We start from the raw sequence: 53835 nt of genomic DNA on the forward strand, positions 1-53835 counted from the left end.
AATTCGACCGCGCCATCGAGGTGCTGGAGGAGCAGACGAGCGTGTTGTGGCGCCGGGAACGGACCACGTCCCACGCGCTCGCCAAGAACGTGCACCCGGAGATGGAGCCCGCCGCGTACGGCATCCTGACCCTGCTGCAGCGGGAAGGATCGCTGCGGGCGACCGACATCGCGACGAGCATCGGGGTGGGCAAGCCGTCGGTGAGCCGGCAGCTCGCCGGGCTGGAACGGCTCGGGCTGGTCAGCCGCCAGCTCGACCCGTCGGACGCCCGCTCCCAGCGGGTCCTGCTGACCGCGCGTGGCCAGCAGCAGCTCGCCACCGCCCAGGCGGGCAGGCGCTCGGCCTTCACGGCGCTCATGAACAGCTGGGACCCCGAGGACGTCGAGACGCTCGGGCTGCTGATCGCCCGGCTCAACAGCACCTACACGAAGGACACCTGGTAGCGGCTCGGCTCCGCTCCCTTCCAGGATGAACTGCCCTCCGCACCGCACCGCACACGGCGGCCGGCCGGCAGCGTCAAATCCGTGCCCGGCCGTGGCGCCGGATGCACCGCCTGCTCATGCATGCCTAGATTGGTGCCATGGCCGATACGACGCAGCACGAAGAAGAAGCCCCCGCGGAACCCACCCCCCTCGAGCGCCTCGCCGAGGCGCACCGCGTGGGGACCACGTTCAAGGGATGGGACGGCCGCCCGGCGCGCGTCGCACCGGAGACTCTCGTCGCCGTCCTCGCGGCACTCGGCGTCGATGCCGCCTCCGACGCCGCCATCGCGCAGTCGCTGACCGACGTCGAGGACGGCCCGTGGCGCTCGGTGCTCCCCGCCGTCGTCGTCGTGCGGCAGAGCGACACGGATCCGGTGATCCTGCACGTGCCCGCTGGCGCGGAGGTGGAGCTCCGGGCCGTCGACGAGGACGGCGTGCACTACACCGGCACGGTCGGTGAAGCCGTCGGGGCACGGACCGTCGACGGACAGGACCTGGAGCGGCGGGAAGCCGTCTTGCCGCATGCACTGCCGCTCGGCTGGCACACGGTCTCCGCCCGTGTGGACGGGCTGGAGACGTCCTGCACGCTCGTGGTCACACCGGACCGGCTCAGCACGACGGCGGCGCTGATGGACTCCCGCACGTGGGGCCTCATGGCGCAGCTCTACTCCGTCCGCTCCTCCGAGTCGTGGGGTATCGGCGACCTCTCCGACCTGGGCCGACTGGCCCAGGCCGCAGCAGGGTACGGCGGCGGATTCGTGCTGGTCAATCCCCTGCATGCCGCCGAACCCGTCCCTCCCGTGGAGCCCTCCCCGTACCTGCCGACCACGCGGCGCTACTTCCACCCCCTCTACCTGCGCGTCGAGGACATCCCCGAGTACGCGAGGCTCGACGACGCCGCGCGGGCGCGGATCGGTGCGCTCGCCGCAGGCTTCGCCGAGGCGAACACCGCGACCGAGCTGCTCGACCGGGACTCCTCCTACGCGGCGAAGCTCGAGGCGCTCGAACTCGTGTTCGCCCACCCGCGCCCGGAACAGCGCCAGCACGCCTTCGACGCCTACCGCGCGCACCAGGGGCAGGGACTGTCCGACTTCGCGCTGTGGTCCGCGCTCGCCGAGACCTACCCTCCGGGCGCGCCGGAATGGGACGACGTCGGGCGGCCCGGTTCCGCCGGTGCCGCGGAGTACGCGCAGCGCCACGCGGCCCGGATCGAGTTCCACGAGTGGCTGCAGTGGCTCCTCGACGAACAGCTCCAGGAGGCCCAGCTCGAGGCCACCGATGCGGGGATGCCCATCGGCGTCGTCCACGACCTCGCGGTGGGCGTCCACCCGAGCGGCGCCGACGCCTGGACGCTGCAGGACGTGCTCGCGGCGGGGATCAGCGTCGGCGCGCCGCCGGACATGTTCAACCAGCACGGCCAGGACTGGAGCCAGCCGCCATGGCACCCGGAACGCCTCGCCGCCTCCGGGTACGCCGCCTTCCGCGACATGCTCCGCAACATCCTGCGGCACGCGGGCGGTATCCGCGTGGACCACATCCTCGGGCTGTTCCGCCTGTGGTGGATCCCGCAGGGCGAGGCGCCGGGCGCGGGAGCCTACGTCTACTACGACCACAAGGCGCTGATCGGCATCCTCGTCCTCGAGGCCGAGCGAGCTGGCGCGGTCGTGGTGGGCGAGGACCTCGGCGTCTTCGAGCCGGGGGTGCAGGAGTACCTCGGCGAGCGCGGCGTCTTCGGCACCTCGATCCTCTGGTTCGAGCAGGACGAGGACGGCCCCCTTCCGCCAGAGGCCTACCGGGCGGGCTGCCTGACCACCGTGACGGTGCACGACCTCCCGCCGAGCGCGGGCTACCTGGCCGGCGAGCACGTGGTGCTGCGCGAGAGGCTCGGCCTGCTCAGCCGCCCGGTGGCCGAGGAGCAGGCCGAGGACCGCGCCGTGCAGGAGAAGTTCCTCGCACTCCTCCGCCGACGCGGCCTCCTGGAGGGTGCGTCGCCCGATGTCCGGCAGACCGTCGAGGCGCTCCACGGCTTCATCGCCCAGACCCCGTCCGTGCTGCTGGGCGTGGCACTCGCGGACGCGGTGGGGGAACGCAGGACCCAGAACCAGCCCGGTACCAATGACGAGTACCCCAACTGGCGCATCCCCCTCGCCGACGCGGACGGCAAGGCCGTCCTCGTCGAGGACCTCGCCGGGAACCGGCGTTTCGCCTCGCTCGTCGCCTCGCTCGGTCTCCCGGCCGACGGCCGGGGAACTGCAGGGCCGACGGCCTGATGGCAAGGACAATCTGAGGCGGCGGCCCCTCCGCGCCGCGTGATCGGATGGACGGATGGACAGGCAGCAGACGTACGACGTCGTCATCGTGGGCGGAGGGGTGTCGGGGCTGAGCGCCGCACTCGTCCTCGGGCGGGCAAGGCGGGACGTCCTCGTCATCGACGCGGGAACACCGCGCAACGCCCCGGCCGACGCGGCCTACGGATTTCTCACGAGGGACGGGACGGCGCCCGGGACCCTCGTGGCCCTGGGTCGGCAGGACCTCGAGCCCTACGGCGTGGGGTTCCTCGACGGCAGCGCCGAGGGGGCCCGGCAGCTCGAGGAGGGGTGGTCCGTCACGACCGCGGACGGCCGATCGGTCGAGGGGCGACACCTCGTGCTGGCCACGGGACTCCGCGACGTCCTGCCCGATGTGCCGGGAGCCCGCGAGGCCTGGGGCCGGGGCCTGCTGCAGTGCCCGTACTGTCACGGCTGGGAGGTGAGGGACCAGCCTCTCGGGGTGCTGGGGTCTTCCCCGACGTCCCTCCACCAGGCGTTGCTGGTGCGGCAGTGGTCCGACGACGTGACGTTCTTCCCGCACACCCTCGAACCGCTGTCGAAGGACGACGAGCGGCGCCTGCGCACCCGCGGGGTGCGGATCGCCGAGGGACGCGTCCGGGGCCTGGTGCTCGAGGCGGGGGACGACGGCACCCCCCGGGCGCTGCGCGGCGTCCGCCTGGACGACGGGTCGCAGCATCCGTGTGCAGCGGTGTTCTGCGAGCCCGGCGCCGACGCCGCCCTGCCGTTCATCGACGCCCTCGGATGCGAGATGCGGGACGACGGCTGCGTGACCACCGACGACATCGGGCGGACCTCGGTGGACCGGGTATGGGCCGTGGGCAATGCGGCGGACCCGGCGGCCCAACTGCTACCCGCCGCCGGCGATGCGTACCGGTTGGCCGTCGCCGTCAACGCCATGCTCGTCGAGGCCGACTGCGCGGTGTGTCTCGACGCGGAGGAAGCGGTGAGCGAAGGCGTCTGACAGACGGAAGGGGAGGCCCGGCGCGAGCCGGACCTCCCCTTCCCTCGTGCGAGCCCTACTTCTTGAGGTCGGGGCGGGTGTCCTCGTCCTGTGCCTCGAACGGCGTGTCCTCGACGTGGCGGGGATCGCCGCCGCTCGGGCCGGTGGTCCCGGGACGTCCTGTGTCCATGGCCGTGACGACGGGCGGTACGTCGAGGGGGAGGTCCCCGCTCGCCCCGATGTCCTTGCCCGGGGTGCTCGGGGCCTTCGCCCCGTCCTTCGAGCCCGCCCCGCCCTTCTTCAGCACGCCCTTGAGGGAGTCCTGGACCGCGGGCGCCTTGCTCTTGAGGGTGCCGGTGGTCGACGAGACCTTGTCCTGCACCTTCGGGTCGTTCCACAGCTTCTGCGCCTTCGACCGGAGCTGCTCGTAGCTCTCCCGGCCGGCCCGCGTGCCGAGGACGTAACCGGCGGCCATGCCTGCCGCGAAAACAAGTTTGTTCTTCATGCTCTTCTCCGTTCGGTGGATTGCGTTGCCTTCGAATCTAGACCACCTCGCCGACGCGGGCGAGGGGCGTTCCGCGCCTGCCGGTCCGCCGGAAGGGTCAGGAGGTGCGGAGCTCCGTGTCGGCGAGGTCGGCGTCCGCACCGGCGGACCCGGCCTGCCGGTCACGCCGATCCAGTTCCTCGGTCAGTTCCTCGTGCCGGAACTCCGTCTCCGGGGACGGCTCGCCGTCCTCCGCGTACTCGTGGTCGAGCTCGCGGTGGACCCTGCTGTTCAGGACCTCCGCCTCGGGGAGGTCGAGGGCGGCGAGGTCTTCGGGGAAATCCTCTGAGGGCGACAGTCTGGTGTTCATGGGGGCCTGTTCGGTAATACGAGGTGGACAGAGCTACCGGGCCCGCTTCAAGACCGCGCGTGACGGGCAGGGCCCGGCAGATCCCCACAGTATCGGTCCGTCCCCGGGAACGGAAGTCGCGGCTCCCCTCCGGTGGTGGGCGCGGAGCCACTACCGGCGGCCGGGAACCACGCAGCCGGCCACCCTGTCCGTGGCGGGCGCTACCCTTCCTACGGACCGGCCGACCGACGGCGGTGCGCCACGCGGCGGGAGGTGGAACATGCCCGAGGGGGACAGCGTCTTCCGGCTGGCCGTGCGGCTCCGGCGGTCGCTCGACGGCCGCACGCTCCGGCGGGGGGACCTGCGCGTCCCCGCGCATGCGACAGCCGCGCTGGACGGCCGGCGGGTGCTGCAGCATGTCACGCACGGGAAGCACCTGCTGACACGGTTCGACGGCGGGCTCACACTCCACACGCACCTGCTGAAGCAGGGGTCCTGGACCGTCACGGCGCCGGGCAGGAGGCTGCCGCACCGACTGCTGCCGGACGCGCGCGTGATCCTCGAGGTGGCCGACGGGCCGACGGCGTACGGGCTGGACCTCCCCGTCGTCGACCTGCTGCCGACACGCGCCGAGCACGACGTCGTCGGGCACCTCGGGCCGGACCCGCTGCGGGACGACTGGTCCCCGGGGGAGGCGGCCCGCCGGCTCCGGCTCGACCCGGGCGAGCGGGTGGCCGCGGCCCTGCTCGACCAGCGCAACGTCGCCGGGTTCGGCAACCTCTGGGCGAACGAGCTCTGCTTCCTGCGCGGGCTCCACCCCGACACGGCCATGGCCGACGTCGACGTGCCCGCCCTGGTGGCACTCGGCGCCCGGTGCCTCCGCTTCTCCGCCAGCCAGCCCGGCGCGCACCAGGTCACCACTGGGAACACGCGCAGGGGCGAGCAGCACTGGGTGGCAGGCCGGGCCGGGAAGCCCTGCCTGCGCTGCGGGACGACAGTGCTCGTCCGGGCCGAGGTAGCGGGCGATCCGGGCCGGCGTCGTACCTGGTGGTGTCCGCGCTGCCAGCCTCCCGTCTGACCGGGTGGGGTTGCCGGGGGAACCGATCCCGGCCATCCACCGGCCGGCCGCTGGGCATTTCCCGGAGTGTGGACCACAATGGGTCCAGCCGCGGGTTCGAGGCTCCCACGGCGGTTGTGCTGAGGGGATTGGATGATGCACACACCGGCATTCACGAACACCATCGCGTCGCAGGTCGAGGAGTTCACGCCGACCTTCGAGGCGCGCATCGGTCCCGAACTGGCCGCGGTCTTCGCCCGCGAACAGGAGGACCTGCGCCGGGCAGGGCTGCCCAGCGGGATCGCACAGGTGGGGGACCGGCTGCCCGACGCGCACCTGTACGACCCGGGCGGGCACCGGATCGGGCTCGGCGAGGCGCTGGGCGCCGCAGCGGCCATCATCGTCTTCTACCGGGGCGCATGGTGTCCCTACTGCAGCATCGCGCTGAAGACCTACCAGCACGAGCTCCGGCCGGTCGTCGAGGCCTTCGGCACGCGGCTCGTCGCGATCAGCCCGCAGGCGCCCTCCATCGCGGTGAGTGGGGCCCGCGACGCGGGACTCCGCTTCACGATGTTCTCCGACAAGGGCAACGCGCTGGCGGCACACCTGGGCATCGTGACGGTGCCCAGCCTCGAGTCGGTCCGCGCGCGGGCAGCGCTCGGCATCGACGTCGCCGGGTCGAACATGGACCACACGGCGGCCATCCCCTTTCCCACGGTGATCGTGGCCGACGCGACCGGGACCATCCGCCTCATCGACGTCCGGGTGGACTACACCACCCGGACCGAGACGTGCGACATCATCGACGCCCTCATCGCGCTGTAGCCACGGCCTCCGGCAGGGGGACGGGGCCTGCGCGGTCCGGCATGTTCGGGCAGGGCGCGAGGCACGTGGCGCAGGACGGGCAGCACCGGGCTCACACATCTCCGCCGTCCGCCACTGCCGACCGTCGGCGCGGTCCGGCCCCGGGGCGGCATAGACTCGGCCCATGAGGGGTTTGTTTCGCGCTCCTCGTGCGGTTCAGCCACTAGCCGCGATGCCCACTCACCCCTGCGCCGGGTTGGAAGTTGTCACCGTGAGAATCGCACCCGACCTTGTCCGTCCATGCCTCCTCCGTGCCCCTGCGAGGACCGGATGAGGGAGTCGAGGAGCGGCCGCCGGACGCAGGAGGAGCAGCGACGGCTCACGCTGCTCGCGATCGAGTCCTCGGGGCTGATGCTGCACGAGGTGTGGCTGCGGTACTTCGAGTACACGGGCGTCGCCGGCCAGACCGAGCTCGAAGCCCACCTGCAGGGGCTCGTGCCGCTTCCGGCGGAGCAGGCGGACATCCTCTCCCACGCGGTCAACGAACTGATCGACGAACTGCCGCCTGTACCCCGCGCCCCCTACAGCGACGAGGGGATGCCGCCGGCCGACCTCTGACCGGGCGGCCCCGGGATCCGCGCGGCAACGGTCATCCCACGCCGGTACTGGCCCGCACCACGAGTTCGCCGACGGGCATCGGCCGGGTCTGGATGCTGCCGGTCTCGAGCAGCGCCAGCAGGAGTTCCGCCGCCACCCGCCCCTGCATGCCGGGGTTGCGGGACAGCGCCGTGACGGCCGGCGACGCGAGCCGGCAGTGCAGGGAGTCGTCCCAGCTGGCGATCGCGACCTCCTCGGGGCAGCGCAGCCCGAGTTCGCGGAGGGCGAGCAGGCCGCCCATGGACATCAGGTCGTTGCCGAAGACCATCGCAGTGATCGGCCGCTCGCCGGGATCCCGCAGCAGGGACAGGACGGCGTCGTGCCCGGCACTGAGCGCATAGTTCCCCTCGAACGGGACCACCTCCATCCTGTACCCGGCGGCACATGCCGCCACGCCACCGATCCGCTCCTCCTCATGCAGGAAGGTGTGCGGGCCGGAGACGTGCGCGATCCGGCGGTGCCCGCGGTCGTGGAGGTGGCCGACGATCGTCGCGGCATCGGCGGCGTGGTCCGTCGTCGTCCCGGAGAACCCGGCCGGTGCGGCCGATGCGGGAGCGCCGTGCAGCACGAACGGCAGGCCCAGCCGGTCGAGGAGGGCGGGGCGGGGATCGTCGTGGAGGTGGTCGAACACCAGGACGCCGTCCACCTTCCGCTCGCCGGCCCAGCGCTCGTAGGTGGCGTACTCCTGCGCCGGATCCCTCCCCACCATCCGCAGCATCAGGGCCATGTCCCCCTCCGCCAGCGCGGTCTCGATCCCGGCCAGCATCGCCATGAAGTACGGCTCGGTGCCGATCAGGAGGGGATCGGCGGACAGGACCATGCCCACCGCGCCCGCCCGGGACCGGGAGAGGGCGCGCGCCGAGGAGCTCGGGTACCACTCGAGTTCCTCGGCGAGGTCCAGGACGCGTCGCCGGGTCAGTTCGCTGACACCCGGCTGGCCGTTGAGGGCGTAGGACACGGAGGCCTTCGAGATGCCCAGCCTCTTCGCCAGACCGGCAATGGTTTCCTTGGCCATGGCTCCCACAATAGCCGGGAGATCTGCTTGACCCGCTCCGGCATATCGCCTAGGTTCGTGGCATACCTGAACCGGTTCAGTAACCCCATTTTCTCAGCGAGGAGAATTCTCCGTGACGTATTCACTCCAGCTCTACACACTGCGGACGGCACTGGGGGAGGACCTGCCGGGCACCATCAAGCGCGTCGCCGCGCTCGGCTACACCGCCGTCGAGCCCTACAACTTCGTCGCCACCGCCGACGAACTCGCCGCGGCCCTCTCGGAGAGCGGACTCACCGCACCGTCCGGCCACGCGCCGCTGCTGCGCGCGGACCAGGACGAGATCTTCGAGGCGGCCCGCAAGCTCGGCATCGGCACCGTGATCGACCCGCATGTGGAGCGGTCCCGCTGGACATCGGACGAGGACATCAGGGCCACGGCGGACGCCCTCAACGCGGCAGCCCGGAAGGGTGCCGGCTACGGCATCACCGTCGGCTACCACAACCACGAATTCGAGCTCGAGGAGCGGATCGGCGGCACCTCCGCGCTCGAGGTGCTCGCCGGTCACCTCGACCCCGAGGTGGTCCTCGAGGTGGACACCTACTGGGCGGCGGTCGGCGGTGAGGATCCCGTCGAACTGCTCCGCCGTCTCGGCGACCGCGTGCGCTTCGTCCACATCAAGGACGGACCGCTCACCCGGGACGACAAGGAGCAGGTCGCCGTCGGCTCCGGCAGGATGCGCGTCTGGGACGTGCTCGACGCCGTCCCCGGCCTGGAGGCCGCCGTCGTGGAACTGGACGATTTCGAGGGCGACATCTTCACCGCCGTCGCCGACAGCCTCGCGTACCTGAACGAGGGAAGGAAATGAGCGCTCCGACGGAAGCACGGCGCACTGGCCCCGTCGGCGTCGCCGTCATCGGTGCGGGGGTCATCAGCAAGGAGTACCTGACGAACCTGACGGGCTTCCCGGACGTGACGGTGCACATCGTCGCCGACATGTTCGAGGAGGTGGCCGCCGCCCGCGCGGCCGAGTTCGGCGTGCCGGCCTCCGGAGGCGTGCAGGACGCCCTGGACCATCCCGACGTCGAGATCGTCGTCAACCTGACCATCCCGGCCGCGCACGTGGAGGTGGCCACTGCCGCCGTCGGCGCGGGCAAGCACGTGTGGAGCGAGAAGCCCTTCTCGCTGGACCGCCAGAGCGGCATCGGCCTGCTGAAGACCGCCGACGCCGCCGGTGTGCGCCTCGGCTGCGCTCCGGACACCTTCCTCGGCGCGGGCCTGCAGACCGCGCTGCGCCTCGTGGCGCGTGGCGACATCGGTGTCCCCCTGACGGCGCTGACCCTGATGCAGTCCCCGGGCCCCGAGTCCTGGCACCCGAACCCCGCCTTCCTCTTCCAGGAGGGCGCCGGGCCCCTGTTCGACATCGGGCCCTACTACCTGACGACCCTCGTGCAGACCTTCGGCGCCATCACGAAGGTGGCAGGGTTCGGCTCCACGTCCCGCGAGACGCGGACCATCGGTTCGGGCCCGAAGGCCGGCGAGGTCTTCGACGTCACCGTCCCCTCGCACGTCAGCGCCATCGCCCAGTTCGCGAACGGCGAGTCCTCGCAGAGCATCTTCAGCTTCGACTCCCCGCTCAAGCGGGCCGGTTTCGTGGAGGTCACCGGGACCGAGGGGACGCTCGCGTTCCCCGACCCGAACAACTTCACCGGCGACCTCGTCCTCACGCGCCGCGGAAGCGACGAGCCGGAGGTCATCCCCGCCGTCGGCGCGACGTCGACCCGTGGCAGCGGTGTGCTCGAGATGGCGCGCGCCCTGCGCGAGGGCCGTCCGCACCGCGCGCAGGGTGAGATGGCGTACCACGTGCTCGACGCCATGGTCTCGATCTCCGAGAGCGTCCAGACCGGCGAGTTCGTGTCGCTCTCCAGCACGGCGACCGCCGCCGCTCCGCTGCCCGAGGACTGGGACCCGTACGCATCCACCCTCTCCTGATCCCGACGGGCACCACGGAGTCGCTCCGTGGTGTCCCTCGTCCAGGCACGACGACCGCCGCCTGCCTCCGCCGGCCCGCCCGGCGCCGCTTCGCCGACCTGGGCTGCCCATGGAGGCCGGATGAGGACCACCACATCCGACGCCGTCGTCCCCGGTCGGTGCCGGCACCGGCGGGCCGACGGCCCCGTTCAGAGCCCGTGATCGGTCATGCCCCCGGCATCGGAGTCACACTGGCGTAGGCTGGAAGCCTGCGGACAAGTTCGCGTCACCTCTGGCGCCGTCCGCGAGGAGGCGGAATTGGTACAGCGCATGGCAGACCCCACGTATCGGGACCAGCAATGGGAACAACGCTACGATCCACGGATAGAGGACGTGAACCGGCTGTGCGACACGCTGGCCGAGTCGAAGCCCGGATCGGTGGTCCCCTACATCGATCCCATCCACGACGTGGACGGCTGCAAGATCGTCAGTCTCTTCTCCAGCCCGGGAGCATCGCTGCCCTCGGGCTTCGTCTCGTTCGAGAACGACGACCCGAGCTCCATCCGCATGGCGGGGATCTATGAGGCGGTAGGCCTGCAGCCGGATGCGGTCATGCCGTGGAACGCGTACCCGTGGTACCTGCCGGAAGGCAAGGAGCGGGCGCTGACCATGGAGCAGATCGCCGACGGCGTGAAGCCGTTGCTCACGTTCCTGCAGCAGGTGCCCCGCGCCTCCGCGCTCGTCGCCCACGGCGCCGACGCCCACAAGGCCGCGCGTCGCCTCATGAAGCTGGAGAATCGCGCCATCGCGAAGCGCGGATTCAAGATCTACGAAGTACGGTCCCCCGGGGAGCGTGCCTTCAAGGGGACTCCCGCCAGCCAGGAGCAGTGGCTGAAGGACATCCAGTCCGCCTACACCGACGCGATGGGCAGGGCGGGCATCCGCGCCCGCCAGTCCATCTGATCAGGGCCTGAAGGCGCCGGCTCGACCGCTCCGCTTCCCGAGCCGGGCGGTCGACGGCGTTCGCGCCGAGAACCTGCCGGACCGCTGCCGCCCCGCCGATGGCCTCGCTACGGCGTCTTGGCCACCCAGGACTCGGCGGCTCGTCCGAGCGCCAGCCCCCGGAGGGTCGCCGCGATGTCCTCGAGGGACTGCTGCACCCATTCGAAGGCCTCGTCGTCTGCCGATCGGTCTCCCGACGGGGGGACGCACGCGCCGTACGCCAGGGCGAGGCGCGCGATGGTCTGCTCGAGGGTGTCGAGGAGTTCGGCCGATTCGAGGGCGAGATGATCGGCCGCGGCGCCGGCGTCCTGCGCGGGACCACCCGGCGCGAGGAGCGCGGTCCGGGGAAGGGCTGCCGCGTCGAGGGACGTCGGAGCAGCCGGGCACTGTGTACTCATGAGAGACCTTTGCTGGGTCAGGAAAGCGCCCGGTAGTTCCCATGGGCACACGACATTGTCAAGGACAGTCTGCCACCCGAAGAGCACTGTTCAAGCCAAGTCCGACGCAGGACTTCCGCAGCTCACCGGAAGGGCCCGTCGGCGCTACCGCTCCCGCTTGGTCGTGAGGTAGGTCGATCCGTCCGGATTGCGCACCACGGTCCATTGCTGCAGTTCCTCCTGCCGGCGCCGCTGTGCCTCGTCGTCGAGATACACGATCGGCCCGCTGGTGGTGCCACGGGCGGCCGGCCCGAAGAACATGCGCAGTTTCCCCGTAGCGCTCATGAAGCGCGAGGACAGCGGTTCCTTCTTGCTCATCCCGGATTCCCTCCTGGTGTCGTGCGGGCGGCGTCGGTGCTCGTGCGCGGCGACCCGGGGAGCTCCGTACCCGTGGCGCGGATGATGGAGTGCATGGCGTCGTTGAGGCTCTCGACCTGCTCGCGCGTCAGACCCAGCCGTTCCATCATGGTGGCGGGCACCTGGCGCGCCGCCGAGCGGAGGTCCCGGCCCGTCTGCGTGAGACCGACGGCAAGGGCCCTTTCGTTGCCGGGGACGCGGGTGCGGGTGATCAGGCCCTGGGCCTCGAGCCGCTTGAGCATGGGGGAGAGGGTCGCGGATTCCATGGCGAGCGCCCGTCCCACGTCCCGGACCGTCCGGGGGCTCTCCTCCCACAGCGCGAGCATCACGAGGTACTGCGGATGGGTCAGGTCGAGCTGCTCGAGCACCGGGCGGTAGGCACCGACCACGCTCCTCGACGCCACGGACAGGGCGAAGCACAACTGCCGTTCGAGCAGCAGGTCGTCGTCAAGGGTCGTCGTCATTCGTCCTCCGGAGTCCACTACCGGACCATTAGGGTCCGAACAGTTAGTGTACTACCGTTCCCGATCATGCGCAGCCCCCGCGTACGCGCCGGCGATCGTCCCGCCGGCCGGGCCCCGGTCCCGCCCGGTCAGGTGAAGTTCTCGGTCACCATGAAGTCGTGGCCGCGCTGCACGAGCTCCTCGAGGACCCCGAGCTCCACGCCCGCGAGCGAGGTGATGTACAGGCATCCGGCGCCGCGCCGGTGACGGCCGAGTCGCGGCAACAGGAGCTCCGCCTCCGGGGCGGCGAGCAGCCCGTAGAGCGCCTGCGCGGAGGCCCTCGGGGAGAAGCCGACGGCCAGGGCGTCGCCCTCGTGACCCGAGGCGTACCGGTAGTGGTACTGCCCGAAACCGATCATCGTCGGCCCCCACATCACGGCGGGTTCGCCCGTCACCCGACCCATCAGGTCCAGCAGCACCTCGGCGTCCCTGCGGCGCGTCGGATGCGCCACGGTACCGATGAACTCCACTGGGTCCTGCTGCGTCGGCTGCGTACGGAGTTCGGCCATGTCCTGCCCCCTTCGCGGCGCCCGGGTGACTCCGTCCCCTCACTCTAGGACCGGATCCGGCGGGCCAGAAGTGTCGGTGGCAGTGGATATCCTCGAGGTAAAGCCGCACCGTCGAGAGGTCGTATGCTCCAGGCCAGCAAGTTGCTCCAGATCAGCCGGATCTACGTGGAACCGGCGGCCGCCGAGCTCCCGCGTGGCAAGGAGATCCTCGCCCGGTGGCCCGACGCCGACGTCGTCGAGGTCGCCAGCCACTGGCGGATCCCCGAGCTGAGCGGCGACGAGGCCAACGTGCGCCGCTGGGTCCGCATCAAGACCGAGGCGCTGATCGTCGGCGTCAAGAAGAGCCTCACCGCCAAGCCCAACGGACGGTCGGCGGACTTCATCGCGCCGTCCACCGCGAACGGCTGCGCGATGGCCTGTGCCTACTGCTACGTCCCGCGTCACAAGGGCTACAGCAATCCCATCACCGTCTTCGCGAACATCGACCAGATCAGCGGCTACCTGGAGCGCCACGTGACTCGTCAGGGCATCAAGCTGGAGCCCAACCAGTGCGACGAGCACGCGTGGGTGTACGACATCGGCGAGAACAGCGACTGCTCCGTGGACGCACTGCTCAGCGACAACGTGCGGGACCTCGTGGACCTCTACCGCGACCTGCCCACCGCCAAGCTGTCCTTCGCCACCAAGTACGTCAACCGGGACATGCTGGCCTGGGATCCGCAGGAACGCACGCGCGTGCGCTTCTCGCTCATGCCCGAGCGGCTGGCCCGGACGGTGGACGTCCGGACGACGCCCGTCCGGGAACGGATCGCCGCCATCAACGACTTCGTCGAGGCGGGCTACGAGGTCCATGTCAACTTCTCCCCGGTGATCATCACTCCCGGGTGGCAGGAGGACTGGCGCGAGCTCTTCCGGCAGCTCGACGCGGCACTCTCGCCGGCGGCGAAGCGGCAGCTCGCCGCGGAGGTCATCTTCCTGACGCACAACCAGCAGCTGCACGAGGTCAACCTGGGATGGCATCCCCAGGCCGAGGAGATCCTCTGGAGGCCCGACCTCCAGGAGACCAAGCGCTCCCAGAACGGCTTCGCCAACGTGCGCTACATCGCCTACGAGAAGCGCGGCTACCTCGACGAGTTCCTCCGCCTCGCCGCCACGGAGCTGCCCTACTGCCGGATCCGCTATGCCTTCTAGGCCCGGCTCGGCGCGGCGTCCCGTTGGCCGGGCCGCCCCGGCCGGCGGGCGGAACGCGGCCGGAGGACGCATACTCGGAGGATGCCCGTGAGCACCGACTACCAGGACCCCGCGTGGCACCTCGCCCCCGAGCTGCCGCGCCCCGTCATCATGGACCAGTTCTGGGCGGACGCGGTGTTCCTGCACTGGCGGATCGACGCACGCGCGGTGGCCGCGTACATGCCGCCCGGCGTCGTGCCCGACGAGGTGGACGGCTCCTCGTGGGTCGGCCTCATCGGCTTCCGGATGATCGGCGCCGGGCTGGGCAAGGGCCTGCCGGTGCCCTACTTCGGGTCCTTCACCGAGATCAACGTGCGGCTCTACTCGCGGGGACCGGACGGCACCCGCGGTGTCGTCTTCGTGACCCTCGACGCCTCACGCCTCGCCGTCGTGCTGGCCGCCCGGGCCGGTGGCATCCCCTACGTCTGGTCGAGGTGCTCACCGCTGGCACGCGGGACGGGCACGCAGCAGGAGTACGGGTACGCCGTCGAGCGGTACGGCAACCAGGCGGGGTCCCGCTTCGCCGTGCGGCCGGATGCGACGACGACGGCGGGGGACACGCTGTCGCTGGAGCTCACGGCGCGCTTCGGGTTGCACAGCACGCTCGGCGGGCGCACCCTCTACATCCCGAACACCCACAGCCCGTGGCCGCTCCACCCCGCCTCGCTCACCGAGTTCGACGACGGGCTGCTCGCCGCGGCAGGGCTGCGCGTGGAGGGGCCGCCCGCGTCGGTCCTGTTCTCGCCCGGGGTCCAGACGCAGTTCGGCAAGCCCCGCGTGGTTCCCCGGCCCTGACGGCGCCCGCTTCGCTGTACTGCCTTGCTGGGGCTTCCGGCTGCCGCCGCGCCGGGCTTCCGGCCGCCGCCGCGCCGGCCCCGCGGACGGCCGTTGTCCGCAAGAGGGACTAGGTTCGGCCGCATGACTATCGCGCGCTTCCCCACCACTGTCCTCGACTGTCCCGACCCCGCAGTGCTTGCCGCCTTCTACGGTCAGGTGCTGGGTTGGACCGGCGACGTGGAGGACGACTGGGCCGAGATCCGGGCGGACTACGGGCAGAGCCTGTGCTTCCAGAAGGTGGAGCACTACACCGCGCCCGAATGGCCCTCCTCCGAGCGACCTCAGCAGGCGCACCTCGACCTGGTGGTGGACGACCTCGACGAGGCGGAGGCGGCGGTGATCGCCCTCGGCGCGGTCAAGCACGAGCACCAGCCCGGAACCACCTTCCGCGTCTTCCTCGACCCCGCGGGCCACCCTTTCTGTCTCTGCGTCAGCTGACCGCGGGTCACGCGCGAGCCTGCAGGGGTTCAGCCACCGCACAGGCCGGCCGACTGTCGGGCGGACGCTGCGGCAGCCTGTCGGGGTGGATCTGCGGGGCTCTGCGGCGGTTTGCAGCGCGCTGCCCCCGCGCATCGTCGTCTGGCGGACCCGGCGCGAGGCGAGCGGGCCGCACTGCACACGCCTACTCGGACACTCGATGCGGCGCGTCCGCATCGGCCATGGCCGTGCGGACGGTTCAGCCGAGGGTGATGCCCGAGGGGCGGATGCTGAGGGACTCGATCGTGGACTCGGGCGTCGCGTCGACGGCGAGCCGGACGGCCTTGGCCACCTGGTCCGGCTGGATCCATGCCTCCGGCCGGTAGTCCTTGCCCTCCCAGGCGTGCAGTTCCTCCTGCATGTCCGTGGCGACCCGCCCGGGATGGATGGAACTCACCCGTACGCCGTGCTGGCGCTCCTCGTCCCGCAGGGCGTCCGTGAAGGCGCGCAGCGCGAACTTCGTGCCGCTGTACACGGCCGAACCCGCTCCCGAGCTGAAACCGGAACCGCTGTTGATGGTGATCACCTGGCCGCGGGCCGCTCGCAGGGCGGGCAGGAGTGCCCGGGTCAGCGCTGCGACCGCGAAGACGTTCACCTCGAAGCTCTCGCGCCAGGCGTCGTCGGACAGTTCGGCCACGGAGCCCATGCGCAGGACACCGGCGGAGTGGACGAGGACGTCGATCCGGGGGATCCCGGCGACCGCGGCGGCCACCTGCCCGGCGTCGCGGAGTTCCGCCGCGAACGGTTCCGCCGACGGGAAGGACGACGACAGTTCCGCCAGGGCGGTCAGGTCGCGGCCGCCGAGGAGCAGGTGATGGGTGGAGGCGAGCTCGTCGGCGATGGCGCGGCCGATGCCGCGGGACGCGCCGGTGATGAGGGCGACGGGGTTCGAGGACATGGGAGCAACCCTAGCAATGCGCACCTGCGGGCGTGCAGGGCGGCCCCGCCCGCCGTCGTTCCTGGTTCTTCGTCGGCGGGACGCGTGGCAGCGCGCGGCACGCCGGCGGAACACCTCCTCGGGCTGGCAAGGGTGGGAACGACGGCGACAGTCCCGGGCCGGCAGGTCGGTGCCGACGGGTCTTCCCGTGCACCCCGGCGTCCTTCTGTGTGCACCCGGCGCGGCAGCCCGGAGCCGGCGCGGCGATCCCCCGGGCCTGGGCACCCGGCGCGGCGGCCCCCGGGGAGGGGTCCGGGGGTGACCGCCCGTTGACATCCGTGGCCTGCGTCACTCATGATCACGAGACAACAAATGTTCACTGGGGGACAACAAGAAGACAGTAGAGGCCCCATGCCCAACGAGTTCCTGACGGACGAGGACGTCCTCACGGCCGCGACCGCCCTGGTCGACGCCTTCCGCGCCACCGACACGCGCGCCTACTTCGGCTCCTTCGCCGAGGATGCGACCTTCGTGTTCCACACCGAGCAGCGCCGGCTGGACAGCAGGGCCGCCTACGAGCAGCTCTGGGCCGGGTGGCTCGCCGACGGCTGGCGCGTGACCGGGTGCATCAGCAGCAACCCGCGCGTGCAGCTCCTCGGGGACACCGCTGTGTTCACCCACGACGTCCGGACCACCACCTCGGTGGACGGCGTCTCCGACACGACCCGCGAGCGCGAGACGATCGTGTTCCGCCGCTCCGGGACGGCCGTCGAGGCCGTCCACGAGCACCTCAGCCCGATCCCCGCCGACTCCCCGGAAGAGGGTGCCTGATGACGGCGAGCCCGTCCGCCTACCGGCGCCTGTCCGACCACCTCGACCAGAACTCCGACGGGTACGGGCCCCTCCGCGGCACCCTCGGAACCGGGCGCATGGGGATGATCTGGCTCGCGGCCAACCTCGTCGTCACGACCCTGCTGACCGGGACGCTGTTCGTCCCCGGCATCAGCTGGGGCGTGGCGGTCGGCATGATCGTCCTGGGGACCCTGATCGGCGGCTCGGTCCTCGTGCTCGTCGGCAACATGGGCACCCGCACGGGCCTGCCCACGATGTCCCTCACCAAGGGGTCCTTCGGGCTCCGCGGGTCCTTCCTGCCGGTCGCCGCGAACGTGGTGACCCTCATGGGATGGAGCTGGGTGCAGGCGATGCTCGCGGGCGTCACGGTCAACTTCCTGGTGGAGCAGGCCACGGGCTTCTCGAGCCCCGTCCTGTTCTCGGTCCTGTGCCAGCTGCTCGTGGTATGCCTGGCCATCTTCGGCCACGCGGGCATCGCGCGGGTCGAACCATGGCTCGCCCTCGTGATCCTCGCGTTCATGGCCTATATCTTCACCACAGCGTTCCTCGCCCACGGCCCGGCCGACTTCTCCGCCATCCCGCAGGACGCCGCCGCCGGGTGGACCCCCGTCGCCGCGCTCGACGTCGTCATCGCGACCGCGATCTCCTGGACCGTCCTGTCCGCGGAGTTCAACCGCCTCGCGCGGACGCAGGCGGCGGGGATGATCGGCTCCGGCATCGGGTACACGCTGTCCACCGTGCTCGCCATGACCCTCGGCGCCACCGCCATCGGCTACGTGGTGCTCGAGGGCGGCGAGGCCGTCGCGTTCGATCCCACCGTGATCGTCGCCGCGTTCGGGGCTCCGCTGGCCGTCGTGATCTTCCTGTCCGTCATGGCCACCAACACCATGGTGGTCTACGGCATGGTGGCCTCCGTGGTGAACATGGCGCCCTCGCGCAAGGTCACCTTCCTGCCCACGGCGATCGTCCTCGGGGCGGTCTCGATCCTCGGCTCCACATGGCTCGCCCTCCTCGACCGGTTCACGGCGTTCCTGACGGTCATCGGCGCGATGTTCATCCCCGTGTTCGCCATCATGATCGTGGACTACTACCTGGTGCGCTCACGCCACTACGGCACGGACATCCTGCGGGCCCGCGACGGCGAGTACTGGTACACCGGCGGCGTGAACGTGGCGGCCGTCCTGGTGTGGCTCGTGGGCGCCGGGGCGTCCCTGCTGCTGACGTACGTGCTCCCCAGCCCGATCGGGGCCACCATCCCCACCTTCGTGCTCTCCGCCCTGCTGTACCTCGGCTGGGCCGCGGCCACCCGGCGGATCGACCGGACGCGACGGCCGCACGTCCACCTCCTGGACCTGCCCGGGACAGGGCGGACGCATGCGGATCACTGATCTGTCCCAGCCGATCCGCACCGGGATGCAGGTGTACCCCGGCGACCCGGAGGTCACCGTGACCACGGTGGCGACCGTCGCCCAGGACGGGTACCAGGTGGCGTCCCTCCACGCCGGGTCGCACACCGGCACGCACATCGACGCACCGCTGCACTCGATCCTCGGGGGCGAGGCGGTGGACGGCATCGACCTCGCACGGCTCGTGGGCCCGGCGCGGATCGTGCGGTGCGGGTCCTCCGCCCCGCACGCGGTGATCCGGTGGGAGGCCGTCGCCGACCAGCTCCAGGATCTCGCCGGTATCGCGATGGTGCTGTTCCACACCGGCTGGTCCGGGTGCTTCGGCTCGCCCCGCTACCTCGAGCATCCGGTCCTCGCGGTCGACGTGGCCGAGGCCCTGCTGGCGGCGGGCATCACGGTGGTCGGCGTCGACACGCTCAACCCCGACTCCACCCTGCGGAACGGGGGCGTCCTGCCGTTCCACGCCGCGTTCCTCGGCGCGGGCGGCGTGATCGTCGAGAATCTCGCGAACCTCGACGCCGTGGACTGGGACCGCCCGCTGGTCTCTGTGCTCCCGCTGGCCCTCGAGGGCGCTGACGGAGCACCCGTCCGCGCGGTCGCCATGGATCCCGGCGCCGGTCCGGTGCGGCGAAGCTGACCCGGATGCCCGGCCGCCCGGCCTCCGGAGAGGCGCGGGCGTCCGGGGCGGGGGATCAGTCGGTGCTGGAGAGCACGGCCATCTCGTCGGCCGAGAGCTCGAGCTCCGAGGCCTGTGCCGAGTCGCCGATGCTCTCGGGGCGCGAGGCGCCCGGGATCGGGATGACCGTCGGGGCGAGCGCCAGTTCCCAGGCCAGGCATACCTGCTGCGGGCTCACGCCGCGCTGGTCCGCGATCTGCTGGAACGGCGTGAACTGCTCCCCGAGTCCGCCTGCCTTCTTGATGCCGCCCAGGGGACTCCAGGGCAGGAAGGCGATGCCGTTCTCCCCGCAGTACTGCAGTTCGTCCTCGCTGGACCGGAAGGCGGGCGAGAACTGGTTCTGCACGGAGACCAGTTTCCCGCCGAGGATCTCGTTCGCCTTGCGGATCTGGTGCACGGTGGCGTTCGAGATGCCCGCCATGCGGATGACACCCTCGTCGAGCAGCTCCTTGAGGGCGCCGATGGAGTCCTCGTAGGGCACCTCGGGGTCCGGGCGGTGGTACTGGTACAGGTCGATCGCGTCCCCGCCGAGGCGCTTCAGGGAGGCCTTCGCCGCGTCCTTGAGGTAGTCCGGGTGACCGTTGAGCGTCCAGGATCCGTCGCCGGGCCGCAGGTGTCCGCCCTTGGTGGCGACGAGGACGCCCGAGCTGTCCGAGCCATAGCCGGCCAGGGCCTTCGCGATGAGCGACTCGTTGTGACCCACCTCGTCGACGTCGCGGTGGTACGCGTCCGCCGTGTCGATCAGGGTGACACCCGCGTCCAGGGCGGCGTGGATGGTGCGGATCGAGCGGTCCTCGTCCGGGCGGCCCTCGATGGACATGGGCATGCCGCCCAGGCCGAGGGCGCTGACCGGGATCCCGCCGAGTGAGCGTTGCTGCATTGTCGTTCTCCTTCGGATAGACGTGCTGCCCACATGGTAAGCATGCTTCCGAACCCTCCGCGACCGGGAGCGGACCCTAGTCGAGGGTGAACAGCCTCCGGACCACGCGGCCCTCCGCGAGTGCGTCGAGGCTCTCGTTCAGGTCCGACAGGGGGCGCGTGTCGGTGTGGAGCAGTTCGACGGGCAGGCGCCCCTGCCGCCACAGGTCCAGGAACGCCGGGATGTCCCGCTCGGGCACGGCGTCGCCCATGTAGGAGCCGAGCAGGCGGCGGCCGAGGCCGGCGAACTGGAGAGCCTGCGTCGTGAGCTGCTGGTCCGGGTGCGGCAGGCCGACGGACACCAGCGCTCCGCCGCGGGCGAGCAGCTGCAGGCCGGCCTCCATGACGCGCGCGCTGCCCACGGCCTCGATCACGACGTCGGCCCCGCCATCCGTCGCGTCCCGCACCAGCGCGGCGGCGTCCTCCGGCGCACCCGCGTACTGGGCGCCGCAGCGCAACCCGAGGTCCTGCTTGGACGACAGGGGGTCGACGGCGATGACGGTGGCGCCGGGCACCTGCGCCGCGGCCATCACCGCCATGAGCCCCACCGCGCCGAGCCCGAACACGACGACGGACTGCCCCTCCTGCACCGCGGCGGTGTTCAGCACGGCGCCGATACCCGTCAGGGCCGCGCAGCCGAACATGGCCGCGATGTCGAAGGGCACGTCGTCGTCGATCACCACCACCGATTCCCGTGCGACGACGGCGTAGTCGGCGAACGCCGAGACGCCCAGGTGGTGGTTGACGCGCTCGCCGTCGGCGGTCCGCAGGACGGCGGGCCCGTGCAGGAGGTCGCCGGTGCCGTTCGCCTCCGCCCCCCGGTAGCAGAGGGCGGGCCGGCCCGCGGAGCACGCGCGGCAGGAGCCGCACGCCGGGACGAACACCAGGACCACGTGGTCTCCCGCGCGCACGCCCTCCACGCCGTCGCCCACCTGCTCGACGACGCCGGCGGCCTCGTGTCCGAGGGCCATGGGCAGCGGGCGGATCCGTGAGCCGTTGATGACCGAGAGGTCCGAATGGCACAGGCTGGCGCGGGCGATCCGCACCAGCACCTCGCCCGCCCGGGGCTCGGGCACGGGAACCAATTCCAGGGAGAGGGGGTTGCTTCCTGTGTAGGGGGCGGGCAGTTCGGCGGCGCGAAGCACCGCGGCGCGCATCATCGGGCTCATCGCATCTCCTCGTCATGATCGTACGGTCTGCGCCATTCTAGGGGCGGGGCGGGCCCGTACGGGCACAATGGAACACGCGAGCACATCACACCGAGACCGGCAGAACCCCGAGGAGACCCCATGGAAGTACCGATCTACGTCTGGACCGCCACGGTGATCGGCATCGTGGGGCTGCTCGTGTTCGACTTCTTCTTCCACGTGCGCAAGGCGCACACGCCGAGCCTCCGTGAGTCCGCCGTCTGGTCCTCGATCTACGTGGGGATCGCGCTCCTGTTCGGCGTCGGCGTGCTGATCTTCGGCGGGCCCACCATGGGCACCGAGTACTTCGCCGGCTACGTCACCGAGAAGGCGCTGTCGGTCGACAACCTCTTCGTGTTCCTCATCATCATGTCGAGCTTCAAGGTGCCGAGGGCGGACCAGCAGAAGGTACTGCTGTTCGGCATCGTCTTCTCGCTCATCGCCCGCACCGGCTTCATCTTCCTGGGTGCCGCGCTGATCAACAGCTTCGCCTGGGTGTTCTACATCTTCGGCCTGATCCTGCTGATCACCGCCGGCAACCTGCTCAAGCCCAGCGGGCACGACGACGAGAGCGAGAGCCTCATCATCCGGCTCGCCAAGCGCTTCCTCCCGGCGTCGGAGCACTACGACGGCGACAAGCTGTTCACCATCGAGGACGGCAAGCGGGTCCTGACGCCGATGCTGCTCGTCATGGTGGCGATCGGCGCGACCGACATCCTGTTCGCCCTCGACTCCATCCCGGCGATCTTCGGCCTGACGCAGAACACGTTCATCGTGTTCACGGCGACGGCCTTCTCCCTCATGGGCCTGCGGCAGCTGTTCTTCCTCATCGACGGCCTGCTGGACCGCCTGATCTACCTGTCCTACGGCCTCGCCGTGATCCTCGGGTTCATCGGCGTGAAGCTCATCCTCCACGCGCTGCACGAGAACAACCTGCCGTTCATCAACAACGGGGAGCACGTCGACGTCGTCGAGATCAGTACCGGGCTCTCCCTCAGCGTGATCCTCGGCGTCCTGATCGTGACCGTCCTGGCGTCCGTCCTCAGTCCCAAGGGCAAGGCGAAGAACGCGATCTCCGGTGCCAAGCGCCACGCCGCCGAGTACCTCGACCTCAACTACGAGACGGACATCACCGAGCGCGAGAAGATCTTCGACCGGCTGTGCGCCGAGGAGGAGGACCTCAGGAAGCTCCCCGAGAAGTACAAGCGCCTCATCCGCAACGAGACCGTGTTCATGGAGATGATCCGCAAGGCGCACGCCCAGCACGACGCCGCACTCGAGCGGGAACCCGGCCGGTAATCCCTCCGGCCACTGCGCGTGGTCGCTCTGTCCGGGCGCTATTTCCGGTTGCCGGAGAGGGCGCGGCCGACGACGCCGCTGTCGAGGACGTCGCCTAGCAGTTCCAGGGGAGCGCCGGGCGGCAGGGGGATGCCCGGGCCGCCGGACAGCCCGCCGACGTCGAATCCCACCAGACGGCGCGAGCCGAACGTCGCCGCCGTGTGCGGTGCCGCGAGCCCCTCCACCCGGGGTCCGAACGGGAGGACGTCCTCGAACCCGGCATCGAACCCGTCCTCGAAACCGTCGAACCCGTCGGTCGCGTGCACGACGGCGGGACAGGCCTCCTCCGGCGGGCGCCAGGAGTACGGGGCGCGGCAGAACCCCGCCTCCTCGGCAGCGCACACGTCGTCGATGAGTTCGTTGACGGCCTGCGAGACGAGATCCGCGTCCTCGCCGTCGAGCGTGTGCAGGCCGTGCAGGTAGGCGTCGAACTCGAAGTAGCCGGTGGGTCCGCCCGCGGCGCAATAATGCATCCAGGTCTCGTACCCGGACAGTCCGGCGAAAGCCATCGCCGTCCGGGTGTCGTCGTTCTGCATGGCGGAAGCTCCTCGTCGCGGACCGGGTTGATCCTCCCTCGATGCTCCACGACGCATCTCAAGCCGGCCCCCGCCCCGGCTCAGTTTTGGCGCAAGGTCGCCGCCGCACCTCAAGCCGGCATCGGGAAAACCCGGAGAAATGACACATCCGGGTCGGAGGCCGCACCGAATCCCGGTGAGTACTGGCGCCGACGAGGGCGGATCCGCAGTGAAGGCAGTAACCCAGCAGTGGCTGACCCGGCAGGTCCTCGTCGAGGCGGACGTGGACCCCTTCGAGGTGTGGGTCGTCTATGTCGGTCTCGGCGGGACGGGCGAGGGCATCCTGGTGGACGGCTACCTGAACGGCCTGTCCCCGGCTCCGCGGGCGGACCGCGACCTGATCTCCCGCGCGGTGAACCTCCTGGTCGAGGAGAGGCCCGCTCCTGCGGGGCGGGCGCCGCTGCGCACCGATCCGGCCTGGCGGGGTGCTGAGGCCTTCGGGTCCTACAGGGACTCGGACGTGCTTCCCGCCGACCTGATCCGGCCCCTCGCCGGGGCCGCGGCGGCGGAGGAGCTGCGCGCCGAATCGCTCGACCGGGCCGGGCTCCTGCGCGCCGCCAACGGGAAGCAGTTCGACGCCATCACCGCGGAGGCCGCGCGCCGCTTCCCGGGGTGCTCCTCCTCCCTCGCCCTCAGGACGAGGAAGCGGCGGGTCGTGACGTCGGCCTCCGGGAGCCTGGGGTCGGCCGACCCGCACGACGCGATCTTCTGCCACCGCACCATCGACGGTACGGGGCCGTTCATCGTGACCGACGCGCTGCACGACCCCCGGGTGTCGTCGGATCCCCTCGTGGTCGGGGCGCCGCACATCCGTTTCTACGCGGGCTATCCCGTGCTCGGGCCGGGCGGGTGGCACATCGGCTCGCTCTGCGTCGTCGCCGACCGGCCCCGCGGGTTCTCCCTGGCGGACGCCCGGTCCCTGCGGCTCCTCGTGGCATCCGTCGAAGGGCTCATCGGCGTCTGATCAGTGGATGAGCTTCAGCCCGATGACGCCACCGACGATCATGAGGAGGAACACGATCTTCAGCAGCGAGGCGGGCTCGGTACCCGTGGCCATCGCGTAGACGACGGTGAGGGCCGCGCCGATCCCGACCCAGACCGCGTAGGCCGTGCCGACGGGCAGGGTCCGCATGGCATAGGCCAGGCCCGCCATGCTCACCACGATGGCGATGCCGAACACGACCGTCGGTCCGAGCTTGCTGAAGCCCTCCGACTTGCCGAGCGCGGTCGCCCAGACGGCTTCGAGGACTCCCGAGATCACGAGGACGATCCAGGCCATGACTGTCTCCTACGGGCCGTCTTGTCGCACACCGGGTACGGCACCCCTCGTCCGGAGAGCGGTAGGTACCGCTGCTCCGTCCATGGTGTCACGGAAGGGCGCCGGGAAGGGCACGGGAGCGGTCCGGTCGGCCGGCCGGCCTTCAGCCGATCGTCACCCGGCCGCCCTCGAGGCTCCACCGTCCGTCGAGGCGGACGTTCTCCAGCAGCCGGCGGTCGTGCGTGACGAGCAGCAGGGCGCCCGTGTAGGACTCGAGGGCGTCCTCGAGCTGCTCGATCGCCGGGAGGTCGAGGTGGTTGGTCGGCTCGTCGAGGACGAGGAGGTTGACGCCGCGCGCCTGCAGCAGGGCGAGCCCGGCGCGGGTGCGCTCACCGGGGGAGAGGGAGCCGACGACGGCGCGCACCTGGTCGGCCTTGAGGCCGAACTTCGCGAGCAGCGTCCGCACCTCGCCCTGCGTCAGTTCCGGCACGAGCGACTCGAAGGCCGTACCGAGGGGGAGGGCGTCGTCGAGCTGGCCGCGTGCCTGGTCGATCTCCCCGACCGCGACGCTCGACCCGAGGGCGGCGGCGCCGTCGTCCGGTTCCTGATGACCCAGCAGCAGGCGCAGCAGGGTGGACTTCCCGGCGCCGTTGGGGCCCGTGATCCCGATGCGCTCACCGGCGTCGACCTGGAGCGAGACCGGCCCGAGGGTGAAGCCGCCCTGCGTGACGGAGGCGTTGTTCAGGGTCGCGACGACGGCGCTGGAGCGCGGCGCCGAGCCGATGGTGAACTGCAGCTGCCATTCCTTGCGCGGCTCCTCGACCTCCTCCAGTCGCGCGATGCGCGACTCCATCTGCCGCACCTTCTGCGCCTGCTTCTCGGAGGACTCCGCGCTCGCCTTGCGCCGGATCTTGTCGTTGTCGGGATTCTTCTTCATCGCGTTGCGCACGCCCTGGGAGCTCCACTCGCGCTGCGTCCGGGCCCGGCCCACGAGGTCCTGCTTCTTGTCGGAGTACTCCTCGTACGCCTCACGGGCGTGGCGCCGTGCCACGGCGCGCTCCTCGAGGAAGGCGTCGTAGCCGCCGTCGTACACGGCCACCCTGTTCTGCGCGAGATCGAGCTCGACGACGGTGGTGACGCAGCGGGCGAGGAACTCGCGGTCGTGGGACACGAGGACCACCCCGCCGCGCAGGTTCTGGATGAACGCCTCGAGGCGTTCGAGGCCGGCGAGGTCGAGGTCGTTGGTCGGTTCGTCGAGGAGCACGACGTCGAAGCGGCTGAGCAGCAGGGCCGCGAGGGCCACCCGGGCGAGCTGCCCCCCGGAGAGGGAGGTGGTGAGGGACGCGGGATCGATGCCCCCGGCGACATCCGCCAGCACGGACGGCATGCGGTCCTCGAGGTCCACGGCCCCGGACACCATCCAGTGGTCGAGGGCCACGGCGTAGGCGTCGTCGGCGCCCTTCGTGCCGCTGCCGAGTGCGGCTGCCGCGTCCTCCATGGCCGTCGTCGCGGCCGTCGTGCCGGTGCGGCGCCCGAGGTACGCGGCGACGGTCTCGCCGTCGAGGCGCTCGTGCTCCTGCGGCAGCCAGCCCACGAAGGCGCCGGGCGGCGTCGTGCGGACGGTGCCGGCGAGCGGCGTGTCAGCTCCCGCGAGCAGGCGCAGGAGCGTCGTCTTGCCCGCCCCGTTCGCGCCCACCACGCCGACGACGTCCCCGGGCGCGACCGTCAGGTCGAGTTTCGAGAAGAGGGTGCGGTGGGCGTGGCCCCCGGACAGGTCCTTCGCCACGAGGGTTGCAGTCATCCCTCCAGTCTAGGAGGCGCCGAGCGGGCCCGCCGCGTCGACGCCGTCGGGCAGGACCATCGGTCGGGGCACCGCTCAGCCGCCGGTGTGCCAGATGCTGTACTCGTCGAGGTGGAGGATCGCGCGCTGGCCGGTCATGTCGTCACGGATCCAGGCGACGCCCAGGGCGGGCGCGGTGTCCTCGACGTACCCGCGGTAGTGCACTTCGTCCCTGCGGCGCGCCTCGACGAACGTCCCGGTGCCGAGGTCCGCGAGATCGAGGATGCGGGCGGTGGTGGTGGCGATGGCGGTCATCGGTGCTCCTTGGTTCGGTGCTGCCCGCTGAGACGGCGGGCGGCTTCCTCCATGATCGGGGAGCGGTGTTGCCCGGAGGTTTCGGGAAGATTATGTTCTCCGGTCACGCCCGCGCGTCGTCCCCGGCACGCACGGGGAGGACTGCGCAGGCTGCTGATCGTTGCCTAAGCTACATGGATGACCGAACCCGCACGGCCTGACACGGCCTACCTGACATCGATCGACGAGCGGACACGTTCCCTCCTGGCCGAGGCGGTGCCGGTGCCGTCACCGTTCGCGGGCGCACCCGCCGAGCTGTCCGACGACGTCGAGCAGGGGGTGGAAGCGGTCGCCGAGCGCCTCCGGCACGTCGTCCGGCACCTGCACGCCCATCCGGAGACCGCGTTCAGGGAGTACTCCAGCGCGGCACTGCTCCAGCAGGAGCTCCAGCGCCACGGTATCGAGGCGCGGCTGGGGGAGTACGGCGTCGAGACGTCGGTGCGGGCGGAAGCGGGGAGCGCGGACCGGGGACCCACCATCGCGATCCTCGCCGAGTACGACGCCCTGCCCGGGATAGGCCACGCCTGCGGGCACAACGTCATCGCGGCGGCAGGCCTCGGCGCCTTCCTGGCCCTGGCCGCCCACGCGGACCGGCTTCCGGGCCGCGTCCTGTTCCTCGGCACACCGGCCGAGGAGGGCCACTCGGGCAAGGAGGTGATGGCGCGCCACGGGGCGTTCGACGACGTCGACGCCGCCATCATGGTGCACCCCTACGGCTACGATCTCGCCGACCAGGTCTGGCTCGGGCGCCGCCTGCTGACCCTCACCTTCACGGGGGTCGAGGCGCACGCGTCCGCGCAGCCCTTCATGGGCCGGAACGCGCTCGACGCCGCGAGCCTCGCCTACCAGGGCATCGGGCTGCTCCGGCAGCAGCTGCCGCCGTCGGACCGCGTGCACGCCAACATCACGGAGGGCGGCGAGAGCCCGAACATCGTGCCCGGGCGCGCCGTGATGAAGCTCTACGCGCGCTCGCAGCAGCCCGCGACCCTCAAGGACCTCAGCGCGCGGCTCGAGGACGTGGCCCGCGGCGCGGCCCTGATGACGGGGACGGCCGTGGAGCTGCAGTGGGACGAGCACCCGCCGTCCCTGCCCATCCGCACCAACGGCGCCCTCACAGGCCGCTGGGTCGCGGCGCAGCAGCGGCGGGGCCGCTCCCCGCTGCCCCTCGGCGTCGTCTCGGAGACCCTCGCCGCGTCCACCGACTTCGGGAACGTCAGCTACCGTGTCCCGGGGATCCACCCGCTCATCCGCATCGCGGAGCCGTCCACCGCCCTGCACACGCGCGGCTTCGCCGAGGCTGCGGGAAGTGCCGCCGCCGAGCAGGGCGCGCTGGACGGCGCCGTCGGACTGGCGCTCACGGCCCTGGACTACCTCGCCGACGAGTCCCTGCGCGCGGCCGTGCACGAGGAGTTCGAGACGCAGGGCGGCGCGATCGACGTGCCCGGCTACTTCGCCTGACCCCTTCCCCTGAGGGACCGCCCGACCGCCAAGGAAAACGCCAAGGAGAACGCATGTCATCCAGCGCAGCGACCCGACCGGGACCGACGGACCGGTTCCTCACCAGCGTGGAGAGGATCGGCAACAAGCTGCCCGACCCGTTCATGCTCTTCCTGATCCTCTTCGGCATCACCGCGGTGGTCACCACGGGGATGGCCCTCGCGAACGTGACGGTGCAGGTACCCGGCGCCGAGGAGGCGACGGTCATCAAGGGGCTCTTCACCGCGGAGGGCCTGACGTGGCTGACCGAGAACATCGGTGCGAACTACCTCGGCTTCCCGCCGCTGGCCACGGTGCTGCCCATCCTGCTCGCGGTCGGCGTGGCCGAGAAGTCCGGCCTGCTCGGCGCCCTGATCCGCCGGGTCTTCGGCTCGGCACCGCGGTGGGCCCTCGCCTACGCGGTGGGCTTCGTGGGTGTCGTCGGATCGGTCATGTCGGACTCCGCGTTCGTCGTCATCCCGCCCCTCGCGGCGCTCGTCTTCAAGGCGGCCGGACGCCATCCCGTCGCGGGCCTGCTCGGCGGCTTCGCGGCCGCGGGTGCCGGCTACTCCACCAACCTCCTCGTGACGAGCCTCGACGCACTGTTCGCGGGGATCACGACGGCGGTCACCGAGAACCTGCCCAACCCCGGGTCGCCCGTGACGCCGCTGTCCAACTACTACTTCAACGTCGCGTCCTCGGTGGTCCTGATCCTGCTCGCCGGGTTCATCATCGACAAGGTGCTCGAACCCCGGCTCACCCGGCAGAACGTGCCCGTCGACGAGATCGACGAGGACGGCGAGCGGGCCGCTGCGCCCGCGACCCTCAAGGCGGAACTGGAGCCGCGGGAGGCCCGGGGCCTGCGCTGGGCGCTGATCGTGGGCGGCGTCGTCGCCCTGGTGATCCTGGTCGCCGTGATCCTCCCGGACTCGCCGTGGCGCAACGAGGCGGGCGGGTTCCTGCCGCGCTCGCCCCTGCTGAGCTCGATCGTCTTCATCGTGTTCCTGCTCTTCACCGTCCCGGGGCTCGTCTACGGGCGGCTCGTCGGCACGATCACCACCGGACGCGACGTGCCCCGGGTCATGGGCGAGGCCATCAAGGACATGGCGGGCTTCCTGGTGCTCGCGTTCATCCTCGGCCAGTTCATCGCCCTGTTCAACTGGTCCGGCATCGGCTCGTGGATCGCGGTCGCCGGGGCCTCGGGACTCGAGACGATCGGGCTGACCGGCTACCCGGCGGTCCTCGCGTTCATCCTCCTGGCGTCCGTCCTGAACCTGTTCATCATCTCCGGATCCTCGATGTGGACGCTCATGGCCTCGGTCTTCGTCCCGTTGTTCGCGCTGCTCGGCTACGAGCCCGCGTTCATCCAGGGCGCGTTCCGGGTGGGCGACTCGGCCACCCAGGTCATCACGCCGCTGAACCCGTACATGATCGTGCTGCTGACCATGCTGCGGAAGTACGAGCCGGACGCCGGCCTCGGTACCCTCATGGCCCGGATGCTGCCCTTCGTGGTGCCCTTCTGGCTCGCCTGGGTGGCCATTCTCACGGTGTTCTTCTACCTCGACCTGCCGCTCGGACCGGGCAACGGCATCTTCATCGAGGAGTAGCCGCCGCGGGCGGCCCGCCGGTCAGCGGACGACGTCGTACACGGCCAGCGAGATGCCGTTCGGGTAGACGGCGTTCTCCACGAGGGACAGCTTCGTCTTGGCGGCCTGCGGCGCGTCGCCGAAGAGCCGCTTGCCGGAGCCGAGCAGGACGGGGAACACCAGCAGGTGGTACCGGTCCACGAGGCCAGCGGCCGCGAGGTTCCTCGCGAGGGTGCCGCTGCCGTGCACCAGGATGGAGCCGCCGTCCTCCTGCTTGAGACGGACGACGTCGTCCAGGGACCGCAGGACCGTCGTGTTGTCCCACGCGGGGTCGGTCAGGGTGCTGGACACGACGTACTTCGGCATGGCGTTGTACTCGGCGAACTCGTCCATGGTCGGCCAGACGGGCGCGAACTCGTCGTAGCTGACCCGGCCCAGCAGCAGGGCGGTGGCCTCCTCCTGCTCGCGTCCCTTGATCTCGTACGCCGCCTCGTCGAACTCGATGTCCTTGAAGGTCCAGCCGGCGTGCGGGTGGTCGCCGCCGCCCGGCGAATCGATGATGCCGTCGAGCGACATGAATTCGGTGACGATCAGTATGCGCATGGTGTTCCCTCTCGCAGGTGGCGGACAGTCCGGCAGCACCGGGACGCGGGACGTGCCGGTGATTCTCAGATCGAACTGTAGACGGACGGCGCCGGCGGAACTCATCGGACGCGCCTGCACCGGGACCGTCGACAGCGACGATGAGGGCGACGATGAGGGCGACGAGGGGGGCGACCGCCGGGGATCGGACCGGCCGGCCGCGCAGGTCGCCCGGAATAGGTGCCCGGGTACACGGGTTATGCACGCGGACCCATCTCTCCGACGGAAGGACCCCCGTGACCACGGTCTACGCCCTGCACGAGAACCCGGAATGGTTCCCGCCGTTCGCCCGCGCCTTCGAGGCCGAGGGCGTCGAGGTGGTCGAATGGCTGCTCACGGACGGGGTGCTGGACCTCGACTCGACACCCCCGGAAGGCATCTTCTGGTCCCGCATCAGCGCTTCGGCGCACACGCGCGACCACGCGATGTCGAAGGACTACGCCCGGTCGGTCCTGTCCTGGCTCGAGGCCCACGGGCGCCGGACGGTCAACGGGCGGCGTGTGCTCGAACTCGAGATGAGCAAGGTCGACCAGCTGACCGCGCTGAGGGCCGCCGGCATCGAGACCCCGCGCACGGTGGCCGCCGTCGGGCGGCACCGCATCCTCGAGGCCGCGCAGGACTTCGGGACGCCCTTCATCGTCAAGCACAACCAGGGCGGCAAGGGCCTCGGCGTGCGGAAGTTCGACTCGCACGGGGAACTGGCCGAGTACGTGGACTCCGACGAGTTCGAGGAGCCGCAGGACGGCATCACGCTCGTGCAGGAATTCATCGAGGCCGCAGAGCCGTTCATCACCCGCGCGGAGATCGTGGGCGGGAAGTTCGTCTACGCCATCAAGGCCGACACCGCGCGCGGTGGCTTCCAGCTCTGCCCCGCCGACGCCTGCGCGATCGACCCCGTGACCGGCCGGCCCATCATGCCGCCCGGTGCGACGATCGCCCCGGAGCCCGACCAGCAGCTGTTCAGCCTGCGCGAGGGATTCAGCCACCCCGTCATCGCCCAGTTCGAGGAGTTCGCGCGACGCAACGGCCTCGAGGTGTGCGGCATCGAGTTCATCGAGACGGCCGACGGCCGCGTGCTGACCTACGACGTCAACACGAACACCAACTACAACGCGGCCGTCGAGGCCGTGGCACCGAAGTCCGCACCGCAGGAGCTCGTCCGCTACCTCGCGTCCATCGGCTGACGGGTCCGGCCCCGGACGGAACGCGCTCGAAGAAGCCCGGCCCCTGCGGTAGCGTGCTCGTACAGCCCGGCCGCCCCGGCAGGGGAGGCACCCACCCGCCCGGAAGGATGCAGCCGATGTCCCGTTTCACCAAGGACGGCAAGGTCAGGGAGGAGACGCTCCCCAGCACGCTGCAACGGTCCGGCGAGAAGGCCCAGGACACGTTCGCGGCGACCCTCGACGCCGCCGAGGAGCAGTACGGCGACGGTGAGCGTGCCCGCCGCACCGCGTTCGCCTCCCTCAAGCACGGCTTCGAGAAGGTGGGGGACCACTGGGAGCCGAAGGAGGAGAAGGGGCCCTCGGACGAACAGGCCGCCGGCGGCGGAGCGGCCGCCCGGCCCACCGCCGGTGGGGTGGACGCCAACTCCTCGAAGCGGCACCTCTACGACCTCGCGAAGAAGCTCGACGTGCCCGGCCGGTCGGGCATGTCCAAGGACGAACTCGTCCAGGCACTGCAGAAGGCCAACGACCGGGAGACGCGGAAGGCACGCGAGGCGCCGTAGGAGTCCGCCCGGGCATTACGCAACAAAAGTATTTCGTAATCGACGAATCCTTAGGCTAGCCTTACTTCTATTCATCCGGAGGCCTCGAGCGAGGCCACGCCCCTTAGAAGCCAAGGAACCACATGGCCCCCTTCCGCCTGCGCAGCCTGATGGCCGCCGCCGCCGTCTCCGTCCTCGCGCTGTCCGCCTGCTCCACCGGTCCTGCCGACGGCGGCGCCGCGGCCACCGGCGGCAGCAGTGCCCCGGCGGACGCCGGCGCCTTCCCCGTCACGATCGAGCACGCCTTCGGCGAGACCACGCTCACCGAGAAGCCCGAGCGCGTCGCCACCGTCTCCTGGGTGAACGCCGACGTGTCCCTGGCCCTCGGCGTCGTCCCCGTCGGGATGCCTGCCGACACCTACGGCGGCAACGAGAACCAGTCCACCCCCTGGAAGGACACGAAGCTCGAGGAGCTCGGCTCCGCCATCGGCACCGACAGCGCGCCCGCGCAGTACTCCGAGACCGACGGCATCGCCTTCGAGGACATCGCGGCCACCGACCCCGACGTCATCCTCGCCGCGTACTCCGGGATCTCCCAGGAGGACTACGACACCCTGAGCAAGATCGCGCCGGTCGTCGCGTACCCGGAGATCGCCTACGGCACCGGCTGGCAGGACTCCACCCGCATCATCGGCGAGGCCCTGGGCCGGGCCGACGACGCCGAGCAGCTGGTGACGGAGACGGAGCAGGCGATCGACGACGCCGCTGCGGAGTACCCGCAGCTCGAGGGGAAGTCGTTCATCTACGGAACCCTCGCACCCGGCAGTGCCGACGGGGTCAGCGTCTACACCGCGAACGACAACCGGCCCCGGTTCCTGACGGAGCTCGGCATGGTCCAGGCCGACGTCGTCACGGAGAACACGCAGGGTTCGGAGGAGTTCTTCATCCCGTGGTCCGCGGAGCGCGCCGACGAGCTCGCCTCCGACATCTTCGTCACCTGGGTGCCCGACGAGGCCACCAAGGGAGCCATCGCGAGCGACCCGCTGCTCGGGCAGATCCCGGCCGTCGAGCGCGGGGCACTGGTCGCGGACAGTGACAACACCCTCACGCTGTCCATCTCGGCCGCCAACCCGCTGAGTCTCGTCTGGGCCCTCGACCGCTTCCTGCCGATGCTCGGCGAGGCCGCGGACAAGGCCTGACGCAGGCACCGATTGCCCTCCGGCCGTATCTGGGCTGGAATGGGAAGCGGATTACTGCTCGTCCTACGAAGGGAACCCGATGGCCCAGTCGGAAATCAACAAGCTCCAGGCGGCAACGGCCTGGGACAGCAACGGCAAGAAGCTCGGCGATGTGAACGACGTGCATCTCGAGAAGGAATCCGGCATCCCCGCGTGGATCACCGTCTCGCTCGGACTGTTGAACTCGCGCAAGCACTTCGTGCCTCTCGCGAACTCGCGCTTCGAGGGCGACGCCCTCTACCTCGCGTGGACGAAGAGCAAGATCTCCGATGCGCCGGGTGCCGCCAGCAGCATCGAGCTGTCGCCGGAGGAGGAGTCGGCGCTGATCGACTACTACGAGCTCCGCGACGGTGCTGACGCCTCCTAGCCCGAGGCGTCAGGGCACGAGGAAGCCCCCTCCCGCCTGGGCGGAAGGGGGCTTCTCCACTGCCTAGAACATCTGGAAGATGCCGACGATGTTCCCGATGATGAAGACCAGGACCAGCAGGACGACGAGGCCGATGACGCCGAGCCAGAGACCGGTGACGCCCTTCGACTGCGTCTTGTCCTCGATGTCCGGCTGCTGCCAGGTGGTGCTGGCTTCGCCCGGCGGCGTCTCGCCCGGGGGGACGCCTCCGCCCGGCTCGAGCCCCGTGAGGTTCATCTCGTCCGGATCCGGATTTCCGGCATTCGAGGGATCGGGGTTCTTTCGTTCGCTCATGCTGTCCTCCGCGTGGTTGACCGGGTGAATCCATTTCACCCTACCGCGCGGATTGTAAGTCTGCTTATCAGTTCTGCGGCGCCTGTCCCACTGGACTACTGGCCGAAGGCCGCGGTGTTTCCGGCGGTGCCCCCCGCTGTCGAATCGAAGGGCTGATCCGCCGCCCCGTGCCCGGGAGCGCCGCCGGCGGGGCCTCCACGCTCGTGCCCCGCCGCCGAGCCGTTGGTCGCGGGCAGCGCGGTGCCCCGATCGCGGGGGGTCCAGGACATCGTGATGTCCACGCCGTCCTCCGAGTCCTCCACGAAGAGGCGGAGGTCCTCGCCGATGAGAGCCTCGTGGTGCACCGGGTCTCCGGCCTCCCGTGCCATGTCCGCGAGGCGGCAGATGGCCACAGCCATGGCGCGACCCCAGTCGTGCGGGTGCTTGCTCGTCGACTTCTCGGTAGCGCTGAATTTCCTGTCGGTCATCGCCATCGTCTTCCTGCCGGGTATGAGGAATGAGAGACCGTACCCTTCGGGTGGAGCCACTGTAGCAGCGCGGTCCGAGGGGGAGAACACACTTCTGCGGGTGAATCCGGCGCCGGGGTGCCGCCCCGCTGGGCGCCCGGCCAGGGGTCCCCGAGCAGGATCCGCAGCACCGGGAGCCGTCCTGCACCACCGGCCGACGGCCGGTCCCCGGGGCCCCGCTGTACCCTCGGTGCATGACGGCTCCCTCCCCGGCATCTCCGGTCCCCGTGGTCGTCCGGCCCGAGCTGCCCGCCGACGCGGATCCGATCCACCGGCTCACCGGACGGGCCTTCGAGGGGCGGCCCTTCGCCTCCGGCACCGAGGCGGAGATCGTCCGGGCGCTCCGCGAGTCCGGCACGTTGACGCTCTCACTCGTCGCGGAGTACGGCGGCTCGGTCGTGGGACACGTGGCGTTCTCCCCGGTGCTGGTGTCCGGGACCGGGGGCGCGTGGTTCGGCCTCGGCCCGATCTCCGTCGATCCCGACCTGCAGCGGCGGGGGATCGGGCGCCGCCTCGTGGCCGACGGCCTCGACCGCCTGCGCCACGCGGGCGCAGCGGGCTGCGCACTGATCGGGGACCCCGCCGTCTATGCCCGCTACGGGTTCGTCTCGGGCGGGCTCACGTACGCCGGCGTCCACCCCGACCTGGTGCAGTACGTGGCGTTCGGCAGCACCGTGCCGCGGGGGACGCTCCTGTTCGGGAGCGCCTTCGACGGATGAGCCTGCCCCCGGTCCTGCTCACCGGCGCAGGGCGGCCCGCGCCGCGTGCCCGATGACCGCGCTGTACGTGGGGTAGGCGAACTTCACCCGCGCGAGCGTCGCGAGGTCCGTGCCCGCCGCCATCGCCGAGGCCACCGCGGTGATGACCTCCACGGCGTTCTCCCCGACCGCGTGCGCCCCGAGGATCAGTTCCCGGCGCCGGTCGATCACGAGCTTGAGGAAACCCTGCTCGCGGTCGTCGATGATGGGGCGCTCGACGGCGGCGTAGGGCACGGTGACGGCGTGGCACTCGGCGTCGCGCTCCCTCGCCCGGGTCTCGGTGAGGCCGACGCCCGCGTAGTCCGGGTCCGTGAATCCTCCCTCGGGCAGGAGGTGGTGCGGCGTGGTGCGCGTGGCACCCAGGACCGCGTTCTCCGCCGCGGTCTCGCCCTCGAAGACGGCCGCCTGGACCAGCATGCTGGTGCCGTTGGCGTCGCCGGCCACGAAGATGTGGGGGACGTTCGACCGCAGGTACTCGTCCACCGGGATGAAGGAGCGGGCGGTCCGGACGCCGGCCGCGTCGAGGCCCAGCCCGGGGAGGTTCGCGGGCCACCCCGCGGCCATCACCACGGCGTCCACCGACCGCGACCGCGGGGCGCCGTCCTGCTGCCAGACGAGGCTCAGGCGGTCGCCCTCCTTCCGGATTGCGTCCACCCCGCTGATGCCGGTCTCCACCTGCACGCCCTTGCCGGTGAACGCGGCCGTGACCGCTGCCGCGACGTCGTCGTCCTCCGTCATGAGGATGCGCGGCGCGAGGTCCAGCAGGAGGACCTCCGACCCCAGCGCGTCGAAGATGGTGGTCATCTGCGCGCCGGTGTGTCCGCCGCCGATGATCCCCACCGTGCCGGGGAGGCGGGGGAGGTCCAGCACCTCGTGCGGCAGGACGGCGTACTCGGCGCCCTCGATGGGGAGGCGGCGGCCGCTCCCGCCGATGCACAGGATGATCGAGGCGGCGGACACCTCCCGGCCGTCGACGGTGACCGTGTGCTCGCCCGTCAGTTCGGCGTCGCCCTCGACGAGCTCGATGCCGAGGCGCTCCATGGTGGGGCCGTAGCCCTTCGCGTCGAGCACGCGGGCGACGGTGGCACGCACGCGCTGCACCGTCTTGTCCCAGTCGACGGACGGCGTGTCCACCACGATGCCGTAGTCGTATGCCGTCCGGACCTCGCGGAACAGGCGCGCGGTCTTCGCGAGCACACGGGTGGGGACGCATCCGGAGTTCACGCACGTCCCGCCGAGGGCCGCGCGCTCCACGACGGCCGTACGCGCCCCGAGTTCGGCGGCACGGGTGGCCGCCGCCATCCCTGCGGGTCCACCCCCGATCACGAGGACATCGAACGTGTAGTCCATGGAAGCTCCTTCGGTCTCTGCGGGCGGCTCGTCCCATCCTCCCCGGATGCGGGCGGTGTCACAACGCACCGCCACCCGGGAGGGGCGCTGGGTATCGCCCGGGCGGTCCTGCGCCTACGATCGGAACTCGGTCTCGACTCGAACGGATGCGGATGCCTGGGCACGCTGGGGAGCGTTCACGCTACACACTGACGGACGACGGCGCCTTCCTGCGCCTGCGATGGGCGGCCGGGGTCACCATCGAGGCGGACGACGTGCGGTCGACCATGGCTGCCGTGACGGCGGCGTCGCCCGCAGGGAGACGGCCGCTCCTGGTGAACATCGGGCTGGTCGCCGCGATCACGCTCGATGCCCGCCGCCTCCTCATCGAGGACACCTGCTCGCTGCGCACGGGCGTGGTGGGCGTCGACGAGGTGGGCAAGGTGCTGACGGCCTTCAACTACCGGTCGGCGACCCCGAGCAGGTACTTCACGGTCGCGGACGAGGCGATCGCGTGGTTGACGGGGAGGGCCGAGGGCGGGGAGACCACCAGCCGGGAGTCGGTGGATCCGGATCCGTTCACGGCCCGGATGGAGGAGGGCCTCCTGCTGGTCGAATGGGACGTGGGCACGAGCGTGACGACCGAGGCGGCGGAGTCGCTCGTCGCCGCCGTCGCCGCCCTCACGCCGTCCCGGCGCCCCCCGATGCTCGCACGCAACAACGACATGGTGTCCCTCACGCACGAGGCGCTGGACGTGTTCGCGGGACGGCTCGACGTCGCCGCGCTCGCCATCGTCGGTCAGGACGGGGACCGGGTGATCGCCACCTACTACAAGCAGCTCCATGCGCCGCCCTATCCCACGAGGTTCTTCGCGAGCGAGGCGGAGGCCAGGCGCTGGCTCGCCCTCCGGCCCGGCTCCTGACCGTCGGCGGAGGATTCGTCCAGCGCGCCCGGGCCCGCGGCACGTACCATCGACAGGGGAGCGTGCCGTCGTCGGGCCGCTCCCTCCGTCAGAGCCCGCTCGTCGCGGCGGACCCCCGAGCCTTCCCGCCCGCCCGCCCGCCCGTCCTCGTCGGTGCCCTGACGCTCCCGCCCGCCGGACCGCGCAGACCTCCGCCGGGCGATCTGTCCAGACCCACGGCGCGCAGCCCGCACGCCGCCCCCATCCTCCAGGAGGAACCGCATGAGAACCGTTCAGGCCTACGCAGCCCCGTCCGCCACGGATCCGCTCGTCCCCACCACCATCGAGCGGCGCGACGTCGGCCCGACCGACGTGCTCATCAAGATCGCCTACGCCGGCATCTGCCACTCCGACATCCACACCGTCCGCGGCGAATGGGGCCCGCAGCAGTACCCGCTGACCGTCGGCCACGAGATCGTCGGGGTCGTCGAGGAAGCCGGAGCCGAGGTGACCCGGCACAAGGTCGGCGACCGCGTCGGCGTCGGCTGCATGGTCAACTCGTGCCGGGAGTGCGCCAACTGCCGGCAGGGCGAGGAGCAGTACTGCCTGAACGGGAACATCGGCACCTACGCCGGAGTGGACCGCGACGGCACGATCACGCAGGGGGGCTACTCGACCCACATCGTGGTCGTCGAGGACTTCGTGCTGTCCGTCCCGGAGAGCATCCCCTACGAGGCCGCGGCACCGCTGCTCTGCGCCGGTATCACCACCTACTCCCCGCTCTCGCACTGGAACGCGGGACCCGGCAAGAAGGTCGCCGTCGTCGGACTCGGGGGACTCGGGCACATGGCCGTCAAGATCGCCTCCGCGATGGGCGCCGAGGTCACCGTGCTGTCGCAGAGCCTGAGCAAGCAGGACGACGGCAAGCGCTTCGGCGCCGAGCACTACTACGCGACGAGCGACCCCGACACGTTCAAGCAGCTCGCGAGCAGCTTCGACCTCATCATCAACACCGTGAGCGCGAAGATCGACCTGGACGCCTACCTGTCGCTGCTCCGCCTCGACGGGACGATGGTCAACGTCGGTGCTCCCGCGGACGCGCTTCCCCTGCACGTGTTCACCCTGTTCAACCAGCGGCGTTCCTTCGCGGGCTCGGGGATCGGCGGCATCCGCGAGACGCAGGAGATGCTCGACTTCTGCGCGGAGCACGGGATCGCGCCCGAGATCGAGGTCATCGCCGCCGACGCCATCAACGAGGCCTACGAGCGCGTCCTGTCCTCCGACGTGCGCTACCGCTTCGTCATCGACACGGCGACCCTCGGGTAGCCTGCCGGCACAGCCGGCCCTCGGGGCGGCACGGGGCGGGGAACCTTCGGGTCCCCGCCCCGTGCGGCGTCCAGGCCCGGTAAGGCCCGGGCAGGCCCGGTAAGGCCCGTGGACGCACCCCCGCCGGCCCCGTCCGCCGCACGGGGCCGGCCGTCCGGCTCGTGTCGGCCGGGAACACCCCGGGTTGCGGGAGGCAGCACGTATGCTGTGCAACGGTGGCCGGTTCCGGCTGCGCTGCCGGTCCTGTCCCGATCGTGACAGGACATGGTCTCTCGGAACAGGTAGTGGGGTGGGGCGCATGCACGTGGTCGCGCGGAAGCTGGCGGCGCTGCCTCCGGTGTCGCTCCACGTGCTGTTCGCCGTCCTGCTCGCGGTGGCGGCTGTCTTCGGTCGCCACACCAACCTCGAGGCGTCGGGCCTCGCCCTCGTCTGGCCCGCCGCCGGCATCAACTTCCTGTGGGGACTCTGGGCCTCGCGGACCCGGCAGGATCTCGCCCTCGCCCTGGCCGCGACCCTTCCCATCGTCGCCTCCGTCAACCTGGCCACCGGTCTCAGCCCGGCGCTCGCGATCGCGGTCGCCTTCGGCAGCATGGTCCAGACGGGCGTGGCCGCCGGACTCTTCCGGCGCCTGGTGCCCACCCTCACCGTGCAGTCCGTGGGGGACTATCTCCGGCTCGGCACGGTCGCCCTCGTCGCCTGCTCGGTGGGCGCCCTGTTCATCGTGGTCGGCAGCGCCCTCGAAGGCGCGACCGAACCCGCCGCGGCCTTCATCCCCTGGCTGGTCCGGCATTCCGTGTCCCTGACGGCGCTGGGATCCCTCGGCATCGTGCTCGCCACCAGCATCAGGGCCCGCGCCGAGGGCGAGGTGCACGCGCCGATCGCCGGCGCACGCCGCGCGGAGTACGCCCTCCTCGTGCTCGTCTCGGTGGTCCTCTACGTCACGACCTTCGGCTCCGCGATGGCCCTGCCGGTCGCCTACGCCACCATCCCGGTCCACATGTGGGCGGGGCTCCGGCTCCGCGCGGGATGGGCCATGCTGCACGGCCTCGTGAGCGGCGCCTTCCTCCTCTTCTTCACCCTCGGGGGACTCGGACCGTTCCAGGGGCTCGGACCGGGCACGGCGGCGTATGTGGCACAGTCCTTCATGTTCATCGCCTTCTCCCTCTCGGCGATCCTCGCCCTCAGCATGGACGAGCGGCGACGGCTGATCACACGCCTCTACCGCGCCACGGACGAGGCGAAGGCGGCCGCGGAGCTCCGTGACCTCGTCATCGACAGGATGAACGACGGCGTGCTCGTCGCGGGGCCGGACCACCGCCTGATCTTCCAGAACGAGGCGAGCGAGCGCTGGCTGGGGCCCGACACCGCACGGCCCGGCGAGGTGTGGCGGCGGGACTACGAGGTCACCACCCCGGCGGGCGGGCCCCTGGCGCAGGCCGACAACCCCCTGACCCTGGCGCTGGAGGGTACCGTCACGGAGCGCATGGATCTCGATCTCACCCACCGTACGGGCGCGGTGACGCATCTGTCCGTGGACGCCGTCCCCCTGCCCGGCGGGCGCGGCGCAGTGGTCGTCATGCGCAACGTGACGGGGGAGCGCGTGTACCAGCGCGATCTCGGCCGCTTCGCGTCCGTCGTCGCGCACGACCTCCTGACGCCGCTCACGGTCTTCGACGGCTGGCTCGAACTGCTCGAGGACCCCGACCTGCCGCCCGCCGAACAGCGCGCCAGTATCGAACGGCTCCAGCAGGCGAGCCTGCGCATGAGGACCCTCATCCGCAACCTCCTCGCCTACAGCCTCGCCAAGGAGGAGCGGCTCACCGCGTCGAGGATCGACGTCGGCCGGGTGGTCGAGGGGATCATCGACCTGCGGACCGCCCTGCCGGGCACGCAGCTCCCCGACGTCCGCTTCATGGTGGACGCGCCCGATCCGGTCTACGCCGACGAGCGGCTGTTCCTGCAGCTCATGGAGAACCTCGTGGGCAACGCCATGAAGTACGGGAGGAAGGACGGCACGGGCGAGGTGACGGTCGCGACGACCGTGGACGCCTCGACCGGCAGGACGCTGGTCCACGTGCGGGACAACGGCATCGGTGTGCCCGAGGGCGATCTCGAACGCGTCTTCGAGGAGTTCCACCGCTCCGAGAACGGGCTCGTGCAGGCCTCGGGGACGGGCCTGGGGCTCGCCATCTGCCGCCGCATCGCCGAGGCGCACGGCGGATCCATCAGCGTGCGCAACGTCGGGGAGGGCGGCGCGGAGTTCACGATCGGCCTGCCGGGCACGCCGGACCAGTTGCCCGAGGGCATCCCGCTGGTCGGCGCCGAGCACGCCCCGCAGGTCTCGACGGCCTGACCTCCCGGGGACTAGGCCTCCGAGCGCGGGTACAGCTTGGGCGAGCCGCTCTGGCCCCGGCCTCCCCGCATTCCCGCCAGGACCTCGGCCAGGGCATCGCGGGACGAGTGCGTGGCCTCCCACCCCAGTTCGGTGCGCGCCCTCGAAACGTCCATCACCGGGCTCAGCGCCGCCAGGTCGATCCAGCCCGGGTCGGTGCGCTGGATGCGGAGCCTCCAACTGGCGCCGACGATCCAGCGCAGGAGGCGCACCGGGAATCCGATCACGCGCCGGGCGCCGAGCAGATCGGCGAGGCGTTCCGGCGTCAGTTCGGGCTCGGCGGCGACGTTGAAGGCGCCGGAGGCGCGGCGCACCACGACCCGCCAGTAGGCCTCCGCGATGTCCTCGGCATGCACCGCCTGGAAGACGAAGGATGTCGGGATCGGTAGCACGGGCAACCGGAGCCCGCCCAGGAGGATCTTCGGCACGAGGGGACCGAGGAAGTAGCGGCCGATCTCGCTGCCGGCCCGGCCCTGGAAGATCAGTCCCGGTCGCAGCCGTGCCACGGGGATCTCGGGGTGTTCCTGTTCGAACGCGTCCAGGAGCCGTTCCTGGTCGGCCTTCTGCCGACTGTACTGGGAGGATCTGACGCCCCCGGTCGGCCAGGATTCGTCCTTCCGGTCGCCCTTCTCCGCGGGGGAGTAGGCGGCGACGGAGGAGGCGCACACGAAATGACCCACGCCGGCGCCGGCCGCCGCACGGAGCGCGTTGGCCGTACCGGTGACGTTGGTACGGCGCATGGCGGCCTCGTCGCGGTTCGGCTGGATGGCCCACGCGAGGTGCACGACGGCGTCCACTCCGGCGAGCGCGACGGTCAGGGCTTCCCTGCCCTCGTCGGTGCCAACGTCGAGGGCATGCCAGTCGACGCCGTCGTACGGCTCCTGCGTCGTGTCGGGAAGGGTGCGGGCGACGGCGGTGATGGAGAGCCCGCCCGTGTCGTCCGACGTGTCGTAGCCGGAGCGCTGGATGGCCTCGCGGTCGGCGGCCGCGCGCTGGAGCCGCGCGAGGACCGCCGTGCCGACATTGCCGGTGGCTCCGATGACTGCGATGCGCATGGGTTTTCTCCTGGGCAGGGGGTGCCGCCGACGACGCGCCGATCGGAACTGGACTACTAAGTAAGCTTATGGTGCAGTTGGAGCAGACGTACAGCAGCAGGAACGCCCCTTTTCGGGGCCCGACCCCGGAGGTATCCGTGAGCAGCAACAGCAGGGTGCGCAGCGAGCCGCAGAGCGACGCCGCGAAGAAGGCGCAGAGCGCCCCCGATCCGAATGATCCACGCAAGCCGGACGATCCCAAGGACGTGAAGAAGCCGGCCTGGAAGTACGTGTTCAAGCGTTCCGTCAGCGAGTTCGGCAAGGACCAGTGCACCGACCTCGCAGCGGCGCTGACCTACTACGCCGTCCTCGCGATCTTCCCCGGCATCCTCGCCCTGCTGTCCCTCCTCGGGCTCTTCGGGCAGGCGCAGAACACCACGAACCAGGTCCTGGAGATCATCGGCCAGTTCGCCCCGCCGGACACGCTCGACACGATCAGGCCCACCATCGAGGGGCTCGCCTCGAACCAGGCCGCCGGCCTGACGTTCGTCATCGGCCTCCTCGGCGCCATCTGGTCGGCCTCCGGCTACGTCAACGCGTTCTCCCGCGCCATGAACCGCGTCTACGAGGTCGAGGAGGGCCGCGGGTTCCTCAAACTGCGCCCGCAGATGCTGCTCATCACCGTCATCGTCCTCGTCCTGATCGTGGCCATGGGCCTCATGCTCGTGCTGTCCGGACCGGTCGCCGAGGCCGTCGGCAACACCATCGGCCTGGGTAGCACCGCCGTGACCATCTGGAACATCGCCAAGTGGCCGGTCATGCTCGCCTTCGCGATCATCATGATCGCCGTGCTGTACTACGGCGCCCCCAACGTCAAGCAGCCCAAGTTGCGCTGGATGAGCCTGGGCGGTTTCATCGCCCTCGTCGTCCTGGCGATCACCACGGCGGCGTTCTCCCTCTACGTGGCCAACTTCGGCAGCTACGACAAGACGTACGGCGCCATCGCCGGCGTGATCGTCCTGCTCCTGTGGATCTGGCTCGCGAACCTCTCGCTCCTGTTCGGTGTCGAGTTCGACGCCGAGATGGAGCGTGGACGCCAGCTGCAGGGCGGCATCGAGGCGGAGGAGACCATCCAGCTCCCCCCGCGCGACACCAAAGCCGCGGAGAAGAAGGCCGAGAAGCACCTCAAGCTCGTCCGCGAGGGGCGCGAGCTCCGCGAGAAGTACGGGCGGGAGTCGGCGCAGTAGCAGGCCGGCCCGACCACTCCTCCAGGAGGCCCGGACGTGTCCACGTCCGGGCCTCCTGCGCGTCCGCCGTCCTAGACTGGCAGCATGACCGACACCGAGCAGGCCGAAACCTCCGAGCACAGCACCAGGGGGTCCTACGTGACCACGGGCGAGGAGTTCACGCGGGACACCCAGTACATCGAGACGAGGATCACGCGCGACGGCGCCGACGGCTACCCGGTGGAGGCGGGACGTTACCGGCTCGTCGCCGCCCGCGCCTGCCCCTGGGCCAACCGGACCATCATCGTGCGCCGCCTCCTCGGGCTGGAGGACGCGATCTCCCTCGGCACGCCCGGGCCCACGCACGACAGCCGGTCCTGGACCTTCGACCTCGACCCGGACGGGCGCGACCCCGTGCTCGGGATCGAGCGCCTGCAGGAGGCCTTCTTCAAGCGCGACCCGGACTATTCACGCGGCATCACCGTGCCGGCGATCGTGGACATCACCACCGGTGCCGTGGTGACGAACAACTTCCCGCAGATCACGCTCGACTTCGCCGGCGAGTGGAAGGACTTCCACCGCGAGGGTGCCCCCGACCTGTACCCGGAGGCGCTCCGCGCGGAGATCGACACCGTCAACAGGCGGGTCTTCACTGAGGTCAACAACGGCGTGTACCGCTGCGGCTTCGCCGGATCCCAGGACGCCTACGAGGCGGCCTACGACCGGCTGTTCACGGCGCTCGACTGGCTCGAGGAGCGGCTGACCTCCCAGCGGTTCCTCGTCGGGGACACCATCACCGAGGCCGACGTCCGCCTGTTCACCACGCTGGTGCGCTTCGACCCGGTCTACCACGGCCACTTCAAGTGCAACCGCAACAAGCTGACGGAGATGCCCGCCCTGTGGGGCTACGCCCGCGACCTGTTCCAGACCCCGGGCTTCGGGGACACCATCGACTTCGAGCAGATCAAGCAGCACTACTACATCGTCCACGAGGACATCAACCCCACCCGGATCGTGCCCAAGGGCCCGGATCTCGCCGGCTGGACGACCGCGCACGGCAGGGAGGCCCTGGGTGGACGGCCCTTCGGGAACGGCACGGCGCCGGCCGCAGCCTAGGCCGGCGAAGGGCCGGAGTGCTCTCCTTCCGGCCCTTCCGGCGCCCCCGATTAGGGAACAAACCCGTTTCTTAATTGTTCCAAGCGTAGGCTAGCCTTACTTCAGACCGATCGACCGTCTGAGGGAGGCACCATGGCAGTCCAGGCCTCCGCCCTGCGCCCTGGTCCAACCGGTGGCCCGGCTCCCGTCCGCCGCCGGTCCTCCACCCCGCGGACCCTCGCGAAGCTCGTCCTCACGGCGCTGGTGCTGCTCCTGTTCTGCCTCGCATCCCTCACCATCGGTGCCCGCTCGGTCGGCGTCGGCACCATGCTCGACGCGGTCACGGCCTTCGACCCGTCGAACGGCGACCATGCCGTCGTGCTCTCCCGGGTCCCGCGCACCGTCGTCGGACTGCTCGTCGGAGCGGCGCTCGCCTCCGCCGGCGCCGCCCTGCAGGGTGTCGCCCGCAACCCGCTGGCGGATCCCGGCATCCTCGGCATCAACGCGGGCGCGTCGCTCGCCGTCGTCGTCGGCATCTACCTGTTCGGCCTCGGCAGTGCGTCCGGCTACATCTGGTGCGCGTTCGCCGGTGCCGGTGCGGCCGCGCTCGTGGTGTACGCCGTGGCGAGCCTCGGGCGGGAGGGCGCGACGCCGGTGAAGCTCGCGCTGGCCGGCGCGGCCCTGGCCGCGGGCCTCGGAAGCCTCACGAACGCCGTGCTCGTCTCGAGCCAGGAAACGCTCGACGCCTTCCGCTTCTGGCAGGTCGGCACGCTGTCGGGGCGCGGGTGGGACGTCATCGGCGCCGTCGCCCCGTTCATCCTCGGAGGCCTCGCGCTGACCCTCGCCACGGGCAAGGTCCTCAACAGCCTGGCCCTGGGCGACGACGTGGCGCGCGGCCTCGGCCAGAACGTGAACCTCGCCCGGGGCGTCACGGCCCTCGGCGTCGTGATCCTGTGCGGTGCCGCCACGGCCGCCGCCGGTCCGATCGCCTTCGTGGGCCTCGTCATCCCGCACATGGTGCGGCTCGTCGTCGGCGCAGACTACCGCTGGATCCTGCCGTTCTCGGCGCTCCTCGGGCCCGTGCTGCTGCTCGGCGCGGACATCCTCGGCCGGGTCGTCCTGCCGCCCGGCGAGGTGCAGGTGGGCATCATGACCGCCGTCGTGGGCGCGCCCTTCTTCGTCTGGCTCGTGCGGCGGCGCCGGATGGCCCACCTGTGAGCACGTCCCTCGACCACGCCGCCGCGGCGCCCGGACGCGCGCCGCGACCCGCGGCGGGGCTCGCCGCCGGCCGGGCCCGCGCCCGCCGGAGCACGGGGAGGCGCGTGGCAGCGGCGGCCTTCGTCGTCGTCGCGCTGTTCGCCATGAACATCCTCCTCGGCTCCTACACCGTCACCGTCCCGGACTTCCTGCGCATCCTCGGCGGCGCCGACATCCCGGGGGCGAGCTTCATCGTCCTGGAGAACAAGCTGCCCCGGGCCGTGATCGGCCTCCTGATCGGCGTGGCCTTCGGCATCGCGGGCGCCGTCTTCCAGACCATGCTGCGGAACCCGCTGGCGAGCCCCGACATCATCGGCATCAGTTACGGCGCGAGTGCGGCCGCTGTCACGGCGATCGTGCTGTTCGGGGCCGCGGGAGCCGCCGTGTCCGTCTCGGCCCTGCTCGGTGCCCTGCTGGTCGCCGCGGCGATCTACCTCGTCTCGCGCCGCGGGGGAGTGGCCGGCTACCGGCTGATCCTCGTCGGCATCGGATTCGCCGCAGTGCTGCACGCCCTCGTGAGTTTCCTCCTTACCCGCACCGACCTGCGCACGGCGAGCGAAGCGGTGCTGTGGCTGGGCGGATCGCTCAACTCGAGCACCTGGGACCGCGTCACGGTGCTGGTCGCCGCCCTCGTGGTGCTGCTGCCGGCCGTCGCGGTCCTCTCGCGCAGCCTCCGCGGCCTCGAACTGGGGGACGACGCCGCAGCGGGCCTCGGGGTCCGCGTCGAGGCCTCACGCCTGGGGCTGCTGTCCACCGCGGTAGCCCTCGCAGCCGTCGCCACCGCAGCCGCAGGGCCCGTCGCCTCCGTCGCGTTCCTGTCGGGCCCGATCGCGCGCCGCCTGCTCGGCAACCGGACGTCGCTGACCATGGCGGCACTCGTGGGCGCGGTGATCGTGCTCGCCGCGGACTTCGTCGCCGCGAACCTCGTCCCCGGGACATCGCTGCCCGTGGGTGTCGTGACCGGCGCACTCGGCGCGCCGTTCCTGCTGTGGCTGCTCGCCACCGCCAACCGCTCAGGCCAGGGAGGCTGACCATGGCTCACCGCACACCGGTCGATCCGGGGGCGGCGGACACCCTGTCCGCGACGGGCCTCACGCTAGCGTATGGCGAGCGCACCGTCGTCGAGGGACTCTCGGTCGAGGTGCCCGCCGGCAAGGTCACCGTGATCGTCGGCGCCAACGCCTGCGGCAAGTCGACGCTGCTGCGCGGGCTCGCACGCCTGCTGAAGCCCGTCGCGGGCACCGTGGTGCTCAACGGCACGGACATCGCCACGCAGTCCACGAAGGCCGTCGCCCGCGTGCTCGGCCTCCTGCCGCAGACACCGGTGGCCCCCGACGGCATCACTGTCGCGGACCTCGTCGGCCGGGGCCGCTACCCGCACCAGGGCTGGTTCCGCCAATGGACGCCCGACGACGACGACGCCGTCTCGAGCGCGCTCGAGGCCACCGACACGCTGGCCCTCGCCGACCGCACCGTGGACGAGCTGAGCGGCGGGCAGCGCCAGCGCGTCTGGATCGCCATGGCCCTCGCCCAGCAGACGGGCATCCTGCTGCTCGACGAGCCCACCACCTTCCTCGACGTCACCCATCAGGTGGAGGTGCTCGACCTCATCACCGATCTCAACCGGCGCTCCGGCACCACCGTCGTCATGGTGCTGCACGACCTCAACCTCGCCGCGCGGTACGCGGACCACCTGATCGCCATGCGGGAGGGCCGGATCGTCGCCGAAGGCGTGCCGTCCGCCGTCGTCACCGAGGAGACGGTGACCGGCGTCTTCAACCTGGACTGCCGTGTCATCGAGGATCCCGTGTCGGGGACGCCGATGGTGATACCGGTCGGCCGGCACCACGGCGCTCCTGCAGCCATCACGACCACCGCGCCCGTTCCCGGCTCCCAGCCGGTGCGGGGCTACCGACCCAATCCGCAGGACACCGTTCCCGCACGAGTGGAGGCATCATGACCGACGCGACCCGGACAGCGCGGCGGACCGCCGCGGACACCGAGCCCATGGTGCTGGCGTTCGACGTCGCCGTCACGGCCGTCCAGGACCTCACCGCGAACTTCCGCCGCATCACCTTCGGCGGCGCGTGCCTCGAGGCCTTCGGCGTGGCGGGGGACACCCTCGACCTCCGGATCAAGATCGTCATCCCCTCCGCCGGACGCCCGTGCCCGGACCTCGCCGGGATGATGGCGGGCGGCGCCGCGTCCAGCTGGTACCAGCTGTGGCTGGGCATGGCTGCCGAGGACCGTGGATCGATGCGCACCTACACCGTGCGCGAATCGCGCTGCAGCGGCCCCCGGCCGGAGATCGACGTCGACTTCGTCCTCCACCTCGACGAGGACGGACGCGGGGGGCCCGCCTCCGAGTGGGCCGCGGCGGCCCGCCCCGGCGACCGGGTATGCATCATCGGCCCGAACTCCTCCGCCGCACAGTGCGCGACGGCGGGCGCCTACGGCGGGATCGAGTGGAGCCCGGGTCTCGCCCAGCACGTGCTCCTCGCCGGCGACGAGACCGCCGTGCCCGCGATCAGCGCCATCCTCGAGGCGCTCCCCGCGGACATCGGCGGGCACGCGTTCCTCGAGGTACCGGACGGCCAGGACATCCAGCACATCGGCACGCGTTCCTCGGTGGGCATCACCTGGCTCGCCCGCGGGCAGCGCCCCCACGGAGAACTGCTCGAAGCCGCCGTCCGCGACGCGGTGCGGGTGCCGGGCTGGGTGTCGCTCTCGGGAGCCGGAGCAGCGAGTGGTGGGAGCGAGCCGGAGGACGTCGACATCGACAGGACCATCCTCTGGGAGACACCGCAACTGCTCGAGGCGGCGATCGTGCAGTCCACCGTCAACCCGGGGCGCCCCTCCGGCACGCAGCCCTTCTACGCGTGGATCGCGGGGGAGGCGGCCGTGGTCCGGGGACTGCGCCGCTACCTGGTGCGCGACGTGGGGGTGGACCGGAAGCAGGTCGCCTTCATGGGCTACTGGCGCAAGGGGCGGGCCGAACTGGCCTGACGCGGCAGGTCCCCGCCCGGCCCCCCGGACGGGGGTCCGGGCAGAGGGCCGGCCCTCTGCCCCTGGCGGAGCCCCGCGGATCAGGGCAGCGGTTCGCTCACGACGGCGGGATCCTTGTAGCCGAGCGGCATCCGCAGCCGGAGGGAGTCCGGCTTGACCTCGAAGGCCATGTGCGTCGCCTTGCCGAGCGGGTCGCCGTCGAGCTGCACCTCGAGCGGTTCGCGCAGCGTGATCTCGGCCGTGCGGCACTGGAAGTACTCCAGGGAGGGGTCCTTGCCCTTGCCGCGCGTGAACAGTTTGCCGGCGACCGCCAGCCACCCCAGCTTGCCCTTCGGGGCCACGGTCATGAGGTCCATCAGGCCGTCGTCGATCCTGGCGCCCGGGAAGATCTCCAGGCCGCCCATGATCTTGCCGCAGTTGCCGCCCATCACGCTGCGCAGGCGGCGCTCGAAGGGCTTGCCCCCGTTCACGGAGATGGTGGTGCGGGAAGGCTTGCCGGGCAGGTTCCTGATCCCGGCGTCCACGTAGGCGAGCCAGCCGACCTTGTCCTTCAGGTCGTCCCGCGTGTCCGACATGATCGCGGCGTCGTAGCCGATGCCCGCCATGACCAGGAACACGTGGGCGTCCTGCGCACGATCCACCGTGACATGCACGACGTCGATGGTCCGCTCGGTGCCACGGAACGCGGATTCGACGGCGGCATCCGGGTCGTCGACGGCGATGTCCAGGTTCCGGGCCAGCAGGTTGCCGGTGCCCAGCGGCACGAGCGCCATCATCGTCCCGGTCCCCGCGAGCTCCTCGGCCACGCACCGGACGGTGCCGTCCCCACCGGCCGCGATGACCAGGTCCACCCCGGCCTCGAGCGCTTCGCGGGCCTGTCCGTGCCCGGGATCGTCCGCCGTGGTCTCGATCACCAGGGGTTCCTGCCACCCGTCCTCGGCGGAGATGCGGCGCACCGCGCCCTCGACGTCGACCGTGGTCGCCTTGATCGGATTGACGATGAGCGCGGCGCGACGGCCGGCCGATCCCGTGTCCGCGACCGTGTCGGTGGTCGGTCCGGATGAAGCGTCGGTGGGCATGGTGTCCTTCGGAAGGGGTGTCGACGGGTGGCTCCGCCGAGCCTATCGCGGCTGCCCCCGCGACCGAGGGTAATCTTTGGGACGTGAACTTCTCGCAGCGTTACGTGGCCCTCGGCGACTCCTTCACCGAGGGGGTGGGTGACTGGGACCCGGCCTCGCCCAACGGCGTGCGCGGGTGGGCCGACCGCGTCGCCGAGCAGCTCATCCTCGCGGACCCCTCCTGGGGCTATGCGAATCTCGCGATCCGCGGGAAGAAGATGCGCCAGATCCTCGACGAGCAGGTCGACGCCGCCCTGGCGCTGCAGCCCACGCTCGTGACGATCTACGCGGGCGCCAACGACATCCTGCGGCCGCGCATCGACATCGACGCGCTCATGGCGCACTACGACGACGGCATCGGACGGCTCCGCGACGCCGGCACCGACGTCGTGCTGTTCACGGGCTTCGACGCCGCGGGCTCCGCCGTCTTCGGGAAGACCCGCGGGCGCACCGCCGTCTACAACGAGTGGGTCCGCGAGATCGCCGACAAGCGGGGCGCCGCGATCGTGGACTACTGGCGGCTGCGCGAGTTCCAGGACTGGGGCTACTGGGACGTCGACCGGATGCACATGTCCACCGCCGGGCACACGCTCATGGCCGCACGCGTGCTCGAGGCCCTGAACGCGTCCCACCGGATCGACCTGCCGGAACTCGGCACCCGCCCCGTCCTGCGGCGGACCGAGCAGCTGCGCGCCGACGCGCAGTGGGCGCGGGAGTACCTGAAGCCGTGGGTCGGGCGACGCCTGCGCGGCGTCTCGTCCGGTGACGAGCTGACCGCCAGGTACCCGGCGCCGGTCCACCCCGACCGGACCTCCACGGCTTCCGTGACCCCCTGACCGTCGACTCCCGACGGGCGGACACGGAGCCGATGACCGAGGGAAGCGGCGGCCCTGCCGGCACGGAACCGGTCGTGCTCGAGTACCCGCTCCGGGGGCACTTCCGGGCGCGCAACAGCCCCGCCCGCCGGGTACCGAGCCACGGCACCCACCTCATGGGCACCACCTACGCCATCGACCTCGTCCCCGTCGACGCGCGGGGCCGGGTGGCGGCCCGCAGCTGGCGCACCCTCCTGGCCACCGAACAGCCCGGGGACTTCGTCGGATTCGGCGCACCGGTCCTCGCGCCCTCCGCCGGCACGGTCGTCGTCGCCCACGACGGCGAGGACGATCACGAGGCGCGGAGGTCGCAGGTGACCCTGGTGGCCTACCTGGCGGGCCAGGCGCGGCGGATCCAGGGTGGGGCGGCAGCGATCGCGGGCAACCACGTGGTCATCGCCATCGGACCGGGCGGACCCTTCGTGCTGGTCGCCCACCTGCGCCGGGGCTCGCTCCGGGTCCGGGTGGGGGAACGGGTCGTCGCGGGCCGGCCGCTGGCCGAATGCGGAAACTCCGGCAACAGCACGCAGCCCCACGTGCACCTCCAGGTCACGGACAGCATCGAGTGGGACAGTGCACGGGGCCTGCCCCTCGCCTTCCGGACACCCACGGGCACCGAGCTGCCGGCGGAGTCGCAGATCCTCCTCCGCTGACAAGCACTCCCCGGGGGGTGGTGCAAGCCGGTGCCGCTCCTCCCCGCGCCCCTCGGCGGCCGGGAAACGGTGTGCCAGAATGAGCGGATGGCGGCGCAATGGCTCACATCCGACGAGCGGCGCGCATGGCTGGCACTGTATGCGCTGACGTCCCTCGTCCCGGCGCACCTCGATGCGCACCTGTTCCGGGAAGCACGCATCACCCTCTTCGACTACCACGTCCTGGCGATGCTCTCCGAGTCCGAGGGCACGTGCCTGCCCATGAGCGAGCTCGCCGCCCGCTCGACGGCGTCGCTCTCCCGCCTCAGCCACGTGGTGAAGAAACTGGAGGCCCGCGGCTGGGTGGACCGCCTCCCCTCGCACTCCGACGGCCGGGTGACGACGGCGTCCCTCACGACCGCCGGTCTCGACATGCTGACCGGACTCGCGGTGTCGCACGTCGCGCAGGTCCGTGCCACGGTCTTCGACGCCCTCGACGGGAAGGACGTCGCCGACCTCGAGCGGGTGGGCCGCAAGATCCTCCGCGGGATGGACGGTGCGCACTGGATCCTGTCCGACGGCGAGGAGCCCGGCGAGGAGACGGCCGCCGGCCCCGCCCGGGAGTCCGGCACGGTGCCCGCGGCGGGTAGCGGGACGGGCGCCGCACCCCCTTCGCCCTGAGCCACCGAACCCCGAGCCTCCGCAGCACCAGCCGGCACCACCGAGCACCACGCAGCACCAGCCGGCACCAGCCGGCACGACCGAGCACCACGCAGCGCCGGGCCACGCCCCGGGCAGGACAGGACGTCAGATGCACGAGCACGCGCAGTTCCGGCACCAACCCCGCATTCTGGCGATCGTCCTGGCGGGCGGGGCGGGAGGTCGCCTCGGCGCCCTCACCGATCACCGCGCGAAGCCGGCCATGCCCCTCGGCGGCAGTTTCAGGCTCATCGACGTCGCCCTGTCCAACCTGCACCACAGCGGGATCTCCGATGTCTGGATCATGGAGCAGTACCAGCCGAAGACCATCAACGACCACCTCCGCAACGGGCGCCCCTGGGACCTCGACCGTACCCGGGGCGGCCTGCTGGTCCTGCCGCCCTTCAGCGGCAACGAGGGTGCCGGCTTCGCCGACGGGAACGCCGACGGCCTGCTCCGCCAGGCGTCCTTCATCCGGGACTTCGCCCCGGACCTGGTCCTCGTGCTCAGTTCGGACCACCTCTACCGCCTGGACTACCGCGACGTCGTCGAGACCCACCTCGGGACGGGCGCGGACCTGACGATGGTCACCGTCGATTTCGACGGCGACGCCTCCTCCCACGGGGTGGCGACGGTCGCCGACGACGGCCGGGTCACCGGCTTCGCCTACAAGCCGGAGGACCCGCCCACGAGCCTCGTGGCGGCGGAGATCTTCCTCTACACCACGGCCGCGCTCCTCGACACGCTGGAAGTCCTGCAGGACACCGAGGACGGCCTGGGCGACTACGGCCACCACCTCGTGCCGCACCTCGTGGAGCGGGGCACCGTGGTGGAGCACCGGCTCGAAGGGTACTGGCGCGACCTCGGGACGCCGGTCAACTACCTCCGCGCCCACCTCGACCTCGTGGACGGCACGGGCCTGGACCTCGCCGACCCGCGATGGCCCATCCTCACCGAACCCCCGCAGCTGGCACCGGCCTTCATCGGCGACGGCGCCGTCGTCGCCGATGCGCTGATCGCACCGGGCTCCACGGTCCGGGGCACCGTCCGCAGGAGCGTCATCGGCTCCGGGGTCATGGTCGAGGCCGGCGCCGTCGTGGAGGACTCGGTCCTCCTGAACCGCGTGCGGGTCACCGCCGACGGCCGGGTCCGCCACGCGATCGTCGACTCGGACGCCGTCGTCTCGGGCCCCCGCGAAGGCACCGGACCGGACCAACCCGCGGTCGTCGACCGGGACGGGCGGATGAGCGACTGACGTGTTTTGGTCGAGCCGGATCCAGTCGGTAGTATGGTAAGGCGTTTGGCTGGAGCTGACGCCGACCGTCCACGGACGGACCGGAGTCCACCCAGCTGCCCGCGACTACCTGGAATGTAGGGCTGTGCCGGCCGGAAGGCCGCGCCCCGCCCGATCTTCACCGTCTTCCCCGCGGCGAGGCGCTTCGGCAGGTTCTCACCCTGCCAGGCCAACCTCCGGAAAGCTGCAGTAATAGCGGTGTCATTACTGGTGGCGGGACGCTCAACAAGTGATTCCGTCACGTTCATCTAATCTGGAGGAGAGTTATGGCAGCCCACTGCCAAGTGACCGGAGCCGAGCCCGGCTTTGGACACAGCATTTCGCACTCGCACCGCCGCAACAAGCGCCGGTTCGACCCCAACATTCAGAAGAAGCGCTACTACGTGCCTTCCCTGCGC

58 protein-coding genes and 1 riboswitch (2 of these 59 cut by a window edge) are annotated in these 53835 nt (G+C 71.1%); of the genes, 38 read left to right on the forward strand and 20 right to left on the reverse strand.

Annotated features, from left to right (window positions below):
* The 3 genes from ACX80K_RS05115 to ACX80K_RS05125 all read left to right on the forward strand — a co-directional run.
* A protein-coding gene (locus ACX80K_RS05115; RefSeq protein WP_459270798.1) for a MarR family winged helix-turn-helix transcriptional regulator crosses the window boundary here: on the forward strand, positions 1 to 443 show its 3' portion. 31 nt of this gene lie to the left of the window's left edge; 443 of the gene's 474 nt are visible here — the last part of the coding sequence; its start codon lies off the left edge, out of view; the stop codon is at positions 441 to 443.
* A 137-nt stretch (positions 444 to 580) separates the two neighbouring features.
* Complete coding sequence (gene malQ / locus ACX80K_RS05120; RefSeq protein ID WP_459270800.1) at positions 581 to 2752, forward strand: 4-alpha-glucanotransferase; 2172 nt, start codon at positions 581 to 583, stop codon at positions 2750 to 2752.
* A 55-nt stretch (positions 2753 to 2807) separates the two neighbouring features.
* Positions 2808 to 3773 (forward strand): NAD(P)/FAD-dependent oxidoreductase, encoded by a 966-nt coding sequence (locus tag ACX80K_RS05125; protein WP_459270801.1) that lies wholly within the window; start codon positions 2808 to 2810, stop codon positions 3771 to 3773.
* A gap of 55 nt (positions 3774 to 3828) precedes the next feature.
* On the opposite strand, the gene ACX80K_RS05130 is transcribed toward ACX80K_RS05125, so the two are convergent.
* Positions 3829 to 4257 (reverse strand): YtxH domain-containing protein, encoded by a 429-nt coding sequence (locus ACX80K_RS05130; RefSeq protein ID WP_459270802.1) that lies wholly within the window; start codon positions 4255 to 4257, stop codon positions 3829 to 3831.
* Between the two features lie 97 nt (positions 4258 to 4354).
* Positions 4355 to 4606, reverse strand: a complete 252-nt coding sequence (locus ACX80K_RS05135; protein ID WP_459270803.1) for a hypothetical protein — start codon at positions 4604 to 4606, stop codon at positions 4355 to 4357.
* Between the two features lie 259 nt (positions 4607 to 4865).
* Between ACX80K_RS05135 and ACX80K_RS05140 the strand changes: the two genes are divergently transcribed.
* The 3 genes from ACX80K_RS05140 to ACX80K_RS05150 all read left to right on the forward strand — a co-directional run bounded on the left by ACX80K_RS05140 (position 4866) and on the right by ACX80K_RS05150 (position 7064).
* On the forward strand, positions 4866 to 5663 hold the full coding sequence (locus ACX80K_RS05140; protein WP_459270804.1) for a DNA-formamidopyrimidine glycosylase family protein: 798 nt from the start codon (positions 4866 to 4868) through the stop codon (positions 5661 to 5663).
* 132 nt (positions 5664 to 5795) lie between these two features.
* A complete protein-coding gene (locus ACX80K_RS05145) occupies positions 5796 to 6467 on the forward strand; it encodes a peroxiredoxin-like family protein (protein ID WP_459270805.1) in 672 nt (223 codons plus the stop codon).
* Between the two features lie 309 nt (positions 6468 to 6776).
* Positions 6777 to 7064, forward strand: coding sequence for a hypothetical protein (locus ACX80K_RS05150; RefSeq protein ID WP_459270806.1), 288 nt, complete (start codon positions 6777 to 6779; stop codon positions 7062 to 7064).
* Positions 7065 to 7095: 31 nt separating this feature from the next.
* On the opposite strand, the gene ACX80K_RS05155 is transcribed toward ACX80K_RS05150, so the two are convergent.
* The gene (locus tag ACX80K_RS05155) at positions 7096 to 8118 is read right to left on the reverse strand and encodes a LacI family DNA-binding transcriptional regulator (protein ID WP_459270807.1); all 1023 of its coding nucleotides are present in this window, start codon (positions 8116 to 8118) and stop codon (positions 7096 to 7098) included.
* A 112-nt stretch (positions 8119 to 8230) separates the two neighbouring features.
* On the opposite strand from ACX80K_RS05155, the gene ACX80K_RS05160 reads away from it, so the two are divergent.
* The 3 genes from ACX80K_RS05160 to ACX80K_RS05170 all read left to right on the forward strand — a co-directional run bounded on the left by ACX80K_RS05160 (position 8231) and on the right by ACX80K_RS05170 (position 11031).
* A complete protein-coding gene (locus ACX80K_RS05160) occupies positions 8231 to 8965 on the forward strand; it encodes a sugar phosphate isomerase/epimerase family protein (RefSeq protein ID WP_459270808.1) in 735 nt (244 codons plus the stop codon).
* Entirely contained in the window at positions 8962 to 10089 is a 1128-nt protein-coding gene (locus ACX80K_RS05165) for a Gfo/Idh/MocA family protein (protein ID WP_459270809.1), read from the forward strand. Before ACX80K_RS05160 ends, ACX80K_RS05165 begins: the two co-directional genes overlap by 4 nt.
* A gap of 309 nt (positions 10090 to 10398) precedes the next feature.
* Entirely contained in the window at positions 10399 to 11031 is a 633-nt protein-coding gene (locus tag ACX80K_RS05170) for a uracil-DNA glycosylase family protein (protein ID WP_104181308.1), read from the forward strand.
* Between the two features lie 107 nt (positions 11032 to 11138).
* Here the strand turns inward: ACX80K_RS05170 and ACX80K_RS05175 are convergent, their stop codons facing one another.
* The 4 genes from ACX80K_RS05175 to ACX80K_RS05190 all read right to left on the reverse strand — a co-directional run bounded on the left by ACX80K_RS05175 (position 11139) and on the right by ACX80K_RS05190 (position 12876).
* Positions 11139 to 11468 carry a hypothetical protein gene (locus ACX80K_RS05175; RefSeq protein ID WP_459270810.1) on the reverse strand — a complete coding sequence of 110 codons (330 nt, stop codon included), beginning with the start codon at positions 11466 to 11468 and terminating at the stop codon, positions 11139 to 11141.
* A 144-nt stretch (positions 11469 to 11612) separates the two neighbouring features.
* Complete coding sequence (locus tag ACX80K_RS05180) at positions 11613 to 11825, reverse strand: hypothetical protein (RefSeq protein ID WP_459270811.1); 213 nt, start codon at positions 11823 to 11825, stop codon at positions 11613 to 11615.
* Positions 11822 to 12328, reverse strand: a complete 507-nt coding sequence (locus ACX80K_RS05185) for a MarR family winged helix-turn-helix transcriptional regulator (protein ID WP_459270812.1) — start codon at positions 12326 to 12328, stop codon at positions 11822 to 11824. The genes ACX80K_RS05180 and ACX80K_RS05185 overlap by 4 nt, the downstream gene beginning before the upstream one ends.
* 128 nt (positions 12329 to 12456) lie before the next feature.
* On the reverse strand, positions 12457 to 12876 hold the full coding sequence (locus ACX80K_RS05190; RefSeq protein ID WP_459270813.1) for a DUF1801 domain-containing protein: 420 nt from the start codon (positions 12874 to 12876) through the stop codon (positions 12457 to 12459).
* 123 nt (positions 12877 to 12999) lie between these two features.
* Between ACX80K_RS05190 and ACX80K_RS05195 the strand changes: the two genes are divergently transcribed.
* The 3 genes from ACX80K_RS05195 (at position 13000) to ACX80K_RS05205 (ending at position 15381) form a co-directional block, all read left to right on the forward strand.
* Positions 13000 to 14067, forward strand: coding sequence for a spore photoproduct lyase family protein (locus ACX80K_RS05195; protein ID WP_459270814.1), 1068 nt, complete (start codon positions 13000 to 13002; stop codon positions 14065 to 14067).
* A 150-nt stretch (positions 14068 to 14217) separates the two neighbouring features.
* Entirely contained in the window at positions 14218 to 14901 is a 684-nt protein-coding gene (locus ACX80K_RS05200) for a YqjF family protein (protein WP_459271369.1), read from the forward strand.
* Between the two features lie 123 nt (positions 14902 to 15024).
* Entirely contained in the window at positions 15025 to 15381 is a 357-nt protein-coding gene (locus ACX80K_RS05205) for a VOC family protein (RefSeq protein WP_459270815.1), read from the forward strand.
* A 238-nt stretch (positions 15382 to 15619) separates the two neighbouring features.
* Here ACX80K_RS05205 and ACX80K_RS05210 read toward each other — a convergent pair whose 3' ends face one another.
* Positions 15620 to 16318 (reverse strand): SDR family oxidoreductase, encoded by a 699-nt coding sequence (locus tag ACX80K_RS05210; protein WP_459270816.1) that lies wholly within the window; start codon positions 16316 to 16318, stop codon positions 15620 to 15622.
* A 390-nt stretch (positions 16319 to 16708) separates the two neighbouring features.
* Between ACX80K_RS05210 and ACX80K_RS05215 the strand changes: the two genes are divergently transcribed.
* The 3 genes from ACX80K_RS05215 to ACX80K_RS05225 are packed head-to-tail and all read left to right on the forward strand — an operon-like array spanning position 16709 to position 19192.
* Positions 16709 to 17128 (forward strand): nuclear transport factor 2 family protein, encoded by a 420-nt coding sequence (locus tag ACX80K_RS05215; RefSeq protein ID WP_459270817.1) that lies wholly within the window; start codon positions 16709 to 16711, stop codon positions 17126 to 17128.
* Positions 17128 to 18537, forward strand: coding sequence for a purine-cytosine permease family protein (locus tag ACX80K_RS05220; RefSeq protein WP_459270818.1), 1410 nt, complete (start codon positions 17128 to 17130; stop codon positions 18535 to 18537). Before ACX80K_RS05215 ends, ACX80K_RS05220 begins: the two co-directional genes overlap by 1 nt.
* Positions 18524 to 19192, forward strand: a complete 669-nt coding sequence (locus ACX80K_RS05225; protein WP_459270819.1) for a cyclase family protein — start codon at positions 18524 to 18526, stop codon at positions 19190 to 19192. The genes ACX80K_RS05220 and ACX80K_RS05225 overlap by 14 nt, the downstream gene beginning before the upstream one ends.
* Positions 19193 to 19247: 55 nt before the next feature.
* Here ACX80K_RS05225 and ACX80K_RS05230 read toward each other — a convergent pair whose 3' ends face one another.
* Positions 19248 to 20111 (reverse strand): aldo/keto reductase, encoded by an 864-nt coding sequence (locus ACX80K_RS05230; protein ID WP_459270820.1) that lies wholly within the window; start codon positions 20109 to 20111, stop codon positions 19248 to 19250.
* A gap of 76 nt (positions 20112 to 20187) precedes the next feature.
* Entirely contained in the window at positions 20188 to 21306 is a 1119-nt protein-coding gene (locus ACX80K_RS05235) for an alcohol dehydrogenase catalytic domain-containing protein (protein WP_459271370.1), read from the reverse strand.
* 132 nt (positions 21307 to 21438) lie between these two features.
* Between ACX80K_RS05235 and ACX80K_RS05240 the strand changes: the two genes are divergently transcribed.
* Complete coding sequence (locus ACX80K_RS05240) at positions 21439 to 22635, forward strand: TerC family protein (protein ID WP_459270821.1); 1197 nt, start codon at positions 21439 to 21441, stop codon at positions 22633 to 22635.
* A 38-nt stretch (positions 22636 to 22673) separates the two neighbouring features.
* Here ACX80K_RS05240 and ACX80K_RS05245 read toward each other — a convergent pair whose 3' ends face one another.
* On the reverse strand, positions 22674 to 23210 hold the full coding sequence (locus ACX80K_RS05245) for a hypothetical protein (protein ID WP_459270822.1): 537 nt from the start codon (positions 23208 to 23210) through the stop codon (positions 22674 to 22676).
* A 208-nt stretch (positions 23211 to 23418) separates the two neighbouring features.
* Between ACX80K_RS05245 and ACX80K_RS05250 the strand changes: the two genes are divergently transcribed.
* Complete coding sequence (locus ACX80K_RS05250; RefSeq protein ID WP_459270823.1) at positions 23419 to 24213, forward strand: hypothetical protein; 795 nt, start codon at positions 23419 to 23421, stop codon at positions 24211 to 24213.
* Here the strand turns inward: ACX80K_RS05250 and ACX80K_RS05255 are convergent, their stop codons facing one another.
* The 3 genes from ACX80K_RS05255 to ACX80K_RS05265 all read right to left on the reverse strand — a co-directional run bounded on the left by ACX80K_RS05255 (position 24214) and on the right by ACX80K_RS05265 (position 26602).
* Positions 24214 to 24528 (reverse strand): DMT family transporter, encoded by a 315-nt coding sequence (locus ACX80K_RS05255; RefSeq protein ID WP_459270824.1) that lies wholly within the window; start codon positions 24526 to 24528, stop codon positions 24214 to 24216.
* A 10-nt stretch (positions 24529 to 24538) separates the two neighbouring features.
* A riboswitch (guanidine-III (ykkC-III) riboswitch) is annotated at positions 24539 to 24606 on the reverse strand.
* A 64-nt stretch (positions 24607 to 24670) separates the two neighbouring features.
* Positions 24671 to 26308, reverse strand: coding sequence for an ABC-F family ATP-binding cassette domain-containing protein (locus ACX80K_RS05260; RefSeq protein ID WP_459270825.1), 1638 nt, complete (start codon positions 26306 to 26308; stop codon positions 24671 to 24673).
* 75 nt (positions 26309 to 26383) lie between these two features.
* On the reverse strand, positions 26384 to 26602 hold the full coding sequence (locus tag ACX80K_RS05265; RefSeq protein WP_459270826.1) for a hypothetical protein: 219 nt from the start codon (positions 26600 to 26602) through the stop codon (positions 26384 to 26386).
* A 177-nt stretch (positions 26603 to 26779) separates the two neighbouring features.
* Here ACX80K_RS05265 and ACX80K_RS05270 point away from each other — a divergent pair, with 177 nt between their 5' ends.
* Both ACX80K_RS05270 and ACX80K_RS05275 read left to right on the forward strand, forming a co-directional pair.
* Positions 26780 to 28099, forward strand: a complete 1320-nt coding sequence (locus tag ACX80K_RS05270; RefSeq protein WP_459270827.1) for a M20 family metallopeptidase — start codon at positions 26780 to 26782, stop codon at positions 28097 to 28099.
* A gap of 53 nt (positions 28100 to 28152) precedes the next feature.
* Positions 28153 to 29724 (forward strand): AbgT family transporter, encoded by a 1572-nt coding sequence (locus tag ACX80K_RS05275; protein WP_459270828.1) that lies wholly within the window; start codon positions 28153 to 28155, stop codon positions 29722 to 29724.
* 21 nt (positions 29725 to 29745) lie between these two features.
* Here ACX80K_RS05275 and ACX80K_RS05280 read toward each other — a convergent pair whose 3' ends face one another.
* The gene (locus tag ACX80K_RS05280; protein ID WP_459270829.1) at positions 29746 to 30306 is read right to left on the reverse strand and encodes a dihydrofolate reductase family protein; all 561 of its coding nucleotides are present in this window, start codon (positions 30304 to 30306) and stop codon (positions 29746 to 29748) included.
* Between the two features lie 275 nt (positions 30307 to 30581).
* Here ACX80K_RS05280 and ACX80K_RS05285 point away from each other — a divergent pair, with 275 nt between their 5' ends.
* The 4 genes from ACX80K_RS05285 to ACX80K_RS05300 all read left to right on the forward strand — a co-directional run bounded on the left by ACX80K_RS05285 (position 30582) and on the right by ACX80K_RS05300 (position 33655).
* Entirely contained in the window at positions 30582 to 31529 is a 948-nt protein-coding gene (locus ACX80K_RS05285) for an ATP-grasp domain-containing protein (protein WP_459270830.1), read from the forward strand.
* A 116-nt stretch (positions 31530 to 31645) separates the two neighbouring features.
* The gene (locus ACX80K_RS05290; RefSeq protein WP_459270831.1) at positions 31646 to 32071 is read left to right on the forward strand and encodes a ChaB family protein; all 426 of its coding nucleotides are present in this window, start codon (positions 31646 to 31648) and stop codon (positions 32069 to 32071) included.
* 122 nt (positions 32072 to 32193) lie between these two features.
* The gene (locus ACX80K_RS05295) at positions 32194 to 33249 is read left to right on the forward strand and encodes an iron-siderophore ABC transporter substrate-binding protein (RefSeq protein ID WP_459270832.1); all 1056 of its coding nucleotides are present in this window, start codon (positions 32194 to 32196) and stop codon (positions 33247 to 33249) included.
* A gap of 79 nt (positions 33250 to 33328) precedes the next feature.
* Positions 33329 to 33655, forward strand: a complete 327-nt coding sequence (locus ACX80K_RS05300) for a PRC-barrel domain-containing protein (RefSeq protein ID WP_104181331.1) — start codon at positions 33329 to 33331, stop codon at positions 33653 to 33655.
* A 63-nt stretch (positions 33656 to 33718) separates the two neighbouring features.
* On the opposite strand, the gene ACX80K_RS05305 is transcribed toward ACX80K_RS05300, so the two are convergent.
* Entirely contained in the window at positions 33719 to 33988 is a 270-nt protein-coding gene (locus ACX80K_RS05305; RefSeq protein WP_104181332.1) for a DUF6480 family protein, read from the reverse strand.
* Positions 33989 to 34083: 95 nt separating this feature from the next.
* Positions 34084 to 34455: a hypothetical protein gene (locus ACX80K_RS05310; RefSeq protein ID WP_459270833.1), complete on the reverse strand. Its 372-nt coding sequence runs from the start codon at positions 34453 to 34455 to the stop codon at positions 34084 to 34086.
* Between the two features lie 233 nt (positions 34456 to 34688).
* Here ACX80K_RS05310 and ACX80K_RS05315 point away from each other — a divergent pair, with 233 nt between their 5' ends.
* On the forward strand, positions 34689 to 35213 hold the full coding sequence (locus tag ACX80K_RS05315; RefSeq protein WP_459270834.1) for a GNAT family N-acetyltransferase: 525 nt from the start codon (positions 34689 to 34691) through the stop codon (positions 35211 to 35213).
* Positions 35214 to 35231: 18 nt separating this feature from the next.
* Here the strand turns inward: ACX80K_RS05315 and ACX80K_RS05320 are convergent, their stop codons facing one another.
* Positions 35232 to 36602: a dihydrolipoyl dehydrogenase family protein gene (locus ACX80K_RS05320; RefSeq protein ID WP_459270835.1), complete on the reverse strand. Its 1371-nt coding sequence runs from the start codon at positions 36600 to 36602 to the stop codon at positions 35232 to 35234.
* 152 nt (positions 36603 to 36754) lie between these two features.
* Here ACX80K_RS05320 and ACX80K_RS05325 point away from each other — a divergent pair, with 152 nt between their 5' ends.
* From ACX80K_RS05325 to ACX80K_RS05335, 3 genes are all read left to right on the forward strand, one after another.
* The gene (locus ACX80K_RS05325) at positions 36755 to 37504 is read left to right on the forward strand and encodes a DUF7793 family protein (RefSeq protein WP_459270836.1); all 750 of its coding nucleotides are present in this window, start codon (positions 36755 to 36757) and stop codon (positions 37502 to 37504) included.
* Between the two features lie 261 nt (positions 37505 to 37765).
* Positions 37766 to 38809, forward strand: a complete 1044-nt coding sequence (locus tag ACX80K_RS05330) for an NAD(P)-dependent alcohol dehydrogenase (protein WP_459270837.1) — start codon at positions 37766 to 37768, stop codon at positions 38807 to 38809.
* A gap of 298 nt (positions 38810 to 39107) precedes the next feature.
* Complete coding sequence (locus tag ACX80K_RS05335) at positions 39108 to 41162, forward strand: sensor histidine kinase (RefSeq protein WP_459271371.1); 2055 nt, start codon at positions 39108 to 39110, stop codon at positions 41160 to 41162.
* 11 nt (positions 41163 to 41173) lie between these two features.
* Here ACX80K_RS05335 and ACX80K_RS05340 read toward each other — a convergent pair whose 3' ends face one another.
* Entirely contained in the window at positions 41174 to 42256 is a 1083-nt protein-coding gene (locus tag ACX80K_RS05340) for an NAD-dependent epimerase/dehydratase family protein (protein ID WP_459270838.1), read from the reverse strand.
* A 137-nt stretch (positions 42257 to 42393) separates the two neighbouring features.
* Between ACX80K_RS05340 and ACX80K_RS05345 the strand changes: the two genes are divergently transcribed.
* The 6 genes from ACX80K_RS05345 to ACX80K_RS05370 all read left to right on the forward strand — a co-directional run bounded on the left by ACX80K_RS05345 (position 42394) and on the right by ACX80K_RS05370 (position 48819).
* Positions 42394 to 43482, forward strand: coding sequence for a YihY/virulence factor BrkB family protein (locus tag ACX80K_RS05345; protein WP_459270839.1), 1089 nt, complete (start codon positions 42394 to 42396; stop codon positions 43480 to 43482).
* Between the two features lie 84 nt (positions 43483 to 43566).
* Positions 43567 to 44577 (forward strand): glutathione S-transferase family protein, encoded by a 1011-nt coding sequence (locus ACX80K_RS05350; RefSeq protein ID WP_459270840.1) that lies wholly within the window; start codon positions 43567 to 43569, stop codon positions 44575 to 44577.
* A gap of 132 nt (positions 44578 to 44709) precedes the next feature.
* Positions 44710 to 45774, forward strand: coding sequence for a FecCD family ABC transporter permease (locus ACX80K_RS05355; RefSeq protein ID WP_459270841.1), 1065 nt, complete (start codon positions 44710 to 44712; stop codon positions 45772 to 45774).
* 143 nt (positions 45775 to 45917) lie between these two features.
* A complete protein-coding gene (locus ACX80K_RS05360) occupies positions 45918 to 46844 on the forward strand; it encodes a FecCD family ABC transporter permease (RefSeq protein WP_459271372.1) in 927 nt (308 codons plus the stop codon).
* A 2-nt stretch (positions 46845 to 46846) separates the two neighbouring features.
* Positions 46847 to 47773 (forward strand): ABC transporter ATP-binding protein, encoded by a 927-nt coding sequence (locus ACX80K_RS05365; RefSeq protein ID WP_459270842.1) that lies wholly within the window; start codon positions 46847 to 46849, stop codon positions 47771 to 47773.
* Complete coding sequence (locus ACX80K_RS05370) at positions 47770 to 48819, forward strand: siderophore-interacting protein (protein WP_459270843.1); 1050 nt, start codon at positions 47770 to 47772, stop codon at positions 48817 to 48819. Before ACX80K_RS05365 ends, ACX80K_RS05370 begins: the two co-directional genes overlap by 4 nt.
* A gap of 80 nt (positions 48820 to 48899) precedes the next feature.
* Here the strand turns inward: ACX80K_RS05370 and ACX80K_RS05375 are convergent, their stop codons facing one another.
* Complete coding sequence (locus ACX80K_RS05375; protein WP_459270844.1) at positions 48900 to 49898, reverse strand: diacylglycerol/lipid kinase family protein; 999 nt, start codon at positions 49896 to 49898, stop codon at positions 48900 to 48902.
* Positions 49899 to 49981: 83 nt separating this feature from the next.
* On the opposite strand from ACX80K_RS05375, the gene ACX80K_RS05380 reads away from it, so the two are divergent.
* From ACX80K_RS05380 to rpmB, 5 genes are all read left to right on the forward strand, one after another.
* On the forward strand, positions 49982 to 50773 hold the full coding sequence (locus ACX80K_RS05380) for an SGNH/GDSL hydrolase family protein (protein ID WP_459270845.1): 792 nt from the start codon (positions 49982 to 49984) through the stop codon (positions 50771 to 50773).
* 32 nt (positions 50774 to 50805) lie between these two features.
* Positions 50806 to 51465, forward strand: coding sequence for a M23 family metallopeptidase (locus tag ACX80K_RS05385; protein WP_459270846.1), 660 nt, complete (start codon positions 50806 to 50808; stop codon positions 51463 to 51465).
* 87 nt (positions 51466 to 51552) lie between these two features.
* On the forward strand, positions 51553 to 52125 hold the full coding sequence (locus ACX80K_RS05390; protein ID WP_459270847.1) for a MarR family winged helix-turn-helix transcriptional regulator: 573 nt from the start codon (positions 51553 to 51555) through the stop codon (positions 52123 to 52125).
* Positions 52126 to 52255: 130 nt separating this feature from the next.
* On the forward strand, positions 52256 to 53398 hold the full coding sequence (locus ACX80K_RS05395) for a glucose-1-phosphate adenylyltransferase family protein (protein WP_459270848.1): 1143 nt from the start codon (positions 52256 to 52258) through the stop codon (positions 53396 to 53398).
* A gap of 305 nt (positions 53399 to 53703) precedes the next feature.
* On the forward strand, positions 53704 to 53835 hold the 5' portion of the coding sequence (gene rpmB, locus ACX80K_RS05400; protein ID WP_043441573.1) for a 50S ribosomal protein L28. Its footprint extends 105 nt past the window's final position; the window shows 132 of its 237 coding nt (coding positions 1–132); the start codon lies at positions 53704 to 53706; its stop codon lies off the right edge, out of view.

The organism is Arthrobacter sorbitolis, assembly GCF_054510995.1.

Coding starts and splice junctions, on each gene's coding strand:
- ACX80K_RS05210 (WP_459270816.1), bottom strand. CDS start 16,318: ATGTCCTCGAACCCCGTCGCCCTCATCACCGGCGCGTCCCGCGGCATC.
- ACX80K_RS05280 (WP_459270829.1), bottom strand. CDS start 30,306: ATGCGCATACTGATCGTCACCGAATTCATGTCGCTCGACGGCATCATC.
- ACX80K_RS05360 (WP_459271372.1), top strand. CDS start 45,918: ATGAACATCCTCCTCGGCTCCTACACCGTCACCGTCCCGGACTTCCTG.
- ACX80K_RS05170 (WP_104181308.1), top strand. CDS start 10,399: ATGGCAGACCCCACGTATCGGGACCAGCAATGGGAACAACGCTACGAT.
- ACX80K_RS05340 (WP_459270838.1), bottom strand. CDS start 42,256: ATGCGCATCGCAGTCATCGGAGCCACCGGCAATGTCGGCACGGCGGTC.
- ACX80K_RS05240 (WP_459270821.1), top strand. CDS start 21,439: ATGGAAGTACCGATCTACGTCTGGACCGCCACGGTGATCGGCATCGTG.
- ACX80K_RS05255 (WP_459270824.1), bottom strand. CDS start 24,528: ATGGCCTGGATCGTCCTCGTGATCTCGGGAGTCCTCGAAGCCGTCTGG.
- ACX80K_RS05295 (WP_459270832.1), top strand. CDS start 32,194: ATGGCCCCCTTCCGCCTGCGCAGCCTGATGGCCGCCGCCGCCGTCTCC.
- ACX80K_RS05290 (WP_459270831.1), top strand. CDS start 31,646: ATGTCCCGTTTCACCAAGGACGGCAAGGTCAGGGAGGAGACGCTCCCC.
- ACX80K_RS05165 (WP_459270809.1), top strand. CDS start 8,962: ATGAGCGCTCCGACGGAAGCACGGCGCACTGGCCCCGTCGGCGTCGCC.
- ACX80K_RS05135 (WP_459270803.1), bottom strand. CDS start 4,606: ATGAACACCAGACTGTCGCCCTCAGAGGATTTCCCCGAAGACCTCGCC.
- ACX80K_RS05220 (WP_459270818.1), top strand. CDS start 17,128: ATGACGGCGAGCCCGTCCGCCTACCGGCGCCTGTCCGACCACCTCGAC.
- ACX80K_RS05260 (WP_459270825.1), bottom strand. CDS start 26,308: ATGACTGCAACCCTCGTGGCGAAGGACCTGTCCGGGGGCCACGCCCAC.
- ACX80K_RS05355 (WP_459270841.1), top strand. CDS start 44,710: ATGGCAGTCCAGGCCTCCGCCCTGCGCCCTGGTCCAACCGGTGGCCCG.
- ACX80K_RS05310 (WP_459270833.1), bottom strand. CDS start 34,455: ATGACCGACAGGAAATTCAGCGCTACCGAGAAGTCGACGAGCAAGCAC.
- ACX80K_RS05365 (WP_459270842.1), top strand. CDS start 46,847: ATGGCTCACCGCACACCGGTCGATCCGGGGGCGGCGGACACCCTGTCC.
- ACX80K_RS05155 (WP_459270807.1), bottom strand. CDS start 8,118: ATGGCCAAGGAAACCATTGCCGGTCTGGCGAAGAGGCTGGGCATCTCG.
- ACX80K_RS05185 (WP_459270812.1), bottom strand. CDS start 12,328: ATGACGACGACCCTTGACGACGACCTGCTGCTCGAACGGCAGTTGTGC.
- ACX80K_RS05305 (WP_104181332.1), bottom strand. CDS start 33,988: ATGAGCGAACGAAAGAACCCCGATCCCTCGAATGCCGGAAATCCGGAT.
- ACX80K_RS05320 (WP_459270835.1), bottom strand. CDS start 36,602: ATGGACTACACGTTCGATGTCCTCGTGATCGGGGGTGGACCCGCAGGG.
- ACX80K_RS05390 (WP_459270847.1), top strand. CDS start 51,553: ATGGCGGCGCAATGGCTCACATCCGACGAGCGGCGCGCATGGCTGGCA.
- ACX80K_RS05180 (WP_459270811.1), bottom strand. CDS start 11,825: ATGAGCAAGAAGGAACCGCTGTCCTCGCGCTTCATGAGCGCTACGGGG.
- ACX80K_RS05175 (WP_459270810.1), bottom strand. CDS start 11,468: ATGAGTACACAGTGCCCGGCTGCTCCGACGTCCCTCGACGCGGCAGCC.
- ACX80K_RS05350 (WP_459270840.1), top strand. CDS start 43,567: ATGACCGACACCGAGCAGGCCGAAACCTCCGAGCACAGCACCAGGGGG.
- ACX80K_RS05245 (WP_459270822.1), bottom strand. CDS start 23,210: ATGCAGAACGACGACACCCGGACGGCGATGGCTTTCGCCGGACTGTCC.
- ACX80K_RS05235 (WP_459271370.1), bottom strand. CDS start 21,306: ATGCGCGCCGCGGTGCTTCGCGCCGCCGAACTGCCCGCCCCCTACACA.
- ACX80K_RS05145 (WP_459270805.1), top strand. CDS start 5,796: ATGATGCACACACCGGCATTCACGAACACCATCGCGTCGCAGGTCGAG.
- ACX80K_RS05315 (WP_459270834.1), top strand. CDS start 34,689: ATGACGGCTCCCTCCCCGGCATCTCCGGTCCCCGTGGTCGTCCGGCCC.
- ACX80K_RS05395 (WP_459270848.1), top strand. CDS start 52,256: ATGCACGAGCACGCGCAGTTCCGGCACCAACCCCGCATTCTGGCGATC.
- ACX80K_RS05330 (WP_459270837.1), top strand. CDS start 37,766: ATGAGAACCGTTCAGGCCTACGCAGCCCCGTCCGCCACGGATCCGCTC.
- malQ (WP_459270800.1), top strand. CDS start 581: ATGGCCGATACGACGCAGCACGAAGAAGAAGCCCCCGCGGAACCCACC.
- ACX80K_RS05140 (WP_459270804.1), top strand. CDS start 4,866: ATGCCCGAGGGGGACAGCGTCTTCCGGCTGGCCGTGCGGCTCCGGCGG.
- ACX80K_RS05230 (WP_459270820.1), bottom strand. CDS start 20,111: ATGCAGCAACGCTCACTCGGCGGGATCCCGGTCAGCGCCCTCGGCCTG.
- ACX80K_RS05335 (WP_459271371.1), top strand. CDS start 39,108: ATGCACGTGGTCGCGCGGAAGCTGGCGGCGCTGCCTCCGGTGTCGCTC.
- ACX80K_RS05150 (WP_459270806.1), top strand. CDS start 6,777: ATGAGGGAGTCGAGGAGCGGCCGCCGGACGCAGGAGGAGCAGCGACGG.
- ACX80K_RS05195 (WP_459270814.1), top strand. CDS start 13,000: ATGCTCCAGGCCAGCAAGTTGCTCCAGATCAGCCGGATCTACGTGGAA.
- ACX80K_RS05265 (WP_459270826.1), bottom strand. CDS start 26,602: ATGACCGCCATCGCCACCACCACCGCCCGCATCCTCGATCTCGCGGAC.
- ACX80K_RS05385 (WP_459270846.1), top strand. CDS start 50,806: ATGACCGAGGGAAGCGGCGGCCCTGCCGGCACGGAACCGGTCGTGCTC.
- ACX80K_RS05375 (WP_459270844.1), bottom strand. CDS start 49,898: ATGCCCACCGACGCTTCATCCGGACCGACCACCGACACGGTCGCGGAC.
- ACX80K_RS05225 (WP_459270819.1), top strand. CDS start 18,524: ATGCGGATCACTGATCTGTCCCAGCCGATCCGCACCGGGATGCAGGTG.
- ACX80K_RS05190 (WP_459270813.1), bottom strand. CDS start 12,876: ATGGCCGAACTCCGTACGCAGCCGACGCAGCAGGACCCAGTGGAGTTC.
- ACX80K_RS05200 (WP_459271369.1), top strand. CDS start 14,218: ATGGACCAGTTCTGGGCGGACGCGGTGTTCCTGCACTGGCGGATCGAC.
- ACX80K_RS05370 (WP_459270843.1), top strand. CDS start 47,770: ATGACCGACGCGACCCGGACAGCGCGGCGGACCGCCGCGGACACCGAG.
- ACX80K_RS05130 (WP_459270802.1), bottom strand. CDS start 4,257: ATGAAGAACAAACTTGTTTTCGCGGCAGGCATGGCCGCCGGTTACGTC.
- ACX80K_RS05275 (WP_459270828.1), top strand. CDS start 28,153: ATGTCATCCAGCGCAGCGACCCGACCGGGACCGACGGACCGGTTCCTC.
- ACX80K_RS05215 (WP_459270817.1), top strand. CDS start 16,709: ATGCCCAACGAGTTCCTGACGGACGAGGACGTCCTCACGGCCGCGACC.
- ACX80K_RS05270 (WP_459270827.1), top strand. CDS start 26,780: ATGACCGAACCCGCACGGCCTGACACGGCCTACCTGACATCGATCGAC.
- ACX80K_RS05300 (WP_104181331.1), top strand. CDS start 33,329: ATGGCCCAGTCGGAAATCAACAAGCTCCAGGCGGCAACGGCCTGGGAC.
- ACX80K_RS05205 (WP_459270815.1), top strand. CDS start 15,025: ATGACTATCGCGCGCTTCCCCACCACTGTCCTCGACTGTCCCGACCCC.
- ACX80K_RS05325 (WP_459270836.1), top strand. CDS start 36,755: ATGCCTGGGCACGCTGGGGAGCGTTCACGCTACACACTGACGGACGAC.
- ACX80K_RS05125 (WP_459270801.1), top strand. CDS start 2,808: ATGGACAGGCAGCAGACGTACGACGTCGTCATCGTGGGCGGAGGGGTG.